At 34.8% G+C, this 57,671-nt stretch carries 42 protein-coding genes, 1 tRNA gene and 1 pseudogene (1 of these 44 running past the window's edge); 23 read left to right on the forward strand and 21 right to left on the reverse strand.

The features are described from left to right. Nucleotides 1-337 precede the first annotated feature (337 nt). The 3 genes from VFM92_RS03405 to VFM92_RS03415 all read right to left on the reverse strand — a co-directional run bounded on the left by VFM92_RS03405 (nt 338) and on the right by VFM92_RS03415 (nt 8,877). Nucleotides 338-541 (reverse strand): hypothetical protein, encoded by a 204-nt coding sequence (locus tag VFM92_RS03405; RefSeq protein ID WP_325120789.1) that lies wholly within the window; start codon nt 539-541, stop codon nt 338-340. Between the two features lie 39 nt (nt 542-580). Then, nucleotides 581-6,340, reverse strand: a complete 5,760-nt coding sequence (locus tag VFM92_RS03410) for a T9SS type A sorting domain-containing protein (protein WP_325120790.1) — start codon at nt 6,338-6,340, stop codon at nt 581-583. 512 nt (nt 6,341-6,852) lie between these two features. Next, on the reverse strand, nt 6,853-8,877 hold the full coding sequence (locus tag VFM92_RS03415; RefSeq protein ID WP_325120791.1) for an NADPH-dependent 2,4-dienoyl-CoA reductase: 2,025 nt from the start codon (nt 8,875-8,877) through the stop codon (nt 6,853-6,855). Between the two features lie 108 nt (nt 8,878-8,985). On the opposite strand from VFM92_RS03415, the gene VFM92_RS03420 reads away from it, so the two are divergent. After that, nucleotides 8,986-9,447: a DinB family protein gene (locus tag VFM92_RS03420; RefSeq protein ID WP_325120792.1), complete on the forward strand. Its 462-nt coding sequence runs from the start codon at nt 8,986-8,988 to the stop codon at nt 9,445-9,447. Nucleotides 9,448-9,478: 31 nt separating this feature from the next. On the opposite strand, the gene VFM92_RS03425 is transcribed toward VFM92_RS03420, so the two are convergent. From VFM92_RS03425 to VFM92_RS03435, 3 genes are all read right to left on the reverse strand, one after another. Beyond that, nucleotides 9,479-9,826 carry a hypothetical protein gene (locus tag VFM92_RS03425; protein WP_325120793.1) on the reverse strand — a complete coding sequence of 116 codons (348 nt, stop codon included), beginning with the start codon at nt 9,824-9,826 and terminating at the stop codon, nt 9,479-9,481. Continuing rightward, the gene (locus VFM92_RS03430) at nt 9,799-10,059 is read right to left on the reverse strand and encodes a hypothetical protein (protein ID WP_325120794.1); all 261 of its coding nucleotides are present in this window, start codon (nt 10,057-10,059) and stop codon (nt 9,799-9,801) included. Before VFM92_RS03430 ends, VFM92_RS03425 begins: the two co-directional genes overlap by 28 nt. 100 nt (nt 10,060-10,159) lie before the next feature. Then, nucleotides 10,160-11,233 carry an o-succinylbenzoate synthase gene (locus tag VFM92_RS03435; protein WP_325120795.1) on the reverse strand — a complete coding sequence of 358 codons (1,074 nt, stop codon included), beginning with the start codon at nt 11,231-11,233 and terminating at the stop codon, nt 10,160-10,162. A gap of 258 nt (nt 11,234-11,491) precedes the next feature. Here VFM92_RS03435 and VFM92_RS03440 point away from each other — a divergent pair, with 258 nt between their 5' ends. The 5 genes from VFM92_RS03440 (at nt 11,492) to VFM92_RS03460 (ending at nt 17,015) form a co-directional block, all read left to right on the forward strand. Beyond that, nucleotides 11,492-12,712 (forward strand): S-adenosylmethionine:tRNA ribosyltransferase-isomerase, encoded by a 1,221-nt coding sequence (locus VFM92_RS03440; RefSeq protein ID WP_325120796.1) that lies wholly within the window; start codon nt 11,492-11,494, stop codon nt 12,710-12,712. Between the two features lie 17 nt (nt 12,713-12,729). Continuing rightward, nucleotides 12,730-13,620 (forward strand): mechanosensitive ion channel family protein, encoded by an 891-nt coding sequence (locus VFM92_RS03445; RefSeq protein WP_325120797.1) that lies wholly within the window; start codon nt 12,730-12,732, stop codon nt 13,618-13,620. A 124-nt stretch (nt 13,621-13,744) separates the two neighbouring features. Continuing rightward, the gene (serA, locus tag VFM92_RS03450; protein ID WP_325120798.1) at nt 13,745-15,631 is read left to right on the forward strand and encodes a phosphoglycerate dehydrogenase; all 1,887 of its coding nucleotides are present in this window, start codon (nt 13,745-13,747) and stop codon (nt 15,629-15,631) included. Nucleotides 15,632-15,747: 116 nt separating this feature from the next. Continuing rightward, nucleotides 15,748-16,116, forward strand: a complete 369-nt coding sequence (locus tag VFM92_RS03455; RefSeq protein ID WP_325120799.1) for a DMT family protein — start codon at nt 15,748-15,750, stop codon at nt 16,114-16,116. A gap of 116 nt (nt 16,117-16,232) precedes the next feature. After that, complete coding sequence (locus VFM92_RS03460) at nt 16,233-17,015, forward strand: hypothetical protein (protein WP_325120800.1); 783 nt, start codon at nt 16,233-16,235, stop codon at nt 17,013-17,015. A gap of 56 nt (nt 17,016-17,071) precedes the next feature. Here VFM92_RS03460 and VFM92_RS03465 read toward each other — a convergent pair. Both VFM92_RS03465 and sucC read right to left on the reverse strand, forming a co-directional pair. After that, nucleotides 17,072-17,145 (reverse strand) — tRNA-Arg (locus tag VFM92_RS03465). 76 nt (nt 17,146-17,221) lie between these two features. Beyond that, nucleotides 17,222-18,433 carry an ADP-forming succinate--CoA ligase subunit beta gene (gene sucC, locus VFM92_RS03470; protein ID WP_325120801.1) on the reverse strand — a complete coding sequence of 404 codons (1,212 nt, stop codon included), beginning with the start codon at nt 18,431-18,433 and terminating at the stop codon, nt 17,222-17,224. A 203-nt stretch (nt 18,434-18,636) separates the two neighbouring features. On the opposite strand from sucC, the gene VFM92_RS03475 reads away from it, so the two are divergent. From VFM92_RS03475 to VFM92_RS03510, 8 genes are all read left to right on the forward strand, one after another. After that, a complete protein-coding gene (locus tag VFM92_RS03475) occupies nt 18,637-19,302 on the forward strand; it encodes an ABC transporter ATP-binding protein (protein ID WP_325120802.1) in 666 nt (221 codons plus the stop codon). 259 nt (nt 19,303-19,561) lie between these two features. Next, complete coding sequence (locus VFM92_RS03480; protein ID WP_325120803.1) at nt 19,562-20,539, forward strand: PorP/SprF family type IX secretion system membrane protein; 978 nt, start codon at nt 19,562-19,564, stop codon at nt 20,537-20,539. Nucleotides 20,540-20,821: 282 nt separating this feature from the next. Continuing rightward, nucleotides 20,822-22,021 carry an acetyl-CoA C-acyltransferase gene (locus VFM92_RS03485; protein ID WP_325120831.1) on the forward strand — a complete coding sequence of 400 codons (1,200 nt, stop codon included), beginning with the start codon at nt 20,822-20,824 and terminating at the stop codon, nt 22,019-22,021. Nucleotides 22,022-22,026: 5 nt separating this feature from the next. Beyond that, nucleotides 22,027-22,272: a hypothetical protein gene (locus tag VFM92_RS03490; RefSeq protein ID WP_325120804.1), complete on the forward strand. Its 246-nt coding sequence runs from the start codon at nt 22,027-22,029 to the stop codon at nt 22,270-22,272. Between the two features lie 59 nt (nt 22,273-22,331). Next, on the forward strand, nt 22,332-23,126 hold the full coding sequence (locus VFM92_RS03495; protein ID WP_325120805.1) for a thymidylate synthase: 795 nt from the start codon (nt 22,332-22,334) through the stop codon (nt 23,124-23,126). Nucleotides 23,127-23,134: 8 nt separating this feature from the next. Further along, entirely contained in the window at nt 23,135-24,223 is a 1,089-nt protein-coding gene (locus tag VFM92_RS03500; RefSeq protein ID WP_325120806.1) for an acyloxyacyl hydrolase, read from the forward strand. After that, entirely contained in the window at nt 24,211-24,966 is a 756-nt protein-coding gene (locus tag VFM92_RS03505; RefSeq protein ID WP_325120807.1) for a GIN domain-containing protein, read from the forward strand. The genes VFM92_RS03500 and VFM92_RS03505 overlap by 13 nt, the downstream gene beginning before the upstream one ends. 2 nt (nt 24,967-24,968) lie before the next feature. Continuing rightward, nucleotides 24,969-26,066 (forward strand): alanine racemase, encoded by a 1,098-nt coding sequence (locus VFM92_RS03510; RefSeq protein ID WP_325120808.1) that lies wholly within the window; start codon nt 24,969-24,971, stop codon nt 26,064-26,066. A gap of 47 nt (nt 26,067-26,113) precedes the next feature. Here VFM92_RS03510 and VFM92_RS03515 read toward each other — a convergent pair whose 3' ends face one another. From VFM92_RS03515 to VFM92_RS03535, 5 genes are all read right to left on the reverse strand, one after another. After that, nucleotides 26,114-26,455 (reverse strand): hypothetical protein, encoded by a 342-nt coding sequence (locus VFM92_RS03515; protein ID WP_325120809.1) that lies wholly within the window; start codon nt 26,453-26,455, stop codon nt 26,114-26,116. A gap of 203 nt (nt 26,456-26,658) precedes the next feature. After that, nucleotides 26,659-27,957 (reverse strand): amidohydrolase, encoded by a 1,299-nt coding sequence (locus tag VFM92_RS03520; RefSeq protein WP_325120810.1) that lies wholly within the window; start codon nt 27,955-27,957, stop codon nt 26,659-26,661. Nucleotides 27,958-28,342: 385 nt separating this feature from the next. After that, nucleotides 28,343-29,110: a peroxide stress protein YaaA gene (gene yaaA, locus VFM92_RS03525; RefSeq protein ID WP_325120811.1), complete on the reverse strand. Its 768-nt coding sequence runs from the start codon at nt 29,108-29,110 to the stop codon at nt 28,343-28,345. 405 nt (nt 29,111-29,515) lie between these two features. After that, nucleotides 29,516-29,911, reverse strand: a complete 396-nt coding sequence (locus tag VFM92_RS03530; protein ID WP_325120812.1) for a thioesterase family protein — start codon at nt 29,909-29,911, stop codon at nt 29,516-29,518. Continuing rightward, nucleotides 29,908-31,494, reverse strand: a complete 1,587-nt coding sequence (locus VFM92_RS03535) for an alpha-amylase family glycosyl hydrolase (protein WP_325120813.1) — start codon at nt 31,492-31,494, stop codon at nt 29,908-29,910. The genes VFM92_RS03530 and VFM92_RS03535 overlap by 4 nt, the downstream gene beginning before the upstream one ends. 115 nt (nt 31,495-31,609) lie before the next feature. On the opposite strand from VFM92_RS03535, the gene VFM92_RS03540 reads away from it, so the two are divergent. Then, nucleotides 31,610-31,792, forward strand: a complete 183-nt coding sequence (locus VFM92_RS03540) for a hypothetical protein (RefSeq protein ID WP_325120814.1) — start codon at nt 31,610-31,612, stop codon at nt 31,790-31,792. Between the two features lie 137 nt (nt 31,793-31,929). After that, a pseudogene (locus VFM92_RS16915) lies at nt 31,930-32,064 on the forward strand (type II toxin-antitoxin system RelE/ParE family toxin); the annotation flags it as partial. A gap of 254 nt (nt 32,065-32,318) precedes the next feature. Here the strand turns inward: VFM92_RS16915 and fbaA are convergent. From fbaA to VFM92_RS03565, 5 genes are all read right to left on the reverse strand, one after another. Then, nucleotides 32,319-33,380, reverse strand: a complete 1,062-nt coding sequence (fbaA, locus tag VFM92_RS03545; protein WP_325120815.1) for a class II fructose-bisphosphate aldolase — start codon at nt 33,378-33,380, stop codon at nt 32,319-32,321. Between the two features lie 242 nt (nt 33,381-33,622). Further along, nucleotides 33,623-35,179 (reverse strand): RagB/SusD family nutrient uptake outer membrane protein, encoded by a 1,557-nt coding sequence (locus tag VFM92_RS03550; protein ID WP_325120816.1) that lies wholly within the window; start codon nt 35,177-35,179, stop codon nt 33,623-33,625. 10 nt (nt 35,180-35,189) lie between these two features. Beyond that, complete coding sequence (locus tag VFM92_RS03555) at nt 35,190-38,189, reverse strand: SusC/RagA family TonB-linked outer membrane protein (protein ID WP_325120817.1); 3,000 nt, start codon at nt 38,187-38,189, stop codon at nt 35,190-35,192. Between the two features lie 20 nt (nt 38,190-38,209). Beyond that, nucleotides 38,210-40,957 carry an alpha-amylase family glycosyl hydrolase gene (locus VFM92_RS03560; protein ID WP_325120818.1) on the reverse strand — a complete coding sequence of 916 codons (2,748 nt, stop codon included), beginning with the start codon at nt 40,955-40,957 and terminating at the stop codon, nt 38,210-38,212. A gap of 71 nt (nt 40,958-41,028) precedes the next feature. Beyond that, nucleotides 41,029-42,486, reverse strand: a complete 1,458-nt coding sequence (locus VFM92_RS03565) for a hypothetical protein (RefSeq protein ID WP_325120819.1) — start codon at nt 42,484-42,486, stop codon at nt 41,029-41,031. A gap of 291 nt (nt 42,487-42,777) precedes the next feature. Between VFM92_RS03565 and VFM92_RS03570 the strand changes: the two genes are divergently transcribed. Continuing rightward, entirely contained in the window at nt 42,778-43,824 is a 1,047-nt protein-coding gene (locus VFM92_RS03570) for a LacI family DNA-binding transcriptional regulator (RefSeq protein WP_325120832.1), read from the forward strand. A 525-nt stretch (nt 43,825-44,349) separates the two neighbouring features. On the opposite strand, the gene VFM92_RS03575 is transcribed toward VFM92_RS03570, so the two are convergent. After that, complete coding sequence (locus VFM92_RS03575) at nt 44,350-45,291, reverse strand: KpsF/GutQ family sugar-phosphate isomerase (protein WP_325120820.1); 942 nt, start codon at nt 45,289-45,291, stop codon at nt 44,350-44,352. Continuing rightward, nucleotides 45,288-46,076 carry a 3-deoxy-8-phosphooctulonate synthase gene (kdsA, locus tag VFM92_RS03580; RefSeq protein ID WP_325120821.1) on the reverse strand — a complete coding sequence of 263 codons (789 nt, stop codon included), beginning with the start codon at nt 46,074-46,076 and terminating at the stop codon, nt 45,288-45,290. Before kdsA ends, VFM92_RS03575 begins: the two co-directional genes overlap by 4 nt. A gap of 454 nt (nt 46,077-46,530) precedes the next feature. Here kdsA and VFM92_RS03585 point away from each other — a divergent pair, with 454 nt between their 5' ends. The 4 genes from VFM92_RS03585 (at nt 46,531) to VFM92_RS03600 (ending at nt 56,004) form a co-directional block, all read left to right on the forward strand. After that, complete coding sequence (locus VFM92_RS03585) at nt 46,531-48,963, forward strand: glycoside hydrolase family 31 protein (protein WP_325120822.1); 2,433 nt, start codon at nt 46,531-46,533, stop codon at nt 48,961-48,963. Nucleotides 48,964-49,004: 41 nt separating this feature from the next. Further along, nucleotides 49,005-50,390 (forward strand): alpha-amylase family glycosyl hydrolase, encoded by a 1,386-nt coding sequence (locus tag VFM92_RS03590; RefSeq protein WP_325120823.1) that lies wholly within the window; start codon nt 49,005-49,007, stop codon nt 50,388-50,390. Further along, complete coding sequence (locus tag VFM92_RS03595; protein ID WP_325120824.1) at nt 50,390-51,730, forward strand: MFS transporter; 1,341 nt, start codon at nt 50,390-50,392, stop codon at nt 51,728-51,730. The genes VFM92_RS03590 and VFM92_RS03595 overlap by 1 nt, the downstream gene beginning before the upstream one ends. A gap of 197 nt (nt 51,731-51,927) precedes the next feature. Further along, on the forward strand, nt 51,928-56,004 hold the full coding sequence (locus tag VFM92_RS03600) for a reprolysin-like metallopeptidase (protein WP_325120825.1): 4,077 nt from the start codon (nt 51,928-51,930) through the stop codon (nt 56,002-56,004). A gap of 52 nt (nt 56,005-56,056) precedes the next feature. On the opposite strand, the gene xerD is transcribed toward VFM92_RS03600, so the two are convergent. Continuing rightward, a complete protein-coding gene (gene xerD / locus VFM92_RS03605) occupies nt 56,057-56,956 on the reverse strand; it encodes a site-specific tyrosine recombinase XerD (protein WP_325120826.1) in 900 nt (299 codons plus the stop codon). Nucleotides 56,957-56,967: 11 nt separating this feature from the next. On the opposite strand from xerD, the gene aroQ reads away from it, so the two are divergent. Together aroQ and VFM92_RS03615 are read left to right on the forward strand one after the other, a co-directional pair. Then, nucleotides 56,968-57,393: a type II 3-dehydroquinate dehydratase gene (aroQ, locus tag VFM92_RS03610; RefSeq protein WP_325120827.1), complete on the forward strand. Its 426-nt coding sequence runs from the start codon at nt 56,968-56,970 to the stop codon at nt 57,391-57,393. A gap of 4 nt (nt 57,394-57,397) precedes the next feature. After that, a protein-coding gene (locus tag VFM92_RS03615; RefSeq protein ID WP_325120828.1) for a methylglyoxal synthase crosses the window boundary here: on the forward strand, nt 57,398-57,671 show its 5' portion. The gene runs 101 nt beyond the window's last position; the window shows 274 of its 375 coding nt (coding positions 1-274); it begins with the start codon at nt 57,398-57,400; its stop codon lies beyond the right edge, outside the window.

The following is a 57,671-nucleotide window of genomic DNA, read 5'->3' on the forward strand; positions in this document are numbered from 1 at the left end:
TGTTCCATTTGTTAAGAGAAGCATCGCCATAATCTGATAAATACAGACTATAAGGCTGCACCAGGTTAGAGGTTACCTGCACAGGATTAGCTGCATTTTGTGCAAAAACAGATAATTCAGCGAACAGCAATAGCCATATCAAGATAATCCTTGGGAAATATTTTGTTGAATGGGGAGTAATAATGTAAAGTTTTGGTTAAAATATTACTTCAAAAGTATGAGTTTTGGTGGGATTGCAAAATAAATAATGAATATTTTGGGAAAGAAAAAACCCGCAAGATTTTGAAAACCTTGCGGGTTTGGTCAATAATGTTAAAAATACAGGTAGTTAACAACCCTATTTTTTCTTTTTGTCATATATCTTTTTAGCTCCAAATGCCGCACCTGCTGCAATCAAATATTCAATCCCTGTAATGGGAACAGGATTATCACCTGGCGTAGGGTCAGTTGGATTTGTGGGTGGTCCCGGTTGAGCATTTAAGCTTAAAATTCCAAAAAATAATATACTAAATATTAAAGTTGATTTTATAATTTTTTTCATTTCCTAATCCCAGTTCATTTAAGCAGTGGCTTCGCTATACTATTGCTTTATTATTCTTTTCGTAACACTTCCTTTTCCTGAATTCAATTGAAGTAAATAAACTCCTTTTCCGAATTTTGACATATCGATGGTGTTTCCACTCTTTTTATCCAACTCTATTCTGTCCATAAATCGACCAGAAACTGTATAAATCGAAACTTCCACTTCATCGATATTTTCCATATCAACCGTCAACTTATCCACTACAGGGTTTGGATATAAATTCAGGGCATTTGCCAAAGCTTTATTTGCATTCAGTACTTCCTCACTAAAGGTGTAAGCGTCACTTACTTTGGTACAGTTAGCCTTTCCTACTTCAACTGTATAATCTCCAGATAGTTGTGCTACTAACACTTTGCCAGTCTCTCCTTCCAACACTACACCATCCAAATACCACTGATAACTATCTCCTTCAACTGAGCTTTCCAGCACATTTGCAGAAACCAATATACCAGGTGTAGCCAAATCTGTTACTTCTACTGTGAAATTAAGAGAATTAACAGCACATCCGCTAGCAGATATTCCAGTTAAGGTATAGGTAGTAGATTCTGCTGGTGAAAGATTTAAGACAGTCGTATTTTCATCTAACACTAATTCATCTCCTATAAATAATTGATAACTAGCCATCGGTACATTAGCGGATAAATCTATAGTAGCAGATCCACTAACGCATATGTTTTGATTCTCAATAGAATTGATGATTGCAGATTCAAATACCTCAAAAGTTACGGCTGAGTTTGCAGACAATGTTCCACAATTATCATCCGCAATCTCAATCTGAAGTTCTTGATAACCAAATTCAAATTGGTCTGCAGGCAATACAAAAGATAAAGGTGATTCACTTCCAGAAACCTTAGAACCCAATTCCATTCCTGAGGCAGAAATCAAACGGTAAGTCTTATTTACCTGAGGATTTGAAATCTCAATATATTGATCTTCCCCTTTACAAATATTTGTTGCCATCACATTCAAATCTGTATTGATTGATTCAAATAACTCTAACTGAATAGGTGCAAGAGCAGTTTGTATGCCGCATGATTCTCCCTCTATTTCGACATTAAATTCATTGAGTCCAATTTCCAGATTATCACTAGCTTGCTGGAAGACAAGCTCTCCATCCAGATTTGCTTGAGCAATTTCTACCAAAACCTGATTTTTATAAAGTTTATAGGTTTTGCCTTGCTGCGCATTTTGAATACCCACTACCGCTTCAGAAACATTACAAGTATTCGCTGCCAAATAGATTAAATCATTGTTTACTGGCTCGTACAAGGTGAATGAAGTGGAATTAGCCACGACCGTTCCACAATTAGCATCCGAAATCTCTACCGCAATATCTTGAGTGCCTAACGCAAATTGTTCAGAAGAAATCGTGAAACTTAATGCATCTGTACTTGCTGCTACTTTTGAAGTTATCACCCCATCAGCATTCTTTAAGCTGTAGGTTTTATCAATCTGAGGATTCGCAATTTCAATCACAACATTCTCTCCGTAACACACATCAGTTGAAGTCAATTCTAGCTGAGCGTTGATTTCCTCAAATAAGCTAACTTTCATGGTTTGAGGAGCAATTTCAATTCCGCAACCTTCTCCTTCAATTTCAACTCTAAATTCATTTTGACCAATAGTCAAGAAATCATTGGCATTTTCGAAAACAATATTTCCTGCTTCTGCTGCTACTACTGTTTGAACTAAAGTTTCCCCACTATATAAATAATAGGTTTTAGCTGCTTGCGCATTTTGAATCCCTACTGATACCTCTGCCACACTACAACTGCTGTTGACTGCATAGTTTAAACTCGTATTGATAGGTTCATAAACCGTGATTTGTGCCTTGTTAGTAGAATTCACAACACCACAATATTCACCTTCAATTTGAATATCAAATTCATTTAATCCATTTATTAATTGATTTGAGTTTAGATTAAATGTTAAAGTTCCACTTTCTGTAGCCGTTAAAGTGCTGATATTATTTTCAGCTGTTTTTAAAGTGTATATCTTTCCTGCCTGAGCATTTTCCACTATAACGGAAGTATTATTGTTTCCGCAAATGTTCTCTGTCACCAAACTTAGGTTAGGATTGATATTTTCCTCCACTAAGATTTGAACTGGCTCAGCAAATTCTAATTCAGCACATTCTCCATATTTGGCAATTACTCTGAAATCATTTGTTCCTAAGGATAAATTACCTGCAGGAATTTCTACCACTTGTTCTGTTCCATCTCCAGTAGTGCTAGCAACCAATGAAGTTCCTTTATAAATTTCATACTGAACACCAGCCTGACCAGTGAAACTTACAGTAGATGGAGTTTTATAACATGAATTCATGGTGCTGAAAGCAATCGTTTGGTCTATAGTTGGATTATCGACTTCTATTTGTAATTTCTGATTTAAAGTACCACTTTGGCATCCTTCTTTGTCTACAGCAATAACAAATTCATTTATTCCATCCACCAGTTCAGTTGAATTAATGAAACCTTCATATAAGTTTCCATTTCCTTGAAATGTACCAATTGTATCTTGCCCATCTAATATAAAATAAGATGCATTAACTTGTGTAGCTACACTAAAAAACGCTTCATTTTCTACCTTACATATTTTCGAACCAATCACCTCATTATTAAGGCTTAAGGTCTCCAAAACTTGGACAGTTGCACTTCCTACTTGAACTGTGTCACATCCATTAACAAAAGCTTTAATTACAAAATCATTTGATGCAGAATCTGTGATAAAGGAGTTATCAATTTCAATATCAAGAGTAGTACCATTTCCTTTAATGGAGCTTATTAATTCATTATTTTTAAATACTAAATAGTCTACAAAATCCTGACTTCTTTCAATATTTAAAATTGATGCATCGTTGGGACATACATCTTCTGCAAAGACTGAAATATTTTCAGGTACTTTATTACTAAGGATTAATTCAAATCTTGTAGAACCTTTAGAAGCTGTTTCAGTCGTAACATTAAAAACATATGGAGAATTAGTCGAAACGTTCACTTCATTACCCAAATAATGGTCAATCAATGTAAATGATTGAGAAGAAATATTCTCCAAATCTCTAAAATCGAGTTCATAATCTCGACCTGTAACCATCTGTTCCAAATTCAAAAAGAATGAACGAGAACAATTCTCTGAACCCCCGAAATTAGCTAATCTATTGACTTTTACCGCTTTTCCATCTTTTGTTAAAGTTGAAAGTGTTTCCCTAACATTTAATAATCTATCTGCATCATAAGCTGATTCATAATTATCAGTAGCATTTTCATTAAAACTAACAATAGCAACATCTTCAATAGAATCCTTTCTCAGGATAATCTCAAACCTAGGTAATGGACTATTAGCATTTCTATAAAAAATTGGTGTACTACCCGTTACTTTTGTTGCTTCAGTTGCTGAAACAGATCCACTAGCATTTACTTTAACAAAAAAGCCTTGCCCTTGAGGGATAAGATCTTGACCAACACCATCTAATGGTATGTAATTACCTGTTTCAGGATCATATAAATGAGCAGTGCCACCATTCACGTTTGTTTTGCCCCATTGTGTCCAGTCTGTTGGAGCTGGATAAGGATTTGAAATAGCATGCCAACCTGCATCAGGTTCTGAGCCTGTATATGAAAGAGGCATAGAAAAGTCACCTTTAAATAAGGTACCATTTCCAATTACGGAAACCGGTAAAAACCCATCATAAGTAAAAACATGATACCCCTCTCCAACATTAAAAGCTGCTGAATTATCTGTAGTCGGCCATGGTGAGTATCTATCTCTTATTCCACCTCCCAAAGTTTCAATATATCTATAAATAGACGGATTCGTTGCACTAAAAGTACCATCAGTATAACCACTTGCATTAGTGAAATTTCCATTTACAGGTATATCAGCTTGAATATCTGCTACGGTTGCACCAACAACGGGAAAACTCATAATATGAAAACCTTCATCGGTGATATCTTCTCTATTTAAATATCTTTCAACGTTCAAGTTGCCGCTAAAGCTTGCAGTTCCTACATTTCCAATAGCGGCATCTCTACCTGCAACTGATTTTAAAGTAAAAACTCCACTTCCTCCACCATCAAAATCAATAGTTGGACTGCCGGCAAAAGTCATTACATTTTCTAAATCCACTGAACCATCAATATTTACAGTACCACCTTCTACCGATAAATCATAAAAAGAAGTTTTTGAAGTTCCGGCTATGTTTTTAGTTCCTGATTGTCTAAATCTAACTAATCCATCATTATGATTGAAGGTACCATTATTGGTAAAATTGGTAGTTACTTCAAATTCTCCGCCTATCTCCTGAGCTAAAGAAGCTCCGCTGTTTATGGTTACATTTCTAAATTGGGTTACTCCCGTTCCAGCTGGGCTAGATATTTCTGTATTACCTGTAAAAATGAAACCACCAGCACCATTTTGGGTAGCTTCGATTGTACCATCGTTAATGATATTGCCATTTAATGTTACAGTTTGTGCTAAAGGTCTGAAAGTACCATTTAATATTCTTAAATTCGCATTAATATTTTGATTAACCAATTGTAATGTAACAATACCACCTGATTTATCAATTCTTACTTCTTGACCAAATGTAATTGGTGATGAGCCATTTATAACTTGATTATTACTACCTGTGAAATATACTGGTTGAGTTGTATTCCAGGTCCCATTATTCGATAAATTACCCTGTAATATAATGGGGTTTCCGTTTGAAGATGTCAAATTTGATGCACCAGAGATATTCAATTGATTTTTAACAAAAAGTTGTCCAGCTCCAGTTAAGTTTTTATCAACTGCACTAGAAGCACTTAAATTAAGAATACCATAACCTCCGCCTGAAGAAAGTGCAAAAAAGTTTTGAGTTGTATTTGCCGCATAATTAACAGTTGAGTTATTATCTAAATTAAAAAATGTTGGTGCAGATGTCTGATACCACCATCCTTGCGTCTGATTAGCACCTACAAAATTTACATCTATTGTTCCAGTTGACCCTGCATTAACTGTTGTGAAGTTACTATAGTTAAAAGCCGTAAATGTTCCGTTAACATTTATCTCATCAAAATAAGAGGTTGGTGTGCCATTTCCTGTAATAGTACCTCTATTAATTAATGTAGCACCTGAATTAATAGTTAATATCGAAGTTCCATTATTATCTGTAATTTGCCTTCCAGAAGATATTTCTAGTGTACCATTTCTGACAATTAAATTACCTGAAATCGCAACATTTTGATTGATGATTAATGTACCAGAAGCATCAATTTCAATATTGGATAAGGCGGCACTTGAATTCCAATTTCTTATTATCCCCGTGGTACCTGCACTCGTAGTTCCATCGAAAATCAATATCGTATTTGCATTAGTATTTATGATTGATGCAGTTGGTACACTGCCAGCAAAACTAGAAACTGATCTCAAATAATTTTTAATAGTCAACGGTGAAGGTGTTTCTGTACCAAAAAATTCATCAATCGCAGGAACGCATGTTATCGCATCAGAAACATTATTTTCAACCGATAAAACACCTATTGAAGTAGGCTCTGTCACATTAATCCTAAACCCGTTCGTAAAAGCTTGGTCTGAAGCCCCTGGCGTACTTGATGCAGCAACCCAAGCAGCTGGATCTGTAGGAGCCCCTGGCCCAATGTAAACCTCCCAAATACCTAAATTATTCCAATCCCCATCACTAACAGCTTTGTATAATGCTGAATAACTATTTAGAACAACCCCAGCAAAAAATATTATCGAAAGTAAAAATTTCTTCATATACAATAATCATTAAATACTTTGGTAATCATCTGTTTACCTTACAGTATCCATTATTTTAATTTTCAAAAATACAAATATATTTATTTAAATGGTAAGCAACCAACTACAAAATCTTACATTTTATCGAAAAACACTTAAATAATGGTATTATCTTAATGTAAATCGCCTGAAAGACGTAGGTAACTGACAAAGGGTTGGAATGGTTCAAATAAGTTGACAGATTGTCAAGTTGGCAAGTTATCAAATTGGCGCGTGATTAGGTTTGCGGGTTGGCATGTTGGCGAGTGACTCTGACTCGTCCTAAAAAAAGTCTACAGATTTAACATTTATTTATTTGACTCGATTATTTGAAACTTAATTTTGTTTACTTTTATTACGAAAGTGCTACAATAGAAAAAATTGCCAATAGATTTATTAAAAACATTTTCAATTTCTAATATCATTTCATTTAACTTCATTAATTGATTTTCAGAAGTCTTTGATCTTGATTCTTGAACCTTAAATCTTTCTCAAATCTCCAATGCTAGTTCCGTTGCTTGTTTGATAGCTTTTTTAGCATCTAACTCTGCCGCTTCAAAAGCTCCGCCAATTAAATGTGTTTTAATTCCTCTGTCAGTCAATTCATTAAAAAGACTTTTCTCGGGCAATTGGCCAGCACACAAAACGATATTATCTACCTCAAGCAATTCTTGTTTTCCATCTTTGATGATGTATAAACCTTTATCATCAATTTTATCATATTGAATATTGGTTATCATTTTTACCTGACGGTTTCTCAAAGAATTTCTATGAACCCAACCTGTGGTTTTGCCAAGCTTTGCTCCCATTTTGCCTTCCGAGCGCTGTAACATCGTAATCTCTCTTGGAGGTTCAATTTTAATCGGTTTACCTTCTATTCCTCCCCTCTCCTCGAAATCCATATCCACTCCCCATTCTTTGAAAAAAGCTTGCAAATCGTCATGATTTTCTTCCTCAGGATGAGTCAAATATTCCGCAACATCAAAACCAATTCCTCCAGCTCCTATTATGGCTACTTTTTTACCCACTGGCTTATGTGCTTTCAAAACATCTATGTAAGAAAGTACTTTTTCATTTTCCTGTCCAGGGATTTTTGGGTCACGTGGGCTAACGCCTGTGGCAACCACCACCTCGTCAAAATCCTTCAAATCTTCAACCGAAACTTTAGAATTCAATTTCAAAGTAACTCCTGTTAATTCAATCTGCTTTTTGAAATACCGCAACGTTTCATAGAATTCCTCTTTCCCAGGTATTTGCTTTGCCATATTAAACTGACCACCAATTTCTTTGGCCGCATCAAATAAAGTGACTTGATGGCCCCTTTTAGCTGCTTCTGTGCTAAATGCCAATCCTGCTGGACCTGCTCCCACCACGGCAATATTTTTCGCTTTTTTCAGAGGTTGGGCTACCAATTCTGTCTCATGACAAGCTTTAGGGTTCACCAGACAGCTACTGGTTATATTTTTAAATACATGGTCTAGACAAGCTTGATTACACGCAATGCAAGTATTGATTTCATCTTCCCTACCTTGTTCTGATTTATTGATGATTTCTGGGTCTGCCAAGAATGGACGTGCCATGGAAACCATATCAGCCTGACCTGAAGATAAAACTTCCTCAGCCGTTTGCGGCATATTGATTCTGTTAGTAGTAATTAAAGGAATTTTGACTTCCTTTTTCATTCTTTTCGTCACCCAAGTAAATGCCGCACGAGGCACACTGGTAACGATAGTAGGTACTCTTGCCTCATGCCAACCAATTCCTGTGTTGATGATGTTTACTCCTTCTTTTTCTAATTCCTTGGCTAATTTCACCACTTCTTCCCAAGAACTTCCCTCTGGAATCAAATCAAGCATAGACAAACGGAAAATGATAATGAAATCTTTTCCTACAGCTTCTCGAACAGCTTTTACTATTTCAATCGGAAGTCTTATTCTATTTTCATAACTTCCACCCCATTCGTCAGTTCTTTTGTTGGTATGTTTAACTATAAATTGATTGATCAAATATCCTTCAGAACCCATGATTTCTACTCCATCATAACCCGCTTCTTTAGCCAATTGAGCTGATTTTGCATAATCCTTAATGGTAGATTTTATCCTTCTACCAGACATCTTGAAAGGTTTAAAAGCATTTATTGGAGCCTTTATGGCTGAAGGTGCCAAACTAAATGGATGATATCCATATCGGCCAGCATGAAGTATTTGCATACATATTTTTCCACCCGCTTCATGAACTGCATCAGTGACGATTTTATGCTTCTTTGCATGGCTTTTTTTGGTCATCCGGATGGAGAAAGGTTTTAACCATCCTTGCCAGTTGGGAGAAACTCCACCAGTCACAATCAATCCAGCTCCACCCCTGGCTCTATCGGAATAAAAAACAGCCATTTTCTCAAAACCACCTTTAGCTTCTTCTAGCCCGGTGTGCATAGAGCCCATTAAAACTCTATTTTTCAATTGAGTAAAACCTAAGTCTAAAGGTTCAAATAAGTGCGGATAAGTTGAATGTGCCATAAATAAATTTAGTATGCATGCAGAACAATAAGCAATTTATATAATCTTTTCTAAAAGGATTAAAATATCGTGATTTTCTCTGTATTTTCGTCACAAAATTGAAAGAATATGCAAGTCATCACGAATCATAAAGCAATCAGAAAGAACTTCGAAAAGGCAATAGAAAAAGTAAATGAAGCTGATTTAAAGATAATCCCGGCAGGTTTTAACAACAATATTTTATGGAATATTGGGCATGTTGTGGCCACGCAGAATGTTTTGATTTATGGAATGTCAGGTTTGGATTTTACGCTTCCAACAGATTTTATCAAAAAATATAGAAAAGGTACTTTTCCATCAGATGAAGTAAATCCCAAAATTGAATTAGAAACTATATTTGAATTGGGAAAAATCGCTGATGAGCAGCTGAGTTATGACATTAGGGAAATGAGATTTGGTGATTATGAAAAGTATGAGACCAGCTTTGGAATTACTTTAAATAGTTTCAATGATGCCTTGCAGTTTAACAATATCCATGAAAGTTTGCATTTGGGGTATGTGATGGCTATAAAGAAAGCTTTGGGGTATTAACTATAAAGATTAAAGAGATTTTCAGGAAGAATTAATAACTTCTTTTTTCAATTTTTTTATCATCCATTTCAGTTCCAAAGAAATCAGTGACGATTATTTTTTTTTGATTTTCATTAATAGTGTAGATGATTTTTACTTCCTTTCTATTGGTGATTTTGCACAAAATAAAACGATGTTTTATTTCAAGAAAGTCTAGCTTTGATTCAATTCTTCCTCTAAATGGATTCTTATCCAAAGTGTATACTAAATTCATTATTTCATTGGATTTCAAATCCGCTTTTTCAGGACTATGTGTTTTATAGAGATATTCCAATAATTCAAAATAATAAAACTTTGCTTCAGGGGTAATTTCTACTGTGTACTTCTGTTCTTTTTCCAATTTTCAATTTCTGTTTTGAAATCTGAAATATTTATAGTTCTGCCTTTTTCAATAGATTCAATTGACGCTTTTGCTCTATTTATTAATTGTTGTTCAGTGTTTTGAAAAAAATCAGAAGATTCAGTATGTGAAACTTCTTTTTGTAATAGTCTCATATAAATTTCTAAGAGTTCTTCATCCTCTATCCTGTCAATTAGTTCATGAATTGTATTTTTAACAATATTTGTCTTCATTTCATTAAATTAATTAAATTTCATTAAACATAAAATTAGATATTGCATTTTAAACCAAGTCTTAAATAAATTAGTTTAACCATCCATTTAAATTAATAAATCACAATTCCCCCCAGTCCTTTTTAAGATCATAAAAAGTCTCGCCATTCGCTATACTGATGGGGGAGGCAATATTGTTGTGATATAATTGCCCTGTCCCCAAGCCTTGAGGCATTTTTACATTTAAATAGGAAGCCAATTGGCAAATGGCATTCAAGCCGATATTGGATTCGAGCATACTGGTCATCCACCAGCTAATATTCAATGATTCGGCTATTTTAATCCAATGCAAAGTAGATTGTATTCCACCAATTAAACTGGGCTTTAGAATAATATATTGCGGTTGGATTTGCTTTAATAGATTTACTTTATCCTCATAAGCATTCACTCCTATCAGCTCCTCATCTAAGGCAATCGGCAAAGGTGTTGAAGCACACAATTTTGTCATCTCCTGTATTTGACCTGCTTTTATGGGTTGTTCTATGGAATGTAAATCTAACCCTGCTAATTGAGCCAATTTATTCATTGCTTCATTTGGATCAAAAGCTCCATTGGCATCCACTCTTAAAGTGATTTCATTTTTATCATGTTTGTCGCGGATTGATTTTAAAAGTGCCCATTCAGTTTCAAAATCAATTGCTCCTATTTTCATTTTAATGCAATTGAAACCTGCATCCAACTTTTCCTGAATTTGCTGTTGCATAAATTCTTCACTGCCCATCCAAATTAATCCGTTGATAGGAATTCTTTCTTCTCCCTTATAAAAAGGTGTATCAAAAATCTGCTTCTTTCCACCATGCATTGCATCCAATAAAGCAGTTTCAACTGCAAAACGAATTGATGGAAAACCATCAGGAGAAATGTCTTCAGCGATTTCAAATGCATCTTCTCGAAATTGGGGGATTTCCAAACCCATCAATTGCTCACAAACTTTTTCTAATTCAGACTCCATTTTATCTAAAGGCTCCACACTTAATCCTTTCAAGGGTCCCGCCTCTCCAATTCCCATTAATTTATTTTCTGAAAACAACTTCAAATACCAGGTATCTTTTTCCTTTAGAGTGCCGCGGGAGGTTCCTGCTTCGAATTTGAATTGGAGGGTGTGGTGTTGGATGGTGGCTGTGGTTATTTTCATTTAACAAATTTACATTATTTCCTCATGCCGGAAAGGCATCTTCTTTTTGATTGCTATAAAAACAAAATAGTTCGCAGGCGTCTTTAACGCAAAAAAGATCTCGCAAAGGCTCCAAAACGCAAAGTTTTCGCAAAGATATATATTGTTATCTCTTACCTTAAAAACTGAGTAATGCTAATTTAGAAAGCTTTTCTCTGTCATTTTAACTGATTTTAAAAAATATGCCAACTATCTTTGGGTTGAAACCTAATGGTGAATATGAATTTATTAGAAAAAGCTTCTCAAATCGACTTAAAAAAATATCAGTACGAGCTTTCTGAAGAACGAATTGCCAAATTTCCCTTATCGGAACGGGACCAATCACAATTATTGGTCTATCAAAAAGGAGCTATTCAACACCAGCATTTTTATGATATAAAATCATTTTTACCCAAAAAAAGCAGCCTGATTTTCAATAACACCAAGGTAATTCCTGCTCGAATTCATTTTCTAAAACAAAGCGGGGCTAATATTGAGATATTTTTGCTTTCTCCGACTGATCCAACCCCAGAAGTAGCTCAAGCAATGTTGGTTAAAAATAAATGCATTTGGCATTGCATGGTGGGCAATCGTAAAAGATGGAAATCACAAGATCATCTGGAACGATTTTTTGAAACGGAGTATGGTAAAATTAAAGTAACCGCCACTTATTCAGATTATGAACAAAATCATATTCAATTTGAATGGGATAATGAAGCAGTTCCTTTTGTGGAAATAGTAGAATTAATGGGCAGCACTCCGCTACCACCCTACCTGAATCGCTCAGCTACAGAAGAAGATAAGCCACGCTATCAAACGGTTTATTCCAAAAATGAAGGAGCTGTTGCAGCTCCTACGGCAGGTCTACATTTTACTGATGCTATTTTAAAGGATATTCAACAATCCCACCCCATTCATGAACTCACTTTGCACGTTGGGGCAGGAACTTTCCAGCCTATTAAGGCAAATAATGTATTAGAACATAATATGCATTGTGAACAAATTCAAATTGAAAAATCCACAATTGAATTTTTAGCAAAGAGTGACAGTGAAATCATTACTGTAGGTACTACTTCTGTTAGAAGTTTGGAAAGTGCCTATTGGTTTGGGGTGCAGTTAATAAATAAAGAAGCTGATACGTTTCATATTAAAAAGCTTTATCCTTATGAAAAAGGATTTGAAAATCTACCTAGTAGAAAAGAAAGTTTTTATGCAATTCAAGAATATATGGAATCAGAAAATTTAGACAGTTTACATGGAGATACTGAAATCTTTATTTTCCCTGGCTATATGTTCCAGGTAGTCAATGGTTTGATTACCAATTTCCACCAACCAGAATCAACCTTAATTCTATTGATTGCAGCATTTATTGGTGAAGATTGGCAAAAAGTTTATGATGAGGCTTTAAAAAAAGGATATAGATTTCTCTCTTATGGAGATTCTTCCTTATTATTACCATAATTCATTATATTCGAAATATGGAATCATTTGAACAGGGAATACAGGACTTTTGGACTAAGCTAAATGAACTACTAAATATCGTCATCTTTGATATAAAAGGAAGTGATTTCACTTTATTAACACTTCTTTTTATCATAGTAGCAAGTTTCTTACTCGTTTTTTTATCCAAAAGGTTAAGTAATTTATTGGTTAGAAGGATATTAAATAGATACATTAGAGATACTGGTGTTACAGATTCAATCGGTACTATTTTCCGATACTCTGTTATTGTTATTGGTTTTATTACCATTTTTCAGTCCGCAGGATTCGATTTGAGCACTTTAGGCTTATTAGCAGGAGCATTGGGTGTAGGTATAGGTTTTGGTTTACAAAATGTCACCAATAATTTTATTTCGGGTATCATCATTTTATTTGAAAGACCAATAAAAGCAGGAGACAGAATTGAAGTAGGTGATATTAATGGAGATGTTTATTCTATTTCAATGCGTTCCACCACTGTCATCACCAATGACAATATTTCTGTGATTGTGCCTAACTCGGAATTCATTAACAGTGCAGTCATTAACTGGAGTCATAATGATAGAAAAGTCCGATTTAAAATCCCAATTAGCGTTTCCTATAATGAAAATCCAGAAAGAGTTCGAAAACTAGTTTTGGAAGTAGCAAAAGACCATCCAGGAGTTTTACATGAGCCAGCACCAGATTTATGGTTTGAAGGATATGGAGATAGTTCTCTTGATTTTAAATTGGCAGTATGGACTTCAGATTTTATTCAAAGACCAGTCGTACTTAAGAGTGAATTATACTATGCCGTTTTTAAGAAGTTTTCAGAACATAAAATTGAAATTCCTTTCCCACAACGAGATTTACATTTAAAATCAGGATGGGAAAAGAAAATTGAAAATTGACATACAAAAGTAAAAAAAGTATCAGTATGGGTTAATTTAGTTATACTTTAAACTTAATAAAGTCCTCATTATTGATAACTGATCATGTTCACGATAATTTGAATTTAACACGAAAAAGCACACCATGGATAAATATTTCATCATCGATTTTGACAGTACCCTGACAAGAGTAGAAGCCATGGATTTACTAGCCTCCATTTCCCTCCAAGGATTACCTCAAAAAGTGGCAGCAGAAGCTAGAATAAAAGAGCTCACAGACCTGGGAATGAATGGTGAGATATCTTTTCGCGATTCCTTGAAGGAAAGATTATTGTTATTAGAAGCCCAAAAATCTCATCTACAACCATTAATTGACCTACTGAAAAAACAAATATCCCCTTCATTCATAAGAAATAAAGATTTTTTCCAGCAATACGCAGATACAATATATGTCATATCAAATGGATTCAAAGAGTATATTACACCTATTGTAACTGAATTAGGAGTGAAAGAAGGCCATATTTATGCAAATGAATTACTTTTTGATGAATCAGGCAAAGTAATAGGATTTAATGAGGACAATCCCCTTTCCAAGGATGGTGGAAAAGCCGAAGTCATCAGAAAACTAGATTTGGATGGAGATATTTATGTAATCGGTGACGGGCATAATGACTATGAAATTAAAGCTGCTGGTTTAGCCAATAAATTTTATGCTTTTACAGAAAATGTAAGTAGAGAAAAAGTGATGGAGAAAGCTGACCATATCGCTCCAACTTTAGAGGAAGTTTTATATGAAAATAAAATCATTTCAGCATTTTCATACCCTAAAAACAGAATTAAGGTTCTTCTTTTAGAAAATGTGCATCCTGTAGGCGTAAATTTATTGGAAAAAGCAGGATTTACAGTTGAGGAATATCCAGCTGGATTAGATGAAGATGAACTGGCCGAAAAGATAAAAGGTGTTTCCATTTTAGGCATCCGGTCTAAAACTCTAGTTAATGCAAAAGTCTTGGAAAATGCTGACCGATTGATGGCAATTGGAGCATTTTGTATTGGTACTAATCAGATTGATTTGGAAGCAGCACAAGAAAAAGGAATCGCTGTGTTCAATGCACCTTTTAGTAACACACGCTCGGTTGTGGAATTAGCAATAGGTGAAATCATTATGCTAACTAGAAGCATTTTTGACAAAGCAGTATTAATGCATGAAGGCAAATGGGATAAATCTGCAAGTGGAAGTAAAGAAATCAGGGGCAAAAAGCTAGGAATAATAGGCTATGGAAATATAGGCGCTCAACTTTCTGTAGTGGCCGAAAGTATTGGAATGGATGTTTACTACTATGATTTAGAAGAAAAGTTGGCTTTGGGAAATGCTACTAAGTTGGACAGTCTAAAAGAACTTTTACAAACTGCCGATATCATAAGCTTACATGTAGATGGCAGACCTGAAAACCAAAATATAATTGGTGAAAGTGAATTCAAATTGATGAAAGATGGGGTGATTTTCATTAACCTTAGTCGAGGTCATGTGGTAGATATCACAGCTTTGAAAGCTAATATAGAATCAGGAAAAATTAAAGGTTGTGCAGTGGATGTATTTCCCGAAGAACCCAAAAGCAATAAAGACCCTTTTGAATCAGAATTAAAAGGATTGCCAAACACAATATTATCTCCACACATAGGTGGAAGTACTGAGGAAGCCCAGGAAAATATTGGAAATTTCGTTCCAAACCGAATTATGGAATATATCAATACGGGGACTACCACAAACAGTGTGAATTTTCCTAATTTAACTTTACCTAGATTACAAAATGCCCATAGATTAATCCATATTCATAAAAACGTACCAGGCATCATTGCTAAAATAAACCAACTGTTTGCCAAGCATGAAATCAATATTGCGGGCCAATACTTAAAAACTAATGAAAAAATTGGGTATGTGATTACAGATATCGAAAAGGCTTATTCCAAAGATTTGATAAAAGAGCTGAGAGCCATTGACCATACTATTAAATTCAGGGTGCTTTATTAAGAGCTCCTTAATCCCCAAAGGGGAAATTAGGTCAGTAATAAAAGTCTGACTTGGAGAAGAACATTTTAGAAGCGGAAGCTCGAAGTATAAAGATTGTCGAAATTCATTATTAATTTATGAAAGGGATTCTTACAATTGGTTTGTTGGTGCTTTCCAATGCATTTATGACTTTAGCTTGGTATGGTCACTTGAAATTTCATGAGTGGAAGTGGTTTAATAAATTAGGACTTATTTCTATCATATTTATTAGTTGGGGCTTGGCTCTGTTTGAATACTTCTTCCAAGTACCTGCCAATAGGATAGGATTTAAAGAAAATGGCGGCCCATTTAGTTTAGTGGAATTAAAAGTCTTACAAGAAGTGATTACGCTTATCGTTTTTATGATATTTACCTTTATATTTTTCAAAAATGAAACAATAAAATGGAATCATTTAGTAGGCTTTGTTTTTCTGATTTTAGCTGTTTTCTTTATTTTCAAAAAATAGAACTGAAAATTAAAACTGTAGATTTAAAAATTCTATACTTCCCAGTTCCAAAATATAAAATCTCATTAAATTCAACTTTTTAACTTCTCGATAGTATAATTCCTAAAAGCCTTATCATGAAGAAACTAATTGGAATTATCAACTTCGTCTCAGTCATCGCTATTGTATATTGGAACTATGTAGTGAGTACAGGTGCGATAAACGGTAATAAAATGGGACAATTGAGTGATGAAATCAACAGCCTTTTCACTCCTGCCGGATATGCTTTTTCAATTTGGGGAATTATTTATTTAGGATTGTTCATTAATGCCATTTGGTACTTAGTGCAAGCCTTTAAAAACAAAAACCAAGAAACTTTAGCGCAGCAAGGCATTTGGCTGACCATTGCTAATATTGCTTCCGGTTTCTGGCTTTGGTATTGGTTAAATGAGCAATTTCTGATTTCAGTATTTTGCATGTTGGCCATTCTAATTGCATTAATGATTGCCATTGTTCGGTTGAAAATGGAAAAATGGGATGCACCAATAGAAATTATAGGTTTTGTTTGGTGGCCAATCAGTTTATACAGCGGATGGATAACCGTAGCGACAGTTACCAATATTGCAGCTTATTTAAAAACAGAAAATTTCAGTCTGTTCTTTTCAGAGGAAGTCTGGACCATCATTATGATATTGATCACCACATTCCTTTTCCTATATTTTCTTTACACTCGGTATATGCGCGAGTTCAATGCTGTGGCAGTTTGGGCTTTAATCGCAATCGGAGTTCGCCATTGGGAAAGTATTCCATCTATTGCTACAACTGCCATTGCGTGCGCTTCTCTCCTATTGATATTATCTTTAATTCAAGGATTTCAATACAGAAAAGGTAATCCTTTTGTGCCGAGGTTTTTGAAATAAAAAAACCTCTCAAATATCCTTTGAGAGGTTTTAAAGCTTTTTGAAGTTTTAATAAGTGCACCTGAAGGGAGTCGAACCCCTAACCCTCGGAGCCGAAATCCGATACTCTATCCAATTGAGCTACAGGTGCTTAGAATTAAAAAATGGAAAATTACGAATTGGTATGTTTTTAATTCGTAATTCGTAATTATTCAATTCGTAATTAATTAAGCTAGTGCTTCTTTCACTCTTTCTGCTGCATCTTTCAATACAATGGCAGAAGTTACTTTCAAGCCTGACTCTTCTATGATTTTTGCACCTTCTTCAGCGTTGGTTCCTTGTAAACGAACGATGATCGGCACTTTTATATCTCCTATATTTTTGTAAGCTTCTACAACTCCTTTGGCAACTCTATCGCAACGAACGATACCACCAAAGATATTTATTAAGATTGCTTCTACTTTAGGATCTTTCAAAATGATTCTGAAACCTGCTTCCACAGTTTGTGCATTTGCACTACCTCCAACATCCAAGAAGTTTGCAGGCTCTCCACCTGATAATTTGATGATGTCCATGGTTGCCATTGCTAATCCAGCACCATTTACCATACAACCCACATTACCATCTAATTTAACGTAGTTTAAGCCTGATTCAGCTGCTTCTACCTCTGCAGGATCTTCCTCTGATTTATCGCGCATTTCAGCTAGCTCTTTATGTCGGAATAATGCTGAATCATCAATATTTACTTTAGCATCTACTGCCAAAATTTTATTATCAGAAGTCTTTAATACTGGATTGATTTCAAACATTGAAGAATCCGTAGCATCATAAGCATTGTAAAGAGAATGGATAAATTTCACCATATTTTTGAAAGCATCTCCTTCCAAACCTAATTTGAAGGCCACTTTTCTAGCTTGAAATCCTTGCAAACCAACTCGAGGATCAATCCACTCTTTAAAGATTTTTTCTGGAGAGTTTTCAGCAACATCTTCGATGTCCATTCCACCTTCCGTAGAAGCCATGATTACATTGCATCCTTTAGCTCTATCTAATAAGATTCCAACATAATATTCTTTAGGCTCATTTTCACCAGGATAATATACATCCTGAGCTACTAATAATTTACTAACTAATTTACCTTCTTCACCTGTTTGATGGGTCACAAGAGTACCACCCAAAATAGCTTTAGATTTTGGCGCAACCTCATCTAAACTTTTGGCCAATACTACCCCATTAGCTCCTGTTTCCTTCACTTTTCCTTTCCCTCTTCCTCCTGCATGGATTTGCGCTTTAAGCACATACCATTCGGTTCCTGTTTCTTTGTTGAGTTTTTTGGCAGCTTCAGTAGCTTCTTCTGGTGTTTCGGCAACAATTCCTTTTTGAATGGTTACTCCGTACTTTTCAAGTATTCCTTTGGCTTGATATTCGTGTATGTTCATTCTTGGATAATTTTTGTGCGAATGTACGGCATTTAATGTTATTATTCAACCTGAATGGCTAATTACAAATTACAAATTTGAAAATTACGAATTATAACCACGCTAACATTTGTCTACAAAGTACAAAGAACAAATTTATACATTCTTGGAACTTTATTCTTGAATCTTAATTCTAGTTTCTAGTTTCTCTTTATCTTTGAGTTATGAGTATATTGAGAGCTAAAAATATTCAAAAGCACTATGGTAAGCTAAAAGTTTTAGATGGCATTGATTTTCAATTGGATGCCGCTAAAATCAGTGCGATTGTGGGACCTAGTGGTGCAGGAAAAAGTACTTTACTACATATACTTGGAACTTTAGATCAAGCTGATAGTGGAGAGCTTTTATTTAATGACAAAGATATTAGTCTATTAAAAGGCACTAGTTTATCCAATTTTAGAAATAGTGCAATCGGTTTTATCTTTCAATTTCATAACCTCTTGCCAGAATTCACTGCTGAAGAAAATATTTTGATCCCTGCTTACATTTCCAAAAAAGATGAAAAATCATCCATGGAAAGAGCAAAAGAATTGATGAAGATTTTGGGGATTGAGCAAAGATCACATCACAAACCTGGTCAATTAAGTGGCGGAGAACAACAAAGAGTGGCTGTTGCCCGAGCATTAATGAATAAACCTTCGATTGTTTTTGCTGACGAGCCAAGTGGTAATTTAGATTCTAAGAATGCAGAAGAGCTTCATTCCTTGTTTCTAAAGCTAAGGGATGAACTAGGCCAGGCATTTGTAATTGTGACGCATAATAAAGAATTAGCCGCAATTTCCGATGAAAGACATGAAATGAAAGATGGAAAACTGAGTCGGTTAGCATAAGTTGGCAAGTTATCAAGTTGACATGTTGGCAAGTTGAGGGATATGAATCCACTAGTTACCAACAAGTTAGGAGTTAGAAGTCTGAAACTCGAAGTTTGTCTATTTAATAGCAATAGCTTAAAATAAAAGGCAAAAGTCTAGATTCTAATCTCTAAGTTCCCCTAAGTATTTCCCCTAATTAAAATTTCCGTTTTCTGCTGATTTATAGGATGATGAGGATGCCCATCTTTACATCATCATTCATCAAGTTAATATCATCATGAAACAATTATTCATCATCTCAACGATTTTAGCGATTCTGCTTGGCATTAATATGGATTTAAAAGGGCAAGACGTATATTTTTCTCAATTCTATGCCAATCCAATATATTTAAATAGCGCATTAGCAGGTTCTGAAGGAAACCCAAGATTGACTTTAGCTCATCGGCAACAATGGAGTAACCTAAAAGCATATAACGCTTCATACTTTTCATTTGACACTCCCTTAGGAAAGCAATCAGGTTTAGCAATTCATGCTTTAAATGATCAACAAATGGATGGCGTTATCAATAACAATGCGATTGGAACTACTTTATCTCACCGTATAGAATTAAATAATAGAGCTGTAATTGGCGGTGGAATCTCGCTAAACTACTTTCAAAAATCTTTCGACTGGAATATATTGACGTTTGAGGATCAGATGCGGGCCGGTAGTAGCAATCGCTACCCTACTGCAGAAAGATTCGGACAATCCCAAACTAACATGATTGACGTAGGCGTAGGTTTTGTTTATGCAGCTAAAAATCTTATTGCAGGATTAAATGTCTCACATATTAATACTCCTGAAGAGCGATTCAACCCTGAATCAGACGCTACATTACCCAGAAGATATAGCGCTCATATTGCGTACAGATTTCAAAAATATTCCTACGGAAAACAAGCTTTTTCTTTAACACCTTCCATCGTTTATGAAAATCAAGCGAGCATGGAATATTTGAACTTAGGTGGATATTGGAATAATAATTTTTTAACGTTAGGAGCATGGTATAGAGTAAAGCAAGCTATGATTTATACAATTGGTTTTTCCTATGAAAAATTTAATCTGGGTTATAGTTACGACCACAGTCTTCAAAATGCCCAAATCAATTATGGCGCTACAAATGAATTTACTTTATCCTACAGATTTGAATGGAAAGGAAAAGATCCAAGCAAAAGCTATAAAGGGAAATGCCCTGATTTATATAGCAGTTTGAGATAAAACTATAATTAATAGAACAAAAAATGACTATTAATTGGTAAATATTATGAACTACCATTTTAAATATCTAATAAAATGCCGAATAGGCTCTATTTAAAATATTTGAGGAGTGATGACCTCGAATGATGGATGATGATGAATTGGGCAGGTTGTGAAAACAATCTGCCCTTTCTGTTTTTGTCTACTTTATTAAAAAGGATAAACAAGGTTAACATTTTAGCTCTCCATTTTCAGCTTGAATTTAAAAAGCTTAATTTCGCTTTCTAAAAATTTATGAAAATGATCAAAACTGCATATATAGTAGATATAGCCCGAACTCCGGTTGGAAAATTTGGTGGTACATTAAGTAGCGTTAGACCTGACGATTTAGCCGCCCACATCATAAAAAGCTTACTAGAAAGACAACCTAAATTCGACAAATCCTTGTTGGAAGATGTTATTTTTGGCGCTGCCAATCAAGCAGGCGAAGACAATAGAGATGTAGCTAGAATGGCAGGTTTAATGGCCGGACTACCGATTGAAGTAGGTGGAGTAACTGTAAATAGACTATGCGCCTCTGGATTACAAGCCATTATGGATGCAAGTCGCTCTACCATGCTTGGTGATGGTGAAGCTTTTATTGCAGGCGGTGTAGAAAGTATGACACGTGCACCTTTTGTGATGGCCAAAGCAGAAACTGCTTATTCCAGAACACCTGAAGTTTATGATACTACCATCGGCTGGAGATTTATCAATCCAAAATTAGCTGAGATGCATTATCCATTCGCGATGGGCGAAACAGCTGAAAACGTGGCAGAAAAATGGAAAATAAGCAGAGATGCGCAAGATGAATTTGCGCACAATTCACAATTGAAATATGATGCAGCGCATAAAGCGGGCAAATTCAATGATGAGTTAGTACCAGTTGCTATTCCTCAAAGAAAAGCCGATGATATCATTTTTGAAAAAGATGAACATCCAAGACTTTCTTCTATAGAAAAATTAGCTTCACTGCCATCAGCTTTCAAAAAAGGTGGCTCTGTAACAGCCGGAAATGCGAGTGGAGTGAACGATGGTTCAGCAGCAAGCTTAGTGGTAAACGAAGAAACTTTAAAGAAATTTAATTTGAAACCAATGGCCAGAGTTGTTAGCATGGCCATAGCCGGTGTTAGTCCTGATACAATGGGAATTGGGCCAGTTCCAGCAACACTAAAAGCATTGAAAAGAGCAGGATTAAAAGTCTCCGATTTGGATTTAATTGAATTAAATGAAGCTTTTGCTTCTCAATCGATCGCCTGCATTCAAGATTTGGATTTAAATCCTGATATCATAAACGTAAACGGAGGATCTATTGCTATTGGTCACCCATTAGGAGCCAGTGGAACTAGAATTTCAGCTACTCTTTTACATGAAATGCAAAAAAGAGAAAATGTGAAATATGGCTTAGCCACCATGTGCGTTGGAGTTGGACAAGGTGCTGCAATTATTTACGAAAAACTATAAACAAAATGGATTTAGAAAAAGCAAAACGGTTTTCAGCATTTATTTACTACATACCGGCAATTATCATCATTATGGGAAGGTTACCCATACCTGAAATTGCCTTTATTCTTTTACCAATCCCATATTATGTGGTCTTTTATTTTTTATTTACGAAGACAGAAAAATCTCAGCGAAATAATATAGAATTTGCTCGATTAGCATTAGTAACCATCGCGCATATAGTATTATATTTTATGATGTTTCAAGGATAGTTTTGAGGCTTTTATTACCTTTAAATGAAATTTCTTTTATACTATAAAACCAAAGCAAAATGAAGCAATATCATGACTTAATGCAGCATATTTTGGACAATGGCGTTCAAAAAGGAGATAGAACAGGAACAGGAACCATCAGCGTTTTTGGCCACCAAATGCGTTTCGATTTAGCTGAAGGGTTTCCTCTTGTGACGACTAAAAAACTGCATCTAAGGTCTATTATTCATGAATTGCTCTGGTTTTTGAAAGGAGAAACCAATATTAAATATCTAAAAGAAAATGGGGTTTCCATTTGGGATGAATGGGCAGATGAAAATGGAGAATTAGGACCAGTATATGGTTCTCAATGGAGAAATTGGCCTACACCTGATGGAAAGCATATTGATCAAATTAGCCAAATAATTGACCAAATTAAAAACACCCCAAATTCAAGAAGACTAATGGTAAGTGCATGGAATGTATCTGAAGTTCCTAATATGGCTTTACCACCATGCCATGCACTTTTCCAATTTTACGTAGCGGATGGAAAATTAAGCTGTCAGCTTTATCAGCGTTCTGCAGATGTATTTTTAGGAGTTCCTTTTAATATAGCTTCTTATGCCCTACTTACCATGATGGTTGCACAAGTTTGTGATTTAGAGCCTGGTGATTTTATCCATACTTTAGGAGATGCTCACTTATATTCTAATCATATAGAACAGACTGAATTACAACTCTCTCGAGAACATTACCCACTACCTAAAATGAAAATCAATCCTGATGTGAAAAACATTTTTGATTTCAAATTTGAGGATTTCGAGTTGGTTGATTACCAATATCACCCGCATATAAAGGCGCCAGTTGCTGTTTAAAAATTGATATGTTGAAAAAGATAAGCTTATCAATTTTATTTTTATTTATTAGCTTTTATTTAAATGCTCAACAATACGATTGGTATTTAAATGGGCAAGCTATAAAAGGCTTTATTCTAAAACACAATGAATACGTTGGGCATTTAGCCACCTCGCATCCAAACGGAATTGAACTAAGTTTACAACAAAAGCTGAACGGAAAAAAGGAGTGGGAAAATTTATATAATAAGCCTCTAGTAAGCTACGGTTTATCTTATTACAATCTGCAGAATCCCAAGCTAGGTCATTTAATAATTGGTTCTGCCGCTATGGATTTACCGATTAAAAGAACTGAGAATACAGCTCTTTATTTTAGAATTGGAACTGGTTTGGTTTATAGTACTAATCCTTATGATAGGGAGACTAACAATCAAAATAATATGATTTCCAGCACTATTACCTATCTTTTACAAACGCGATTAACCTATGAAATTAAATTAACAGATAAAATTAGTTTAAGTCCTAATTTAAACATAACGCATGCAAGTAATGGTGCTCAAAGAGCTCCTAACAGGGGTATAAATATCATTACTGCAAATATGGGAATGTCTTATAAAATCAAAAGTCAAGAGGACAAGGATGGCCGTGATATTATTCCTTTGGACAAAAACCCTTATCAGATTTATTTATTAATTACTGGCGGAAGAAACACTAGAACGCTGCAAGTCAGAGAACCTTTACCCTTTTTCAATTTGCTTTTATACGGTCAAAAATTCGTAAACCCTAAAAGTGATTGGGGCGTTGGATTAGAATATTTTCATAGTTATTCTCTAAAGGAACAAATTGCCACTAATTGGTTTAGAATTTATGATGAAGAAGAAATAACCGATTTTAAAAGGTTGGGATTATTAATTGGTCATGAGCTTAAATTTGGTAAACTGGGCTTTATTTCTCAATTGGGAGTTTATGTTTATAATCCAAGTAAATCCAATATGCCAGTTTATCTTCGTTTTGGATTACGGTATCAATTTCATAAAAATATTATGGCTCAAGTAGCATTAAAAACACATGCTGCCACAGCCGAACAAGCAGAAATAGGAATTGGATGGCGATTTTAAAAAGTAAAGCAAAATATATCTTATTACTATTCGCAGCTATGATTTTTCAAGCGTGTGATTCAGAGGAAGCATTTGACTGTTTTAAAAAATCCGGTGAAAAAACAAGTGTTATACTTGATGACTTCCCTGATTTTGCGCAATTAATACTTTATGATGACATCGAATTGGAAATTATTGAGCATGAAACAGAATATTTTGAATTGACCTATGGGGAAAATCTAATTCCCAAAATCATCATGCAACATGAAAATGATTCTTTGAGCTTTTTTAATGAGAATTTTTGCGGCTGGACTAGAGACTTTGAAAAGCCTAAATTAAAATGGTTTACCAATAAAAGTTCAATTAATATTATTGGACTTAGTAATGGAAAAATTACCGCAGCTGATACCATTCGAAGTGATTTTACGATTCGGATTCAAAATGCCACCAATGAGATTGATTTAAAAATAAATAATAATAGCACGACTATATCGAGTAATTCCACCTCAGATATTAAAATTGTTGGAATGTGCAATGGATTACGAATTGCAGCCTATTTCAATGATGGCAAATATGATTGTGGAGATTTTTTGGTGAACCGAGCAAATGTTTTGCAAAGAGGCTATAATGATATAATTGTAAACGTAAAAGACAGCCTATTGGGAAGTATAGAAAATGCAGGAAGAATTCTTTATAAAGGAAATCCAGGAGTGAAAGTAGAAGTAAGCAATGGTGGACAATTAATTCATTTAGACGAAGAATAAATATGGAAATTACAAAACCTACATTATTGCTGGATGAAAAAAAATGCAGGCAAAACATTGCAAGAATGGTTGGACGAGCAAAGAAATTCAATTGTAATCTACGTCCTCATTTCAAAACGCACCAATCTCATAAAGTAGGAGAATGGTTTAAAGAATATGGAATAAAATCTTGTGCTGTTTCTTCGCTTCAAATGGCTGAATATTTTGCTGCATCCGGTTGGAAAAATATTACCGTAGCTTTCCCTCTGAATGTTTTGGAACAAGAAACCGTAAATCGTTTAGCCGAAAAAATTAATTTAAATATCTGTGTTGAATCCGTGGAAACAGCCGAAAGTTTAAATAAGTGGCTGAAATTCCCTCTAGGAATTTTCATTAAAACAGATGCTGGTTATCATAGAACTGGAATAGGCGCTGAGGATTTCATCGGTATTCAAGCCATAATTGATGAATTAATCAAAAATCCACTTATCACATTTAAAGGATTTTTACAGCATGCAGGTCATACTTACGGAGCTAAAGGCAAAAAAGAAGTTGATGAGATTCATGCCTATACCTCGGAAAAGATGATTAAGCTAAAAAATCATTTTAAAGCTAAATATCCTGAAATCATCATTTCAAATGGAGACACTCCTACCTGCAGCGTTTCTGAAAATTTTGAGCATATAGATGAAATTCGTCCTGGCAATTTTGTATTCTTTGATGTGATGCAAGCTGAAATTGGTTCTTGCAATTATGAAGATATAGCCGTTGCTATGGCTTGCCCTGTGGTGGCCAAACATACTGATAGAAATGAAGTGATTGTCTACGGAGGAGCAGTCCATTTCTCAAAAGATAGAATAGAAAAAGACGGAAAAACCATCTACGGTTTAATAGCCGAAACGACAGAAAGTGGATGGGGAGAACCAATTCCTGGCTGGCTTGTAAAAAAATTATCTCAGGAACATGGTACTATTCACGTTCCTGATGAAGATTTTGATAAAATTAAGATTGGTGATTTATTATACATACTTCCTATTCACTCTTGCCTAACAGCCAATCTTTTGAGCAAATATTATACGCTCGATGGTAAAGAAATTGAGATGTTTAGTTACCGAAGTTAACAGGTTTTCAAGTTGGCAAGTTGACAAGTAGGATTCCTCAAGGCACATTAGTGATAAATTTCGAAACTGAATAAACATTGATACCTATTTACAAACTGTAGAATGGACTTTTTTTGTTTTGTAGCTATTTTCTTATAAATAGTAATAAATGATTGACCATTAATTTTAATTATTGAATCTCCAACACTTTCTTTTAAATTCGAATCTCTTCCAAAACTACTTAGATTATACCATTTATTCTCGATTTTGAAATAAGGGGTACCTCTACTTTCGGGTTTAACTTTATAATCTTGTATTACTCCACTAATTTCTAATTCAATATCTTTCTCACATATATCCGAATTATTGATATTTTGACTTATGATAGAATAGATTAAAATTACTACCATAACAAAAAAGCTATATTTATTAAAAAAATATTTAAATTTCATAACTCAAATAAAATTTAAAAATTCTAAGTAAAAGAATTATTGACAACCCAATTAGTAAAACAAACTATAATTGCAAATTTATAGGCTCAGACGTCTGAAGCTCGAAGTTGGAAGTCTTTTTTCATTGAACTTTGTACTTCCATCTCACTATTCAATACCCATTACTCCGCTTCCATATAATCCAAAGTCAAATTAATAAAAGCTTTAACACCAGTTAGCATTCCACTTTCGTCTATATAAAAATCAGGAGTATGATGTCCTCCTAAGGGCTGACCTTCTGGTTCCATTTCTGGTCTTCCTCCGATAAAGAAATACAAGCCTGGGATTTCATTTTGGAAATAAGAAAAATCTTCTGCTCCAGTAACTGCTTTCATCAAATGTAGCTTTTCTTTTCCAACTGTTTTCTCCAAAGAAGAAGCCATTTTCTGAGTCAATTCTGGTTGATTGTAAGTTAGTGGTGCATTTTCTTCTATGATTACTTCCACTGTTGCTCCAGCTATTTCAGCTATGTTTTCAGCTGTCAACTTAATTTTTTCATGAATCATTTCCCTCATGCTTTCATCCAAAGTTCTGATGGTTCCCTCCAACATGGCCGTTTCAGGAATAATATTAAATCTGTTTCCAGCTTTCATGATTCCAACAGTTACTACAGCTGCTTCTTTGGTCAATTCAGCATTTCTAGATACGATGTATTGCAAACTATTAATAATTTGAGCAGAAACGGCTATTGGGTCAACACTTGCCCATGGCGTAGAACCATGCGCTTGCTTTCCTTTTATATTGATTGTAAATCTATCGGAAGCTGCCATGATTCCTTCTGACTTATATTTAATATGGCCAACGGTGGTGCCTGCATTAATGTGCAATCCAAAAATTGCATCTACATCAGGATTTTTTAGTACGCCTTCTTCCACCATCATTTTAGCTCCTCCCCTTTCTCCTGCCGGAACTCCTTCTTCAGCAGGTTGAAATATAAATTTGATAGTGCCAGGTATATCTTCTTTCATTTCACTGAAAACTTCTGCAACACCCATCATAATGGCAATATGCGTATCGTGACCGCAAGCATGCATCACGCCTGTTTCCTGACCATTATAATCAGTAACTACTTCAGATTTAAAAGGTAAATCATTTCGCTCAGTTACAGGTAAAGCATCAATATCAGCTCTTAAACCAACTACAGGTCCTGGCTTACCTCCCTTTAGAATAGCCACTACTCCGGTGTGAGCTACCCCGGCTTCGACCTCTAAACCTAAGCTTTTTAAGTGCTCTGCGATTTTCTCACCCGTTTTATATTCCCTGTTTGATAATTCTGGATTTTCGTGAAAATGTCTTCTCCATTCGATTACCTTTTCTTCAATATCATCGGCTTTGTCCAATGCTATTTTATGTAAGTCCTGCGAGAAGGAAATAGCAGGAAGAATAATTAAGGCAAATAGAATTGTAACTAACTTTTTCATAGAAATCTGATTTTTGTCAAGCTTAAATATATTGAAATAATTTAAAGAATGAGAGAAAATATGAACAACCTAAAAACAAAGCATCAAAGAGGTAAAAAGATATGAAAAAGTCTTATCTCTTTGGTTAGCTATTCGCATATTTTAAATTGCTTCGTTCCTCGCAATGACGGTTATTACTATCAATATCAGTTAATAACAGACTTTGATTGCTTTTATCGTCATTGCGAATCCCTTTAGGGTGAAGCAATCTTAAGTTAGTTCTTTGATACCCTAGATTGCTTCGTTCCTCGTAATGACGGTAATTACTTACAATTTAAGTATATGCTAGACCAAATTTTCCTTTGTCCTGTCTTTGTGTAGCCTTTGCTCGCGCTAGCAATTTATTTCAATCTCGTTTAAAAGCCAGTTTGGAATCGGTAGAATCATTTTCATCAAAAGAATAGCCATCCAAATCGAAGCCTTTCAAATCTTCAACTTTCTCGATTTGGTTTTTGACGATATATTTGGCCATTAAGCCCCTGGCTTTCTTAGCGAAGAAAGAAATGATTTTATACTTCCCGTTTTTGAAATCTTTGAATTCGATATCAATTATTTCAAAATCTTTTTTCAATTCTTTCTTATTCACCGATTTAAAATATTCATTGGAAGCCAGATTAATCAATATTTTGTCACCTTGGGATTTAATATCTTTTTTAAGCTGGTCTGTGATTTTGTCACCCCAAAAATCATAAAGATTATTGCCTTCGTCTGTTGCAAGCTTCGTTCCCATTTCCAATCTGTAAGGCTGAATTAAATCCAAAGGCCTCAATAAGCCATATAGACCTGATAAAATTCGGATATGCTGCTGCGCATAATCATGCTCTTCATGTGTGAAATCTTCCGCTTCCATTCCTTGATAAACGTCTCCCTGAAAAGCTAAAACTGCTTGTTTAGCATGTTTTGGCGTGCGCTTTTTAAAGTTATCATAGCGTTCAACATTCAATTGAGCCAATTTATCACTAATACTCATCAACTCCTGAACTTCTTCTTCCGATTTGGTTTTAAGCACTTCAATCAATTGATTGGTTTCTTCATTAAAACGTGTATTTGTACTTCTTATATCAAATTGCTTCTCAAAATCCAGGCTTTTCGCTGGTGACAATATTGCTATCATAGTTTTTTCTTATTTTGAATTATAAACTTTGCACTTTTGAAAATGTTACAAATGAGATCCTAGAATCAAGAATCTAGAGTCAAGACTCTATTTCTGCTTTTAAGTTTTGGTCCATGTTACTCAATAGTATCGAGTAGGTAGATTTTCATGCCTTTCTGACTATCGTAATTAACCTTTTACGCCACATCGTTAACTGTAACCCTAAAAAATAACCTTGGTTATTTTCTTTATGTTCTTTTGTTACTTTTGTTACTTTTGTTACTTTTGTGGTAGTAATGTACAACTGTAAATAGGAAAAGAAAACATTACTCTTTACCACAAAAGAGACAAAAGAAAACAAAAGGTTTTTCGCTGTAGCGAAAAACTAATTAAGGAAATTCCCTTAACTTAATAGAATTTTTTGGGCTAGGGGGCTTTGTACCTGACTTTCATCTCCTCTGGAATCCGTTTGGGCCTTTTGCTTTTAGCATCTAGTAAACACCAGAAAGTTCTAGCTTCGGCTTTAGTTTGGTTAGTTTCAGGATTGAATATTCTGGTCATCCTTTCAGATTTTACGCCTTCCATAGAAGCTACCCAAGTTTCAGCCACAATTTTCTCATTTGGCTTGATTTCCTTTTTATAATCTATTTCATGTCTTAAAGCCACCCATAAATTGATTTCATTATTATCCTGACCTGAAATATGTTTCCAATGAGCTTCAGCTACATCTTGTACCCATTGCAAATAGACCACATTATTAATATGTCCCATTGTGTCAAAATCAGAGGCTTTAGGGTTTATTTCGATTTGAAATTTGTTCATTTGAAGACGATTGAACTGTTTGCTTTTAGGTTTCCATTTTGAATATTTTCTTCTCCAAAGAGAATTTCTTTTGGCATTATTTTTAAAGATTGTGAGTTGGATGATAAATTATGAATAACATGGACTTTTTCATCTCCTAAAACTCTGGAGAATGCCAATAAATTAAAATTTTGATTATTGAATTCTTCAATTTCACCTTTAGTCAGGACTTCACTACTGTTTCTCAATTGAATCCATTTATAGTAATGATTCCATAGGGAATTGGGATTTTCAATTTGTTGGCTTAAAGGATGAACTGATTTCTCTAATGTAAATTTAGGTTCCATCCAGCTTGTTCTCAAACTATCATTTTCAGCATTGGTCCATAAAAATGGTTCTCTGATATTAGGGTCTGGTTTTTTACCCAACATCCCGATTTCTTCACCATAATAGATATAGGGCGTACCAGGAAGCGTAAATAGAATGGAAGCTGCCATTTTAGCTTTCTTAATATCTCCTTTGAAATTACTCATCACACGGTTCTGGTCATGATTACTCAAGAAAATAGCATCCTTATAATCATCAGTAGCTGATTTAAAAACTTCTCTTTGCTTAATCAAACGACTTACTAAATCTTCATTTTCTAAATTCACCCATTTAGGCCCTTCTATTGTAGCCGCAACATCCTTACCTTGCATAACAGACTGCTGAATACTCCCAGCCAAGTCAAAATTAAAAAGTGCTGGCAATCCCTTAGCAAATTCTTTTACAATTTCAGAGGAAGCCCAAACCTCTCCTACCAAATAAACATCTGGTTTGATTTTGCGCATCTCATCTCTATATTCCTGCCAAAATTCGTAGGAATCCTTCAATCTATCATCGGGAAAAATATGTTTGGCGGCATCCAGTCGAAATCCATCCACTCCTACATCCTCCAACCAAAATCTTCCGATATCATAAATTTCCTCTCTTACTTTTGGATTATCGAAATTCAAATCAGGCATACCTCCCCAAAAGAAACCGTAATAATGTTCTTTCTCTTTTTGATTATCTACCGCATGCCATTGGGTGATATTATCTGAATCCTGACTGACTTCTTTTTTGGCTATTTGATTGGCTATGCTGTCTCTGTCCGCCCAAACATAAAAATCTCTATAAGGATTATCCTTTCCTTTTTTAGCTTCCAAAAACCATGGGTGTTCGGCTGCTGTGTGATTTATAATCATGTCAATCACCACTTTGATATTTCTTTTGTGCGCTTCGGAAAGAAAAGTTTTAAAATCCTCCATGGTTCCATAATCCGGATGTATAGCCTTATAATCGGTAACATCATATTTATGGTAGCTTGGAGAAGGCATAATGGGCATCAGCCAAACTGCAGAAACTCCTAATTCCTCAAGATAATCCAGCTTTTGAGTAGCTCCTTTAAAATCACCTATGCCATCATCATTGCCATCCGCCCAAGATTGAATGAAAATTTCATACGCTACCCCATCAGGAAATTCTGCAGAGGATTTAGCTTCAGGTTCATTCATATTTTTCTGATTACAAGAATATAAAATTAACAATAGGGTAAGATAGGGAAATGTTCTGATAGGCTTCATGAAATGGGGTTTTGAAAATATAGCTTGAAAATTTCTTTATATGTAAAAATAGCTTTTATTCGATTCGTGAAAAATAATTTATTTGATTATCTTTCATAATGAAATTTATGCTTCTATGCTAACCAAAGAAGCAGTTGAAAAATCAATTAAAAATTTACATGACTCATTCACGATTGATGAACTCATTGAGCAATTGATATTTATTGAAAAACTAGAAGAAGGAATAAAGCAATCAAATGAAGAGAAGACAGTTTCTACTGAAGATGTAAGAAAAATGATTGATAAATGGTCAGATTAGTTTGGACAGAAATATCAACAAAAGACTTAAAAGAAATTTATGATTATATAGCTGAGAACTCTATCAGTTATGCATCAATCACAGTTAGTAAAACATACAACAAAACTCAAAAAATACCTTGAAATCCGGTTTTAGGTGGTATTGTTCCAGAAGTTAATACCAAAACCATAAGGGAAATAATAAGTGGGAATTATAGAATTATTTATATAATAAAAAGTGATGAACAAATAGACATTCTAAGAATCTATCATTCTGCTCGACTATTAAAGTAAAGCGAAAATATTCTAAAAAAAGTATACAATAAAAAGCGATAATAAAGCAAGCTTTCTGACTTTTTCAGACGTTCCTAACAAATACAGGTTGAGTAACATTCGAGAATATATGGCGTCTTTTTACGTTCATAATTTCATGCTGAGTAAAATTACTTTCCATTAAGTTTCTGAAAACAGATTTAATAAAAAAAGCACAAGCTTTCGCCTGTGCTCCTCAGTCTTGATTTTAGACTCTAGGTTCTAGATTCTATCGATTATGCCATTTTATTCAAGCAATTCAATTCTTTAAATGCTTGTTTCAAACGCACAATCATGCTTTCCTCTCCTTTTCGTAACCAAGTTCTAGGATCATAATATTTTTTATTAGGTGCATCTGGATCATCAGAAGTACCTATTTGCATTTGCAATCTGTCTTCATTGTCATTGTAATAATTTCTAACACCATTCCAGAATGACCATTGCATATCCGTGTCGATATTCATTTTTACCGCACCATAGCTGATTGCTTCTTCGATTTTTTCTGGCTCAGAACCAGAACCACCATGAAATACAAATAAAACCGGCTTATCGCCTGTATTATGTTTCTTTTGAATGTGGTCTTGAGAATTTTTCAATATATCAGGACGTAATTCAACATTACCTGGCTTATACACCCCGTGAACGTTACCAAATGAAGCAGCAATAGTAAAGTTATCACTGATCTCTTTCAATTGCTCATACGCATAAGCGACCTCTTCTGGTTGAGTATATAATCTACTACTGTCAACTCCAGAATTATCTACACCATCTTCTTCTCCACCAGTTATTCCTAATTCAATTTCAAGATGCATGCCTATTTCAGACATTTGCTTCAAATATTTTTTACAGATTTCAATATTTTCTTCCAAAGGCTCTTCTGAAAGGTCAATCATATGAGAGCTGAATAATGGCTTACCATGCGTTTTATAAAATTCTTTACCAGCTTCCAGTAGTCCATCAATCCATGGCAATAATTTCTTGGCGCAATGGTCGGTATGCAAAATGACAGGTACACCATATTCTTTTGACATTAAATGAACATGATGCGCACCCGCAACAGCACCTGCAATTGCTGCTTTTTGATTTTCATTTGACAAACCTTTTCCGGCATTAAATGCAGCTCCACCATTTGAAAATTGAATAAATACAGGGGAATTTACATCTCTAGCAGTTTCCAAAACTGCGTTTACAGAATTATTTCCAATTACATTTACAGCGGGTAATGCATATTTATTCTTTTTAGCATGATGAAGTAAATTCATCATTTCGTCTCCGGATAATACTCCTGGTTTAGCCATGTTTTTATATTTTAAAAAGTTAAAGTTCTATTTGAATTCAAAAATGCCAATAATGGTAGAAATATAAAAATAAAGACGTGATAATGTTTTTTAAGTTTAAGAGTTGACAAGTGTACAGGTAAGCAGATTTTAAAAGTTATTGATTATTGATTCCCGATTTTTAAATCTTTCACAAAAAAAAACAGGAAGCAAAGCCTCCTGCATTTCGTTTTATGGTTGTATATGAAGAAGAAAAAAATTAATCAATATCCGTTATTCTGTTCCAACTCTAGATTGGCAGCCAAATCAGTAGCTGGAATTGGGAAAATTTCCAAATGTTCGCTAATTGAAGCTCCATCAATATTATTTCCTTTCCATGGCCATAAATATTCGCCTCCTGTATAAACTCCAAAACGAATTAAATCGACTCTTCTATGACCTTCCCAATAAAGCTCTCTTGCTCTTTCATCTAATATGAAATCCAATGTTAAATCTGCAATGGTAATATTTCCTGAATTATCTCCATAAGCTCTTTCACGAAGCTCATTTATCAAATTTACAGCTGTGGCTTCGCTACCTCCTCCACCTCTTAACACTGCTTCAGCATACATCAAATAAACATCAGCTAATCGAAATAAAGGATAATCTGTATCTGCAAATTCAATGTTACTACCTGGTTCACCTTCAGTGGTAAGATTAGTATATTTAGGAACAGCATAGCCTTCAGTAAATACCGTTAAATCAGCAATTTCTAATGATTGTCCATCAGTAAAAAATATTGCTCTGCTATCTATATCGCCAGTTTCATCAGGAAATTTTTGAACCAAATTTTTGGTGGTTCTTAATCCAGCCCAAGCACCACTAGTACCATAATTGGAAGCTACCATATTCCCACCAATTGCTCCGTTTATTAAGAAAGTAGCACCACCGTAACTCTGCGTCTGAATCCCATCTGCAGGTAGTGTAAAAATCAATTCATTACTTGTATGATTATCTGCTCTAAAATTCAATTGATAGTCATCTTCAATGGTATATGGACCATCCAATATCTTTTCTAAAGCAGTAATAGCTTGAGTATAGTAGCTGTTACCAGTGTAAACTTCACCATTCAAATATAATTTAGCTTGCATCATCCAAACTGCCGCCTTATCTGCTCTTCCATATTCATTTTGCTGTGGATCTGGTAATTCATTTTCGATTGCCTGCAATTCACTTTCGATAAAATCGAATATATTTTGAGGGCTTGTTTGAACAGGGAAATCTGCAGTGATTTGAGTGACCAATGGTATATTTCTAAATAAATCTAGCGCATGCCAATAAGCCATTGCTCTTAAAAATCTAACCTCACTACGATAAGCTTGAGCCAAGGCAAATTCCTCCTCATTGTAGCCATATTCAGCTAGTAAATCGTCTGTACTTTGCTCTAAGAAGTCATTACTGTATGAAATAATAAGAAATAATCTGTAATACAAAACTTTTACAAACTGATTATCAGATGACCAAGTATGTGTGTTTAAATCTTGAATTCCAGCATCTTGCCAAGCAATAACCGCTTCATCAGTAGTCAGTTCTTGCGCCTTCCAATAAGCTCTTATATAAGAAGTAAATCCTTCATCATTAACCAACGCTAAATCGGCATCGCCTGCCGGTCCTTGTTGACCAGTTAAGCTATAGGAAGCATAAATCTTTGCTAGATATCTTTCAAGATTATTTACATCCTGAAAGGCAATATTTCCTGTATCTCCATATTCAGGTCTTAAATCCAGATCAGTACATGAAAGGATAAGCCCCATTAAAACTATGTATATAAATTTCTTCATTTTCTTTTAATTAAAATTGTGCGTTTACTCCGAAAATAAATGCTGTTGAAGGTGGATAAATATTATTATCAATTTCAACCTCTGGGTCCAAGCCACTATAACCAGAAATCGGTATCATATTTTGAACTGTTGTATATAATCTTAGTCTAAATTCTTTTATCTGATTTACATTATATCCAAGAGTTAGATTGTCGAGTTTTAAAAAATTACTGCTTTCTATATAATAATCAGATAATAATTGTCTATTCTCAAAACCTGTTTCAATGACTGACTCATGGACATTATTTAAAATTTGATTCTCTGATAATCTTCCGTACCAGCCATTTGCCGAAGCAGTATTATTGTAAGTTTGCCCTCCAAATTTAGCTCTTAAAGTCAGATTGATATCGAAATTACCATATCGAATATTAGAACTTAAGTTGGTGAAAATAGGATGTATAGCCACTCCCTGTGTTTGCAAGTCATCTTCATTAATTAAACCATCACCATCCAGATCTTCATAAATACTATTTGTTGCACCTGTCAAAGGATTTCCTGCATCGTCATAGAGATGATTATAGGAAAGGAAAGTAGAAAATGGCTGACCCACTTTTAAAACTTGAATTGTTCTACCAATATCACCTGTAATACCCCCCACTTGAATACCAGGGCTATCTTCATTGATCTCATTATTAAGCTTAACAATTTTATTTTGATTGTAAGTAAAGTTATAATTCAAATCCCAGCTGAAGCGATCCTTATCTATTGCGATAAAGTTCAATCCCAGTTCAATACCTTTATTATTCATAATTCCGATATTCGTCACCACTCTGTCTCCAACATTGGTTCCGGCAGCTACTGGAACATTATATAATAATTGGTCAGTAGTTTTATCATACACATCCAAATTACCTGATAATCTTCCTTTCAATACAGAGAAATCAATTCCAATGTTAGTGGAAATTAATCTCTCCCATTGTATGTTAGGATCTACTGCCTCGGGTCTAAGTAGTTGAATATATTCATCACCAAATTGATATGTGGCACTTGCATCACTCAAATAATAAAATTTATCATAAATATAATTATCTATCCCACTTTGATTACCCGTTTGGCCCCAGCCAACTCTTAATTTCAAATCACTGAAAACACCTGTCAATCTTTGGAAAAAATCTTCTTCGATTAATCTCCAACCTAGAGCTGCAGAAGGGAAAAACCCATATTTGTTACCAAAACCAAATTTTGTGGAACCATCCAAACGACCTGTTAGGGTTAATAAATATCTATCGTCATAGGAATAATTTACCCTACCAAAATAAGATTGTAATTGATTGGTGACTGGAACAGCCCTATATAAATCAATAAAATCTCTTGGGATTACAGTCGGGTCATTAAAGCCTTTGCTATCATCTGTTAAATTGATTCCTTCATAACCCGTTGTCTCACTAAACACTTCCTGAAATTCATATCCACCTAAAAGGTCAATATCATGAGTCCCAAAAGATTTATTATAATTTAATGTAGTAAACAAAGTGCTTGTATAAGCATTATTTGTTGTTCGTTGCAAGTACCCATCTCTATTGTCATTTCTCAAGGAAAATGGCTCAAACACTTTATTTAATCCATTTCTTAAATCATAGGAACCTGTTGCACTTAAAGTTAGTCCATCAATGCCAGGGATTCTCAAATCAAAATTTATGGCATTAAATGACCGTCTGTTTTCTCCTATGCTTTGCGTCTGATTTATTGTAGAAACAGGATTAATAGGGTCAATTGAAGCTACATCCCACTCGTAATATCCACCATATTGTTCTGCTTCTGGGTCGTAAACAGGTCTGGTAGGATCAAATGAAACGGCCGTCCCCACCACATTTGGTTTATACTGGTCATTTGTTAAAGCATTTTTAGTATTGAAAGTAATGTCTAAATAGTCATTTAAAACCGAAGTCTTTAAACGCATACTTAAGCGAGTAACCTGATTTCTATCTCCTTTTATCACTTCTTGATTATCCATATGATTTATAGAAACCAGGTAGTTTATTTTTTCGGTTGCACCTCTGAAGGATAAATTATGATTTTGACTTAAAGTATTTCTTGTTACCTCATTAAACCAATCGGTATCACTTTCTCCAAGTCTATTTGTATTTTGAGGGCTGAACTGACGAATGGCATTTCTAAAATTTTGAGTACTTAAAAAGTCTGGTTCTCTTAAAATCTCAGAAAAAACAAATGACCCATCATAGGTAACCGTATTTTGACCTATCTTGCCTGATTTGGTGGTATATAAAATTACACCAGCCGCTCCTCTGGACCCATAAATTGCGGTAGCTGAGGCATCTTTTAAAACCGTAACACTCTCAATATCAGAAGGATTTATGAAGTTATTTGCATTTCTGTTTCCACTACTTCCTGTATTATCAATTGGGACACCATCCACTACAATTAAAGGTTGTGCTTGGGCATTTAAAGACCCTCTACCTCTAATTGTGATACCTGCACCACCTGCTCGAGTATTTCCAGGAGTAACATCAACCCCTGCTATCTTACCTGCTATTAATCGCTCAGGACTTGCAATCTGTCCTCTGTTAAAAGACTCCTCTTTTACGGTGCTAACCACACCAGTTACATCTTTCTCTTCTTGCTCTCCATAACCAATCACCACCACTTCTCCTAATTGAGAAATATCTTCCTGCATTTCTACATTAATAACAGAACGATTTCCTACTTCAATTTCCTGATTTTCATAGCCAATAAATGAAAATATCAAGATGTCATTTACATCAGCTTGAAGCTTAAATTCACCATCCAGATTTGTAGTAGTTCCATTTGAAGTTCCTTTAATCATAATACTAGATCCTGGCAATGGTTCCCCAGTTTTGGAATCCGTTACTTTACCTGATACCGTTGCATCTTGAGCTTGTAATTGAAAAGCGGCTAGAATCATCAAGCAAATGGAAAATATCCACTTGAAAGAAACTACCCCTTTCCTTTTAGGTGGCTCACACATTGAGTTTGTATAATTTTGATTCATATCTCGATATATTTAAGAAATTAAAACTTTATGATTTTTTGTTGTACTTGGGTATTCTGAATTTGATAGTTCAAAAGATAAATTCCTGATTCTAAATGGGATATATCAAGCAAATATTGATGATTTGACTGCTCCACTTTGATAGGAATTGATTTCCCTTCCAAATTCGTAATCAATATATTTTGTAATTCATCAGGTGATTCAATGAATAACTGATTTTGAGCCGGATTTGGAAAAGCAATAACCTTATTCTCAATTTGGGTGATTTCATTAGCTAATACGATATCTGCTTGTTGACCTTCCTCAAGGTAATTTTCAATAGGTTCACTCGTTAAGATCCTGAACTCTCCAGCTATCAAATTCATATTGACCTCAGTTCCAACTTCAACCTCATTACCTGTGAAGTAATCATACCAAATACCTCCTTGAATAATTTGCTCATCAAAAATTTGAGTAGTATTACTAAAATTACTTACGAACACAATTTTTACATCTTCATTATTATATCTAGCCCATTTTAAATCTCCACTTGAAGACCATTGAAAATTATCTTTATTCAAATAATCTGTTCTTGTTTTTAATTTGATTAAGCTTTGATAGACTTGAAAAAGCTTATTTCTTTCCGGGTCATCTAAATATTCCCATCTGGTAGGCTTAACACCTAACCTGTCATTATTCAGTTCTTCATCATAGCCAAACTCACCAAATTGCCAGATCATTTTGGGACCAGGAACCAAGAAAAATAAAGCGGCATTCAACTTTAACCTTTGCATCTGCTTTGCTAAGCTTTGATTAGAGCTGTTTTTCAAATCCCATGCAACTCTTTCTTCATCATGACTTTCCATGTATCCAATCACATGAGGCTGCTCCCATCCTTTAACTTCATAACTCAAGCCACTAACATTAGCACTATTTCCTTTTGCCAGCCTTCTAAAATTATGATTTTCATTGCCCCAAAGCATCATACCATAATTGGCTAGCTCCCTTTCTTCTCTATTTTCCGCAAAATGTTCTAAAATCACATACGAATCTGGAGATACCGACCATTGAAAGTCAGCCAGTCGTTTCAATAATGCAATTCTGCTCGGATCGTAAGAACCCCAGCCGCCAACATCTCCTAATGTATTTTTCTGAGTAAAGCCTTTCGATAAGTCATATCTATAACCATCTACATGATATTCTTCCAACCAATAAGCTACTACCCTATCTACATAATATTGGGTATACTCACTTTCATGGTTCATATCATAGCCTACATTGAAATCGTGGCGCGCACTGGTATTAAACCAAGGGTTTTGAGAAGTAGGATTTCCATAATCTCCTTGATTATATAATCGTGCCAATGAATTTCTTCCGAACTGATGATTTAATGCTATATCTAAAATTATAGCTATGCCTCTACTATGAGCTTCATTTACCAAGGTTTTGAAATCGTATTCTGTTCCATAATATTTATCTAAAGCTAGCATGGCATATGGATTATACCCCCAACTAAGGTTACCTTCAAATTCCATTACAGGCATAAATTCAATAGCATTGATCCCAAGTTCCTCTAAATAATCAAGTCTGTCAGTTACAGCATCATAAGTTCGCAAATCAGTGAAATCTCTAATGAGTAATTCGTAAATCACTAAATCCTCATTGGCAGGTTTTTGAAAACTATCATCAGTCCAAGGAAATTGCGGTTTATTGGTTTGTATATATCCTACTGCATGAGATGTTTTTCCTGAAGGATAAGGCATCAAATCAGGATACCTATTGTCATTGATAATTTCAGGATCATCATATTCAGAGCCAATTTTTTCAGTAGATGGATCAGCTATAGCGATTTCTCCATCTACCAAATATTGGAATTGATATTCTTGTCCAGGTGTCAAACCTGTAATTTCAATCCAAAATTGATCTCCATCATTTTTCATTAAATATTGATCAGAAAGGCTCCAGTCATTAAAAGTGCCAATCACAAATACATTATCTTTATTGGGAGCTGTTAATACCAAATGAACAGAAGTGTCATCTTCCCCATAATTGATACCATCTTGCAAACCAGCTGGAAGCGGTTCATTGGAAACGGTAGGGTTGACTATATATGAATAATTGAAGGTTTCCGATTCAGTTCCATTGCTAGCAACAATACTTAATTCATGAGAGAAACCATCGTCTATCACAGTATGCTGATAAGTAAATTGGGTTATTCCAGATTCTTCATATTCTAGATTCCCATCTACAAAAAATTGATATTGGGCAGCTTCTGAAGAAGATAACTCGATATTAATAATGTCATTGGTTTCATAAAAACCATAATTTCCTGAAGGAGAAGCAATATTCACTGAAAATCCTTGGCTTACTTCAGTGATGAAATCTTCGGTTTGACCGTCAGACCAATCATTGCCTTTCAAAAGCATTCCTATTTCAGATATATCTTCAGCGTTTTGGTCGAAAAATGTCGTAGGAGTTAATGAAATACGGAAAAGGGTTTGTCCATTTTCATTTAGTTTTTCAAGTTTTGCTTGATCTGTTGCTTCTGGATCAGAATCAGCTGGGTTAATATTGGAAGGAGCGTTTGTAGTAGTATTACCTGGTAACCACATCCACATATAAGCTTCACCTAAAGAAGCTAGGCTTGTGCCGGTTACATTGTAAGTAATGATGATTTCCTCATCCGAAGCAAAGAATTCAGGCTCAATGGTAGGCTGTATATCTGCATTTTGAGCAAATGTGGCGAATTGCAGAAATAGAAGTGATAATATGAGTAAGAATTTATTCATAAATAAAGTTTGATAAGAAATAAGAAAAAGAATGAGACAAGATTGCCTCATTCTTTTAAGATTAGAATTTATTATTCAATGGTAGCTGCGTAATTCTCACCATCAAATGATAAGGTTACAGTATAAGTACCTGCAGCATCTACACTTAAATTATCACCACCAGCATTTAATGCAGTTGGATCACCACCTAAGTTGAAATCCCAGCTGTCACCAGCTCTAAATTTATACTCTCCACTGAACTCTCCTGTTAAAGTGTAGGTTGTCACACCTTCTACAAAACCATCTGTAGCCATGTCAGCATCAACATCCCAACTTGCTGATGGAGATCCTTCACCTACAACTCCCCAACCTGTGGCTGTCATAGTTGAAATCCAAGTATCGCCTTCATCTGCAGTAGTCAAAGTGATATAATATGCTCCAGCTTCTGGCGCTAATATATCTGCACCATTTACTGCAAGAGTAGCTTCTGAACCGTCAGCTGGTAATGTTCCGCCAATATTAAATGCCCAGTCGTCATTGGTTCTGAACTTAAATCTTCTATCACCATCATCAACACTTGTTTCACCAAAATAAACTACACCTACCCATTTATGAACGCCTTCATTTAAACCTACATAATGTAAATTTCTATCAGCATCAAATCCATTGGCATTTGCACTTCCGATAATTCCAAATTGGTATTCTGCAGGATCAAAAGTGATTTCTTCAGCCTCACCAGTTTTATTAAACTCAACAAATGCACCACCATCATTTTGTAGCTCAACGTTTATAGTATAGATACCATCTTCTTGAGCAAATGGTATATCACTACCGCCAGCTACAAGGGCATCTGCAGAACCTCCATAGTTAGTAAAAGCTACGTATCCTGTTTCAGCTTCATTTGTTCTAATTATCTTCCACCCATTATTAATACGAAGTTTATAATTATCATTTTGTCTAATTTCAACTCCTGTAACTTCGAAAACAAAGCCATCTTCAGGATTTGAAGAAACAACGTCCATTTCAACATCTGACCATCCAGAAGGAGCACCAATAAATGAAACCTTTTGAACTTCCATTACTATTAGTTCAGTTGTAGTTTCATCATATGAAATTTTGAAAAACCCATCATTTGCAATATTAACTGCTGCACCTTCACTTTCTAATAAACCTAATTGATAACCATCAAATGGCTCTTCACCAGCATTTACTAAATCTTCTACTTCAACTTTAGAAAGTGATCCTCCTAATGTAGATGTTACTTCCTTACTTTCAACTTTTTGTATTTCGTAGTCTCCTGCTTCTAAAAACACATAGTTACCAAAAAAACCAGTTCTATCAGTTGGTGCATTTCCTTCACCTTCAACTTTTTCAGGCAATAAAGCTTTTTCTGCTACTGGTTCTTCACCCTCTACTACAAAATAGTAGCCATCGGCTACATTTATGCCTTCAGTAACATCAATGGTAGGCTCGTCTTCTTCACATGAGACCATAAACACTGATGCGGTCAGCAACAATGCTAGGCTCCATAATTTTGTTAAGTTTTTCATAATTTAATTGTTTAAAGTTTACTTAATTTTACAGGTTTAGAAATCGTCTTAGAAATTTGTTGCACAACTTCATTAACCACTATTCAAGTTTACAAGAAGAATACTCCTCATGATAGTTTAATAATATATTTTTTAACGCAATCGGTTGCGCAATCGTTTGCGTAAACAAGTAATTTTATCGATTTTTGGTGTTTTATAAAATATTCATTCAGATAGTCACGATTCTATCTATATTTTCTATTGAAAACTAAGAATCTTGAGAAATAAAAATTCGAAAATTCGATAGAAATAATACTTTTAAGAACTACTATGAAAAAAACTAATGTTACTATAAAAGATATTGCAAAAGAGTTAGGTGTTTCTCCATCAACCGTTTCCAGAGCTCTTAAAGATCATCCTGATATAGGCCAAGAAACTAAAAAAGCAATTAATGAATTAGCTAAAAAGCTAAATTATCAACCTAATACGGTTGCATTGAGTCTAAGGCAAAGCAAAACCAACACTTTAGGAGTAATCATTCCTGAAATCGCCCACTTCTTTTTTTCAGCTGTAATCAGCGGAATTGAAGACATTGCGCATAATGCTGGTTATCATGTTATTATTACGCAGTCTAATGAATCTTTCGAAAGAGAAGTCATGAATACTAAAGCGCTCTTCAATTCTAGAGTTGACGGTATTTTAATGTCAGTTTCCAGAGAAACAGAGCGTTATGAGCATTTGCAGAGTTTGTTAGATTATGAAGTTCCATTAGTATTTTTCGATAGAATTATTGATTCCCTCAATGCTTGCAAAGTAATTGTAAATGATGAGCAGGGGGCTTATGAAGCCACCACTCACCTTATTGAACAAAGTTGCTACAGAATAGCCCATTTAGCAGGACCTCAAAATTTAGCTATTAGTAAAAATAGATTGAATGGATATAAAGCTGCTTTGGCAGACAATCGATATATGATTGATGAGAACCTGATAAAAGTTTGCGGACTAGGCACTTTTGAAGAAGCGGAATCCATCACCAATGAAATATTAGATTATCGGTTTCCACCTGATGCCATTTTTGCTAACAATGATGTAGCAGCATATGGTGCTATGATGGCCATTCGGAAAAGGAAATTAAGGATTCCAGAAGATATTGCCATTGTAGGCTTTAGCAATTGGCGTTTTTCCAGTCTTATCCAGCCTGCTTTATCTTCAGTAACCCAACCCGGTTTTAAAATGGGGCAAGAAGCTACTCGACTACTCATGAAACAAATCAACAAGTCTGAAGATGAAGAGAGCATTACGGAAACCATCTCTTTAAAAACCAATTTGGTGGTTAGAGAATCTTCTAAGAAGATTTAAACAGAATCTACTCTTTCAATATTGGTCAATCTTATATTAGTTTATTTTTGCAACCAAAAAAAAGTGGAATAAAACTACTATATTTATTTTTTTACTATAATAAGATTTCATTTTCCTGCCGACACCCAATCCCCACAAACAACACCATTGAAGTCCCCTCCAATGCTATTAAGCTAAGGAGATTTCATTAACGAGTTTTTTCGCTTTAGCGAAAAAACCTTTTGTTTTCTTTTGTTCTTTTGTGGTTAAAAAAGAATAGTTGTTAGTCTGTACCAACGTTAGCAAATTTCCACCACAAAAGATACAACAGAATACAAAGGAAAATAACCAAGGTTATTTTTTAGGATTACTGTTAAGGACGTGGCTTCAAAGCTTAACTAAATAGCATTGAATTTCCACTCAAGGAGACAGTCTCACAGATTTATCCCATCAGAAAATAATAAGCTTATCACTATTTTCTACTTTAGCAAAAGTATTATTATCTCTTTTGATGTTCAGTTGCAAAATTGCGCAAACTTGACAAAGTTACAAATCGTAAACCTGTAGCACACCCACACATTTTTGGTTTTCAACCACCAAAAGTGTATTGATTTTACGTTCCATCATCAATTCCTCAGCTTTTTTCAATTTCATCTCCTTATCAATGGAAATCGGTGATTTTGTCATGATGTCTTTTGCTTTAAGACTTAAAAATGATTCTTTTTGAGCATTCATTCCCCTTCTTAAATCACCATCGGTTATTACGCCTATTAATATTCCGTTATCTTCTACAATTGCTAAACCTAGCCTCCCATTTGAAATAGTATGAATTACTACATCCATATCGCTATGTGAATTAATAACAGGCAAATCAGATGAACGCATAACATCACGTACTGTCATTAATAATCTTCGACCCAGAGAACCTCCCGGATGGAATAAAGCAAAATGTTCAGGTTTAAAATCACGTTCCTTCATCAAGGCCACGGCTAATGCATCGCCCATTACCAAAGTTGCAGTAGTGGAAGAAGTGGGTGCCAAATCGAGTGGACAAGCTTCCTGTTCAACATGAACATTTAGGTGAAAATGCGTGTTTTTAGCTAAAGTGGATTCAGGATTCCCGCTCATGCCAATAATTTTATTACCATTTCGCAAGAAAAAAGGTATAATTTTTAGCAACTCATCCGTTTCTCCTGAATTGGAAATAGCCAAAACAACATCATTTTCTTGAATTATTCCCAAATCTCCGTGATAGGCCTCTCCAGGATGAAGAAAGAAACTAGGGGTTCCTGTGCTTGAAAATGTAGCAGCCAATTTACGTCCTATAATACCTGATTTCCCCATACCAGTGACGATGAGTTTGCCCTTACTTTCCATAATGGCGTAAATTGCTTGCTCAAAATCGGCTGTCAGTAAATTGGCTAAATCTTTTACTGATTTGGCTTCTATTGCAATAGTTTCTTTTGCTGATTCTAAAATCCTACTCATTCGGCTAACTTTTTGATTAATCCTTTCAAATCTTTCAAAAACACTTGATTTGGTCCATCGCTCCAAGCCTCATCAGGATTAGGATGTGTTTCTATAAAATATCCATTCGCACCAAATGCCTTTGCTGCCATTGCCATTCCTGGAACAAACTCTCTATTACCTCCAGTTTTGCCTCCTGCTCCACCTGGTCTTTGAACGGAATGCGTACAATCCATAATAACAGGAAATCCATGTTGTAACATATCAGGAATATTCCTAAAATCAACAATTAAATTATTGTAGCCATACATATTACCACGCTCGGTCAACATCACCTGATTGTTTCCTGCTTGCACTACTTTTTGGCTAGGATAAAGCATATCTTCTCCAGACAAAAACTGGGCTTTTTTAATATTGACAATTTTACCTGTTTCTGCTGCGGCTAACAATAAATCAGTCTGCCGACACAGAAAAGCAGGTATTTGCATAATATCTATGACATCTTCTAATAATTTTGGCTGATAAGATTCATGAACGTCAGTTGTAACGGGTAGATTGTAGGTTGTTTTGATTTCATGTAACCATTCTTTCCCTTCTTCCAATCCTGGGCCACGTTTTGCTGAAGCTGAAGTTCTGTTCGCTTTATCAAAAGACGATTTAAAAATTATTTCAACACCCAATTGATTCTTAATAGCAATTAATTCTTTGGCTACTGTGTGCAGCAAATCCATACTTTCCATTACGCATGGTCCAACAATGAAAAAGGGTTTATCGGAAGTTAATTTTTGATATAATTTTTGTGACATGTGTTTATCAAAATAAAGGTTTAGCCCTTATTAGTAAGTGTAAATGCAAAATTGCAATTTAAATGTTTTCATGAAAAAAATATTAATAGATCAAATTTTAGAAACTATCATTTATTTTTTTCATCTCACAAAATTAAATATAATCTCTGTACTTCAAAGCATATTTTGATTTGCTCTCATCTTATCCAACGCCATTGAAATTCAATGAAAATTTAGATTTCATGATTTAATAGACCTCAGAATCAGTTACAAAAATGCTTTCACTATATATTTTGATTTTGTTAGTATTTACTCGATTTAAAAAACAACTAAAAAAAGCCATATTTATAAATATTTTAATACAATAATCAAAAGCGCAAACGTTTGCGAATTCGTTTGCGCTAAATTTCTAATCAAATGAACACCGCTCTATTCTATTATTCGATAGATTAGCAGTTCTTAAAAGGCAATAAAAATGATTAGTACACAAACCATAAATAAACCAAACCTAAACCTGCATTGTGGAAGCATTCAAAATTATAAGCGTAATGCTTATGGTATTTCTGGTAAAACAGAAAATGCATTTTTCAGAATATCTGTGGTGCAAAAAGGTATTTTTAAGATTCACTTAAGCAGAACTGAGGAGTTCGATGAACATTCGTACGCTGTAATCTCGAAACCAGTTGGGATTGATTTTTCAATTATTGATACAAATGGTCATATTGAACTTAAAACGGAAGCGTTAACGCTAGAAATTAAAAAGCATCCTTTCACTGCAATTTTTAAAGATAAAGCTGGAAATATTATCAGTGAAGACGACCATGCGCTAGGTACCTCTTGGATTGGAGAGCAAGTCACTACTTATAAAAAACTACAAGAAGGCGAGCGATTCATTGGATTAGGAGAAAAAACTGGCCCTTTAGATAGAAAAGGAAGTGGTTACCAGAACTGGAATACGGATCACTTTGGGTATCTACCAGATAGTGACCCACTTTACTGCACCACTCCATTTTACATAGGAATTCATCACGGACTTTCATACGGCATATATTTAGACAATTCTCACAAAACACACTTCAATTTTGGAGCTTCTAACAGAAGATTTTCTAGTTTCTCTGCCGACCAGGGAGATATGGCATACTATTTCATTCATGAGACCAATATTGAAGAAATTATTAGTTCATATACCGATTTAACAGGAAGAATGGAGCTCCCTCCTATTTGGAGCTTAGGTTATCAGCAATGCCGATATAGTTACAAACCTGACAAGGAAGTATTAAGCATAGCAAAATTTTTCAGAGAAAAAGAAATCCCTGCTGATGTGATCGTATTAGACATCCATCATATGGAACAATACAAAATCTTTACCTGGGATGGTAAAGATTTCCCAAATCCAAAGCAAATGATTAAAAAGCTGGAGGAAATGGGATTCAAAGTTGTGGTAATTTGTGACCCAGGAATAAAAATAGAAGAAGGTTATGAAGCTTATGATTCTGGTAAAAAAGAAGACGTTTTTATAAAATATCCTGATGGTGAATATTACGAAGGCGAAGTTTGGCCAGGATGGTGTCATTTCCCTGATTTCACAAAACTTACTGTAAGAAATTGGTGGCAAGAAAAACTGAAAGCTTATACTGATTTGGGAATACTGGGCTTATGGAATGACATGAATGAAATTGCTACTTGGGGACAATATTTGCCTGATTTAATGGAATTTGATTATGAAGGAGAAAAAGCCTCTACTCGCAAAGCAAGAAACGTTTATGGAATGCAAATGGCAAGAAGTACTTATGAAGGTGCTAAGCAAAATTCTCCTAATAAAAGAGTCTTTAACTTAACAAGAGCAGGGTTTTCTGGTATCCAAAGATATGCAGCTGTTTGGACAGGTGATAATGTTGCCGATGATGAGCATATGTTATTAGGTGTGCGTTTGGTCAACAGCTTAGGGTTAGCAGGTGTTGCTTTTGCTGGTTACGATATTGGCGGTTTTGCTGGTGATGCCGATAGCCAATTGTTTGCACGTTGGATTTCTATAGGTGCATTTGCTCCATTTTTTAGAGGGCATAGCATGATTAATAGTAGAGATTCGGAACCATGGGCTTATGGTGAGGAAGTAGAAGAAATTTCTAGAAATTACATTAATTTGCGATATAAAATGATGCCTTATATCTATTCTGCATTCTACAAGGCACACGAAAAAGGTATTCCGGTTGCAAGAAGTTTAGCTATTTATCATCCTCATGATGCGAAAATTTATAGCTCGCTCTATGAAAATCAGTATTTCTTTGGACCTGACATTATGGTTGCACCAGTTGCCAGTAAAGTTAATTTGGCAAAAGTATACTTCCCTGAAGGAGAATGGTATGATTTATTTGACGATACCTACTACAGAGGAAATCAAGAAGTGATAGTAGAATGCCCCATAGAAAGATTGCCTGTTTTTGTCCGGGCATCTGCCATTATTCCAATGCAGGATAAGTTAGAAAACTTAAGCAACAACCATAATGAATGTTTGCATCTTCATATCTATGGAGGAAAGGAAAAAAATACATACGAGTATTATGAAGATGATGGCGAGTCATTCAATCACGTAAATGGTGAATTTTATAAAAGAACGATTGAATTCATTCCTGAGGAGAGACAATTAATTTTACATACTAAAACAGGAGAATTTAATTCTCAATATCAAAAAATTCAACTGTTCTTCCATGGTTTTGAAGGAAAGATTAATGGAAAAATTCAAATTAATCAGCAAACTATTCCTTTGGAAAAACAAGATTTCAATTTTATCGATCAAATATCTAATTTTGATCCATTACCAGAAAATGAGAGAATTAACTTGAAAGTAAACGACTTACCAAATGCTGTATTCAATTTTGATAATGATAAAATTGAAGTGAATTGGTAGTATTTAAGTTTTTATTATTTTTCTAACATTCATAAAAATTCATGAAATCATATCTTCTACTTTCAGTTACTGCTCTTGCCATATTTGTTACTGCATGCGAATCTGTACAAGAAAAAATGCAGCAGGAGATCATAATTACATATCCTGAAAAGGCAAAGGATATGAATATCTATGAGGTCAATATCAGACAATATACTACAGAAGGAACCATTAATGCATTTATCCCCCATCTTGATAGATTAAAAAATATGGGGGTTAATATTTTATGGATAATGCCTGTCCAGCCTATAGGTGAGAAAAATAGAAAAGAACCATTAGGAAGTTACTATTCTATAAAAGATTATACTGAGGTTAATCCCAGTTTTGGAAATTTAGAAGATTTCAAGAAAATGGTTGAAAAAGCTCATGAAAATGAAATGATTGTGCTTCTAGATTGGGTAGCCAATCATACGGCATACGATCATCATTGGGCTGAAGACCATCCAGAATATTATAATCTAGATTCATTGGGCAATCTTCAATCGCCAGTGGCAGATTGGACAGATGTTGCAGATTTAAATTATCAAAATGAGGCTTTGCATCAAGCCATGATTTCAGAAATGAAATGGTGGGTATCTGAGACCAATATTGATGGCTTCCGATGTGATGTTGCCGGTATGGTACCAAATGAATTCTGGAAAAAAGCTATTGATAGCCTAGAAGCAACAAAAGATGTATTTATGTTAGCAGAGTGGGATGAGCCAAAAATGCACGATGTTGGTTTTGATATGACTTATGGATGGGAATTTCATCATATATTAAACAATATTGCTAAAGGCAAAGCCAATACAGATTCACTGGTGAAGTACATTGAAGAAGATTTAGATAGATATGATTCAACGGCTTTTAGAATGTATTTCACTTCTAATCATGATGAAAATAGCTGGAACGGTACTGTATTTGAAAGAATGGGAGATGCTTACAAAGCCTTAGCTGTTTTGACGGCTACTGTACCTGGAATGCCATTAATTTATGGGGGACAAGAAGCAGGCTTGGATAAAAGACTACCATTTTTTAAAAAAGATAGCATCGACTGGTCAAATTTATCTTATGAAGATTTTTATAGTAGTCTATTAACACTCAAGAAAAATAACCCTGCCTTATGGAATGGTGCTTATGGCGGTGGGTTTCAGGTAATCAATTCAGAACAGAACTCTTCTGATATATTAGCTTTCAGCAGAAAAAAGGATGACAATGAAGTAATTGTTATTTTAAATTTGTCTGACACCACACAATCATTTCTAATTGATAACAATTACGAAGGGAAAACCTTTCAAAAAGCTAATAACCCTCAGCTTACTGTAACTTTTTCGGATAATCAGGAACCATTGGCTTTTGATCCATGGTCTTATATGATTTTAATAAAAAATAGCTTGAAAGACGAATAATGGAAAAAATTTCAATCGAATCAGAAAAGCCAAAATTAAACTTTTGGGAAATTTGGAACATGAGTTTTGGCTTTTTAGGTATTCAATTTGGCTTTGCTTTGCAAAATGCCAATGTCAGCCGAATATTTGAAACCCTTGGTGCAGAAAAAGATAGTTTACCGATTCTTTGGCTGGCAGCTCCTGTCACTGGTTTAGTAATTCAGCCCATCATCGGATATTATTCCGACAGAACTTGGATTCCCAAATGGGGCAGACGAAGACCTTTCTTTGCTATTGGAGCTATATTAGCCACTATAGCATTGTTTATTATGCCCAACTCTCCTAGTTTATGGATTGCAGCAGGTATGCTTTGGATTATGGATGGCTCTATCAATGTTAGTATGGAGCCTTTTAGAGCATTTGTTGGAGATATGCTACCTAATGAACAGCGAACCAGGGGTTTTGCCATGCAGGCTTTCTTTATTGGAATAGGTGCTGTAGTGGCTTCTATCCTACCCTATGTTCTCACCAATTGGCTTGGATTTGATAATACAGCCCCTGATGGTCAAATTCCAGATTCTGTAAAATGGTCTTTTTATATTGGAGGTGTAGCTTTTCTATCAGCTGTGATGTGGACTGTTTTCAATACTAAAGAATATCCTCCAGACGATATTGAAAAGCTAAAATTAGAAAATAGTGAGAGAGGAATATTCACCGGTTTAGTAGAATCATTTGTCGGCATATTTAAAATGCCAAAAACGATGGTTCAGTTAGCTTTCGTTCAATTTTTCTCCTGGTTTGCATTATTTGCCATGTGGATTTATACCACTCCAGCCGTAACAGAACACGTTTATGGAACTACCGATACAAAATCAGTCCTATATAATGAAGGGGCTAATTGGGTAGGTATTATGTTTGGTGTTTATAATGGCGTTGCTGCATTGGCAGCTTTTATATTGCCACAATTAGCTAAATATTTTGGTAGAAAAGGAACGCACTTAATAGCATTATTTTGTGGGGCTGCTGGTTTAATTTCTATTTTTTACATAAAAGAGCCTAATTTATTAGTTTTTAGTATGATAGGTGTTGGTATTGCCTGGGCAAGCATACTTTCAGTTCCATATGCTATGTTAAGTAGCGCTTTACCTTCTGACAAAATGGGATATTATATGGGAGTATTTAACTTCTTTATTGTGATACCTCAAATTGTTGCCGCTGGTATATTAGGATTTATTCTTAAAGGCTTTTTTAACAATGATGCTATTTATGCATTAATCGTTGGTGGAGTTTCCATGCTTATTGCCGGTCTATTAAGCCTAACTGTCAATGACCATGATAAAGAAAAATTAGACAGATTATAAGCCTGAAAGATGTTTTAGTATATTTTTCATCTATGAATGTAAGCTTAATATCGAATAATTGAACTAACGAGAAACAGTCAACAAATCAATTCTTTACAATTTGTTCAAAATTTATTACAATTGATAATAAAAAAGATATCTGAATATCTATATTTAATGTCAGAATAAAGGAATTGGACTATACTAAATAAATTGTAATGAAACAGCTTTTACCACTAATATTTATACTACTTTCTTTTAGCCTTTCTTCTTTGCAGGCACAAGATTTGGGAAGTAACCTCTGGACTCCTTCAAGCAATACTTCTTCGGCCAGATTAATTGAAGCAGAAAAACAACAAACTTTCAAACTTGCTTTTGGAGATTTAAACAACGCCTTACTTCAAAATAGTAATCATACAATGGCTATTCCATATCCAGATGGTAGCTTTAAGAATTTTTCTCTAGAAGAAAGCTCAGTAATGTCAGCTGCTTTAGCTGCTAAATTTCCAGAAATCAAAACTTTTATAGGTGAAAATAAGAAAACAGGTGAAATTGTTCGGTTAGACGTAAGTAAAAAAGGCTTTCACGCCATGATATATTCCAATGAAGGCGTGTTTTTCATTGATCCCATTGAAAAGAATAATATAAGTGACTATCAAGTGTATTTCAAAAAAGACTTATTTAAGGAAACTAAAAAAGCAGCTTTTCCGGAATCTGAACCTATTATTTTTGATAAGGATCAGTATAAAAGAATACAAAGTAGGGTAGCCAGTGGTAATGTACAAAGACCTTCTGGCACGCAACTCAGAACCTACAGAATTGCAGTAGTTGCTACTGGAGAATATACACAATATCATGGTGGCACAGTTCAAGATGCTCTTTCTGCCATTGTAACCACCATGAATAGAGTAAACGGCATTTTTGAAAAGGAAATGGCAGTTAGAATGGAACTTGTAGGAAATAATGACCAATTGATTTTTACAGATGGTGCAACTGATCCTTTTAATAATGAAGACAATGGAGTATTAATAGAGCAGGTGCAGGTTGAAATTAATACTCGAATTGGCCTTGAAAATTATGATATTGGACATGGATTTTCTACGATTCCTGGTGGACTAGCTGGTTTAGGAGTTGTTTGTAACGATAGTGGTAAAGGATTTGGAGTTACAGGCTTAACAAATCCTATTGGAGATCCATTTGATGTAGATTATGTATCACATGAAATTGGACACCAATTCGGTGCTCCTCATTCTTTTAATGGCACTGTGGGTGGATGTTCAAATCGTAGTTCAAATTCGGCTTATGAACCAGGAAGTGGTACAACCATCATGGCGTATGCGGGCATTTGCGGTAGTGATAATATTCAGCAAAGAAGTGATGCGTATTTTCATGCTGGAAGTCTTGAGTTCATGAATGGGTATATGCAAGATGGTACTGGTAATAGTTGTGCACAAATAACAGAAACCGGAAATAGTCTGCCTGTGGTAAATGCTGGTCAGGGTGGCTTTTCTATTCCTATTAACACTCCTTTTCAACTAAATGGTTCGGCTACTGACCCTAATGGGGATAATTTAACTTATACCTGGGAACAATTTGATTTAGGAGAGGCTGGCTCACCAAACGCACCAGTGGGCAGCGCACCCTTATTCAGATCATTTTCACCTTCTCAAGATAGTTTTCGAATTTTTCCGCAACGTTCTGACATCATAAATCAGACACAAACTATAGGCGAAATATTACCTAGTTATGCTCGTAATCTCAACTTCAGACTAACGGTTAGAGATAATCAAGCTATATCAGGAGTCAACTATGATGATATTAGTTTCAGCGTAACTGATGCTGCTGGTCCATTTACAGTAGAACCTGTTAACGGGAATTACAATGGTTTAAACACCATTAATGTCAATTGGAATGTCAATAATACCGATATTGCTCCTGTAAATGCACAATTTGTTGATATCTATGTATCTTTAGATGGAGGTCAGACCTTTACTGAAAAAGTATTAGAAAATACGCCAAATGACGGTACTGAACCTATCAAATTACCTAATGTTAATACTTCTCAAGCAAAAATTAAGATAGCCGCCTCCAACAGTGTATTTTTCAATATGAGCCCAAGCGTATTTTCTATTACAGAAACTACTGAGCCATCCTATGTTATCACAGTTAGTTCAGAAGTAAATGAATACTGCCCTAATGATGAAATTACCTTTTCAATAGAAACGGAATCAATTCTTGGTTTTAATGAGGGTATAGTATTATCCACCGCAGGATTAGAGCAATTCAATGTTAATTTCGATAATCAAGTTTTAACACCTGGCTCAAGTACAACATTAAGAATATCAAATGTAAACCAAGTTTCGGGTCAAGTTGATTTTATTGTTAATTCTAATACCTCTAATATATCATTCAACAGTAATGCAGTATTTACGGTAAATAAATTTGCAGAAACACCTACTATTACTTTCCCTTCAAATGGAGCTGTGGATTTGAATCTACAACCTACATTTATATGGACTGATAATAATGTTACTGCTGATTATCGATTAGAAATAGCTACTGATAATAACTTCACAAACATTATTGAAACAAATCAAGTAGTTAACAATAAAGAATCGAAACTAAATAATCAATTAGAAGGAAATTCTACTTATTACGCAAGATTAATTGCTGAAAATATTTGTGGTCAAAGTGCCTATACGCCTACCCTAACGTTTTCAACCGCAAATATAATTTGTGATAATTTTGTAAGCACTGATGTTCCACTTGAAATTCCAGTGACTATCAGTACGGTAGAATCTACCATTAATGTTCCTTATTCCGGAGCGATTGAATCTATGTCAGTACAAAATCTAATTGGTACGCACTCATGGATTTCAGATTTAACAGTTCGACTTCAAAGTCCTGCTGGTACTCAAATCACTCTGTTTTCTAATATTTGCGGTGCTACTCAAAACTTCAATCTTGCTCTTAGTGATGATGGATTAAGTAGTTCCTCTATTGCATGCCCAGCTACTGACGGACAAACTTATCAACCACAAACCCCTTTTAGTACATTTAATGGAGAAGATGCACAGGGAGAATGGAAATTAATTATTGAAGATAGAGTAACGGCCGATGGGGGACAGTTAGACTCATGGGGGTTAGATTTTTGTTTGGCAGATGTAGTGGGTCCAGAAATTATTGCTCCAAGCAATATCTTGGCTTCAGAAGATAGAATTGGCACTATTGCCCTTAATTGGACAGATAACTCTACAAGTGAGACGGGTTTTGTAATTGAAAGGTCTGATGTTGATAATCCCAATTTCAGAGAAGTTGGCAGAGTTGGAGCCAATGTTACTGCCTATGAGGACAATACAATTTTAGAGGAAAAGGAATACACCTACAGAGTAAAAGCAATTTTGGATATATTCTCTTCCAATTACTCTAATTTAGTTAGCATTTTAACACAGCCACAAGTTCCTGCCGCCCCATCAACCATAATTGCATCCAATCTATCGAATAACAACGTTTTAATTCAATGGAGTGATAATAATGACATAGAATTTGGCTATTTCTTAGAGCGCTCTGTGAATGACAATTTAGATTATGATACAATTGCTGGCTTAGGTCAAAATAGTTTTTCCTATACTGATGATGAAGTGGATCCGAAAACTACTTACTATTACAGAGTGAGGGGGTTTAATCAAAATGGAATAGGAGCATTTTCTGAAGAAGCGATGATTGAAACTTTAGAGGCATTTCCTATGGCTCCTAGTAATCTAAGGTCAACAATAGAAAATGATACGATTGTTAATTTAAGTTGGAGCGACAATTCTGAAAATGAATTATCCTTTACACTTCAAAGAGCAACAGAAAATGGAAATTTTATTACAATAGAAAATTTACCTGCAAATTCAGATACTTTTGAAGAAGTTTTAAATCCTGGGACTTACCGTTATAGAGTAGCAGCTAGAAACTCTAGAGGATTATCTGACTATTCAAATGTGGAAACTTTTACAATTATAAACCTTGATGAAGATGGATCTGTTTTGGGAGTTAATCAGAAATGGGATTCAGAATTAAAATTATATCCTAATCCAACAAAAAATGTTGTTTTCCTAAAAAATGAAAGCCAATTAAAAATCAATCGAATTGAAATTCGAAATGCCTTAGGACAAAGGATATCAGGAATGAAGAATATTTTGTCGGATGAAGAAATAGAAATACCTTTAGATAATTTAAGCTCAGGAATGTATTTCATTCATATTCAATCTGCCGAAGCCTTTGTCATAAAACAACTGATAATTGAATAGGAAATAAAACATATTTTAAAACCTCTCAAAGCATATAATTTGAGAGGTTTTTTTAAGCCCTTGGATGAAATGAATTTAACGTTTGACTTAAAAAATCACGATCCAAATGCGTATAGATTTCAGTAGTGGTAATCGATTCATGCCCTAACATTTCTTGAACGGCACGTAAATCAGCTCCTCCTTCAATTAAATGAGTGGCAAAAGAATGTCGAAAAGTATGCGGACTCACTTTCTTTTTTAAACCGGCTAAAATAGTCTGTTTTTTGACCATCGTAAAAATTGAAACCCGACTTAAAGAACCTCCAAAACGATTTAAAAAGACATGGTCTTTAGCTTCCAAAGCAGGATTTTGATGAATCCTGACTTCATTGATGTAAATTTTCAATTGTTTTAAGGCTGATTTACCGATCGGTACTAATCTTTCCTTACTCCCCTTCCCTATAACCCTTATAAAACCAATATCGAAATACGTATTCGAAATTTTAAGATTAACTAGTTCACTAACCCTTAGACCAGAAGAATATAAAACCTCCAAAATTGTTCTATCTCGCTGACCATTTGCGGAGCTTCTATCAATCGAATCAAATATGGATTCAATTTCATCGTAACTTAATACATCAGGCAATTTTCTACCTAATTTAGGTGCTTCTAGCAACTCAGCAGGATTCTCACTTATAATATCTTCAAATACTAAAAATTTGAAAAAACCTTTTATTCCAGAAACCACCCTTGCTTGTGTATGAACTGTCATTCCCAATTCATTTACATATTCTAAAAAATCATGTAAATCTGTCGATGAAACTTCTAATGGCTCTACTTTTCGATTGGAGATATCAAAAAACTGTTTTAGCTTTAAGACATCATGAACGTAAGCTTCTACGGAGTTTTCAGCAAGTGAACGCTCTAGTTGCAAATAATTTTTATATTCTGTTAAAAAAACATCCCAAGCCATAACCGAAAGTAATGCAAAAAAAGAAAATCATCATCATCAACGGTCCCAATTTAAATCTATTAGGAAAAAGAGAACCTGGGATTTATGGCGCTTCGAGTTTTGAATCATTTTTGGAAGAACTAAAAAGTAAACATACCGATTTTGAAATTACCTATTATCAATCCAATACCGAGGGTGAATTAGTAGATGCCATTCAAAAAGCTGATAATGTATATACGGGAATCTTATTAAATGCTGCGGCTTACACACATACTTCAGTAGCAATCCATGATGCAATCGGGAGCATACAAACTCCCGTAATAGAAATCCATATTTCTAATATTTACAAACGAGAAGAGTTCCGACATAAAAGCATCATTTCAGCAAATTGCATTGGAATGATTTCGGGTTTAGGATTAAAAGGATACGAATTAGGATTGGAGTATTTCAAAAAATAAGAAAATGAAAATAGCCATAATTGCCCACGATGGTAAGAAACCTGAAATGGTCTCTTTCCTTAATAAAAATAAAGAAAAATTAAAAAAAGTGTCTTTGGTAGCCACAGGAACAACTGGCAAATATGTAGAAAATACTGGGTTGCAGGTTGAAAAATTACTTTCAGGACCAATTGGGGGAGATGCTCAAATCGCTGCCTTATCAGCAGAGAGAAAATTAGAAATGGTACTTTTTTTCAGAGATCCTCTTGGCAAACATCCTCACGAACCAGATGTCCAAA

Origin of the sequence: Marivirga sp., from assembly GCF_035704835.1 — a bacterium.
In the GTDB taxonomy this organism is placed as follows: domain Bacteria; phylum Bacteroidota; class Bacteroidia; order Cytophagales; family Cyclobacteriaceae; genus Marivirga.

Bases quoted from the DNA above. Each gene is read 5' to 3' on its own strand.
- VFM92_RS03405 (WP_325120789.1), bottom strand. From the start codon at position 541: ATGAAAAAAATTATAAAATCAACTTTAATATTTAGTATATTATTTTTT.
- VFM92_RS03410 (WP_325120790.1), bottom strand. From the start codon at position 6,340: ATGAAGAAATTTTTACTTTCGATAATATTTTTTGCTGGGGTTGTTCTA.
- VFM92_RS03415 (WP_325120791.1), bottom strand. From the start codon at position 8,877: ATGGCACATTCAACTTATCCGCACTTATTTGAACCTTTAGACTTAGGT.
- VFM92_RS03420 (WP_325120792.1), top strand. From the start codon at position 8,986: ATGCAAGTCATCACGAATCATAAAGCAATCAGAAAGAACTTCGAAAAG.
- VFM92_RS03430 (WP_325120794.1), bottom strand. From the start codon at position 10,059: ATGAAGACAAATATTGTTAAAAATACAATTCATGAACTAATTGACAGG.
- VFM92_RS03435 (WP_325120795.1), bottom strand. From the start codon at position 11,233: ATGAAAATAACCACAGCCACCATCCAACACCACACCCTCCAATTCAAA.
- VFM92_RS03440 (WP_325120796.1), top strand. From the start codon at position 11,492: ATGAATTTATTAGAAAAAGCTTCTCAAATCGACTTAAAAAAATATCAG.
- VFM92_RS03445 (WP_325120797.1), top strand. From the start codon at position 12,730: ATGGAATCATTTGAACAGGGAATACAGGACTTTTGGACTAAGCTAAAT.
- serA (WP_325120798.1), top strand. From the start codon at position 13,745: ATGGATAAATATTTCATCATCGATTTTGACAGTACCCTGACAAGAGTA.
- VFM92_RS03455 (WP_325120799.1), top strand. From the start codon at position 15,748: ATGAAAGGGATTCTTACAATTGGTTTGTTGGTGCTTTCCAATGCATTT.
- VFM92_RS03460 (WP_325120800.1), top strand. From the start codon at position 16,233: ATGAAGAAACTAATTGGAATTATCAACTTCGTCTCAGTCATCGCTATT.
- sucC (WP_325120801.1), bottom strand. From the start codon at position 18,433: ATGAACATACACGAATATCAAGCCAAAGGAATACTTGAAAAGTACGGA.
- VFM92_RS03475 (WP_325120802.1), top strand. From the start codon at position 18,637: ATGAGTATATTGAGAGCTAAAAATATTCAAAAGCACTATGGTAAGCTA.
- VFM92_RS03480 (WP_325120803.1), top strand. From the start codon at position 19,562: ATGAAACAATTATTCATCATCTCAACGATTTTAGCGATTCTGCTTGGC.
- VFM92_RS03490 (WP_325120804.1), top strand. From the start codon at position 22,027: ATGGATTTAGAAAAAGCAAAACGGTTTTCAGCATTTATTTACTACATA.
- VFM92_RS03495 (WP_325120805.1), top strand. From the start codon at position 22,332: ATGAAGCAATATCATGACTTAATGCAGCATATTTTGGACAATGGCGTT.
- VFM92_RS03500 (WP_325120806.1), top strand. From the start codon at position 23,135: ATGTTGAAAAAGATAAGCTTATCAATTTTATTTTTATTTATTAGCTTT.
- VFM92_RS03505 (WP_325120807.1), top strand. From the start codon at position 24,211: ATGGCGATTTTAAAAAGTAAAGCAAAATATATCTTATTACTATTCGCA.
- VFM92_RS03510 (WP_325120808.1), top strand. From the start codon at position 24,969: ATGGAAATTACAAAACCTACATTATTGCTGGATGAAAAAAAATGCAGG.
- VFM92_RS03515 (WP_325120809.1), bottom strand. From the start codon at position 26,455: ATGGTAGTAATTTTAATCTATTCTATCATAAGTCAAAATATCAATAAT.
- VFM92_RS03520 (WP_325120810.1), bottom strand. From the start codon at position 27,957: ATGAAAAAGTTAGTTACAATTCTATTTGCCTTAATTATTCTTCCTGCT.
- yaaA (WP_325120811.1), bottom strand. From the start codon at position 29,110: ATGATAGCAATATTGTCACCAGCGAAAAGCCTGGATTTTGAGAAGCAA.
- VFM92_RS03530 (WP_325120812.1), bottom strand. From the start codon at position 29,911: ATGAACAAATTTCAAATCGAAATAAACCCTAAAGCCTCTGATTTTGAC.
- VFM92_RS03535 (WP_325120813.1), bottom strand. From the start codon at position 31,494: ATGAAGCCTATCAGAACATTTCCCTATCTTACCCTATTGTTAATTTTA.
- VFM92_RS03540 (WP_325120814.1), top strand. From the start codon at position 31,610: ATGCTAACCAAAGAAGCAGTTGAAAAATCAATTAAAAATTTACATGAC.
- fbaA (WP_325120815.1), bottom strand. From the start codon at position 33,380: ATGGCTAAACCAGGAGTATTATCCGGAGACGAAATGATGAATTTACTT.
- VFM92_RS03550 (WP_325120816.1), bottom strand. From the start codon at position 35,179: ATGAAGAAATTTATATACATAGTTTTAATGGGGCTTATCCTTTCATGT.
- VFM92_RS03555 (WP_325120817.1), bottom strand. From the start codon at position 38,189: ATGAATCAAAATTATACAAACTCAATGTGTGAGCCACCTAAAAGGAAA.
- VFM92_RS03560 (WP_325120818.1), bottom strand. From the start codon at position 40,957: ATGAATAAATTCTTACTCATATTATCACTTCTATTTCTGCAATTCGCC.
- VFM92_RS03565 (WP_325120819.1), bottom strand. From the start codon at position 42,486: ATGAAAAACTTAACAAAATTATGGAGCCTAGCATTGTTGCTGACCGCA.
- VFM92_RS03575 (WP_325120820.1), bottom strand. From the start codon at position 45,291: ATGAGTAGGATTTTAGAATCAGCAAAAGAAACTATTGCAATAGAAGCC.
- kdsA (WP_325120821.1), bottom strand. From the start codon at position 46,076: ATGTCACAAAAATTATATCAAAAATTAACTTCCGATAAACCCTTTTTC.
- VFM92_RS03585 (WP_325120822.1), top strand. From the start codon at position 46,531: ATGATTAGTACACAAACCATAAATAAACCAAACCTAAACCTGCATTGT.
- VFM92_RS03590 (WP_325120823.1), top strand. From the start codon at position 49,005: ATGAAATCATATCTTCTACTTTCAGTTACTGCTCTTGCCATATTTGTT.
- VFM92_RS03595 (WP_325120824.1), top strand. From the start codon at position 50,390: ATGGAAAAAATTTCAATCGAATCAGAAAAGCCAAAATTAAACTTTTGG.
- VFM92_RS03600 (WP_325120825.1), top strand. From the start codon at position 51,928: ATGAAACAGCTTTTACCACTAATATTTATACTACTTTCTTTTAGCCTT.
- xerD (WP_325120826.1), bottom strand. From the start codon at position 56,956: ATGGCTTGGGATGTTTTTTTAACAGAATATAAAAATTATTTGCAACTA.
- aroQ (WP_325120827.1), top strand. From the start codon at position 56,968: ATGCAAAAAAAGAAAATCATCATCATCAACGGTCCCAATTTAAATCTA.